We start from the raw sequence: 54671 nt of genomic DNA, 5'->3' as shown, positions 1-54671 counted from the left end.
GGCGTCTTATTCGGTTTCGGCGGCGGGTTTTGCAGCAACCGCAGTGGCAACGCCTTCGGCGCCACGCTTCTTGTCACGGCGTAATGGTGTGTCGCCCAGGCGTTCGATCGCACCGCCGGATTGCTGAAACGCTTGCAGGTCGGCGGCCAGGCGCTGTTCGGACAGACGCGGCTTGCCCGGCTGGTTGCTCACGGTCATCGACTGGCGGCGGGAAGTGTTCATCGCGAATCCTCATGCGTTGTACAGCGTCAAGGGAATGCCCCGCCGACGTTGATCGTCGTAGGTAGCACGCACGTCGCGGCAATACGGGCCGGACATGACGAAACGCCGGCAGATCGCCGGCCGCGTGTCGTAGATCGAGCAACACATGCGTGCCGCATCGATGGCCACGCACCAGCCTTCCGCGTCGCGCGCCATCACGTGCCAGCCTTCCGGCGTCACGCTGGTCAGATGGTGTGGGATGCGGTCGGATGGATCGACCATAACAGTGAGCCGGCAACAGACGGCGTCGCAGCGTTCGCAGAGAGTCTTGATGGAAAAGGCCAGGTAGAGTGAGGGCACCCCGGAGCCCGGGTGCCTCTGCACCATACACCCTGGGTGAGCATGGATGTGAATCGGCGCTGGCGCTACTACTTGCTCACACGTGCAGCTGCGTTGCATTTGCCCTTGCGTCATTGCGATGTGCAGCACGTCCTACGATGGTGGTCGCTGTAGCGCGTGCATGGCCGCTCATGCAGATTCGATTGGCGCGCAATCGGCTGATGCTTGCAGCACGCGATGTGCCGGCGATCAGGAAAGCAACTGTTGAAGTGCATACCTGTATGCGGTGGCCTTGTCGTACGATGCGAAGGCAGGATTCACCTCTGCCATCGCTTGTACGCCGTAGCGTGTGGTGCATCAACACGGATCAGGAGATTGGCATGGCCACGCATCGCATCGACGGCCGCGTATCGCACAGCGCGCAAGAGGAAATCCAGGACGATCGCGCCAAGCAGGACGCATTGCAGGACGAGGCGGTGGAAGAAACGTTTCCCGCCAGCGATCCTGTATCGCCGTTCGTACCCGCGAAACCGCTGGACTGATGACCAAGATGCGTCCAGCGATATCGCGACCGCGGCGACGGTTGCAGTGGGGCAGCGGGTGGCGACAATGCCAGCTGCATCTCGCTTGCGCAATCGGAGTCCCGCCCACGGTCGGCCACTGCCTAGAACTGGATGCCACCATGCCAAGCATGGCAAGGCAAATCACAGCCGCTACTGCACCGACGCCACCTTGCGCGCGCGGTGCAGTAGCGACTAGCGTTACGGCGTCAGCACGACCTTGCGGCAGTCGTCCTGTTTCTTGTCGAAAAGTTCGTAACCGCGCGCAGCATCGGCCAGCGACATGCGGTGCGAAATGATGGCACTGGGTTTGAGCTCGCCATTGCCGATACGCTCCAGCAAGTATGGCATATGTTTCTGCACATGGGTCTGACCCATCTTGAAGCTCAGCCCCTTGTCGAACGCGTCGCCAAACATGAAGGCATGGATGAAGCCGGCATAGACGCCAGGCACGCTGACCACGCCACAGCGCCGGGTGGCTGCAATGCACTGGCGGATGGCGACGCCGCTGCTGCCTTCCAGTTTCAGGCTGGTCAGCGCGGTCTCGAGTGTGCTGCCTTCTGCTTCGAACCCGACCGCCTCGATGCTGACATCCACGCCACGGCCATCGGTCTGCGAGACGATCACATCGGCCGGGTCGTCGATCTGGTCGAAGTTGATGGGGATCACGCCATACGCCTTGGACGCGAAATCCAGCCGGTACGTGTGGCGGTCGACCATGAAGATGCGCTCCGCGCCCAGCATCCTGCAGCATGCCGCAGCCATCAGGCCGACCGGGCCCGCGCCGAAGATAGCCACCGTGGACCCCTGCCTGACGCCCCCATCGATCACCGCCTGGTATCCGGTTGGCAGGATGTCGGACAGGAACAGCACCTGCTCGTCGTGCAGTGCGTCGGGCACTACCAGCGGCCCGACATTGGCCTTGGGCACGCGGACGTACTCGGCCTGGCCGCCAGAAAGTCCGCCATACAAGTGGCTGAAGCCGAACAGGGCTGCGGGCGGGCGAATATCCTTGTGATTCAGCGCGGCGCCCTTGCCGGTATTGGTGGTTTCGCAGGCAGAGAACTCCTGCAGCATGCAGTGGAAGCACTGCCCGCAAGCCACGACGAACGGAATCACCACGCGGTCGCCGCGCTTCACTGCGGTCACGTCCGGGCCAACGTCCTCGACGATGCCCATGAATTCATGACCAAGAATGTCGCCTTGCCGCAGCTCTGGAATCTTGCCGCGATACAGATGCAGGTCCGAGCCGCAGATGGCCGTGGCGGTCACGCGCAGGATCAGGTCGTCGCGTTCGACCAGCGCCGGGTCGGGAACGGTCTCGACCCGCACGTCGTGAGAGCCGTGATAGTTGAGGGCAAGCATGGCGCACTCCAGAAAGCCGTTGCAGTCACGGCGACGGCGGCCAGTGTTGGCATCGGAGTGTTAAGCCGATCAATGCGCAGCGTGCGTGCGATGTGCATGTGGCACCACGCCGACGCCGCGTTGATGCCCAGGTCATGCCTGGATAACTCGTGCGCTCGCACCCTCAACCAACGCGCTGCTGCTACCGGCAGCGCATCCACATCCACTTCATCTCAACGCTTCAGGGCGAACAACAGGAGGCAACGATGGGACTTTTCAGACTGGTGACTGCGGGTGCGGTGGGCTACGTCGCCTACAAGGCGTGGCAGCGTCGCCAGGAGCAGCCCACCCAGGCGCCCCGCACCCAGGACGTGTTGCTGCAGGATCGCCAGGACGTCGCTGCCCGCGGTACGACGCCACCGCATGGCGACCCACTGCGGAACACAGACGGTGCATCTGCCGAACGCAATCAGGCACTTGCTGCACTAGCGATCTTCAACGAGCAGGAGCGCACCCTGGCGCAGTTGGCGGTAGTCAAGGGCGTGGACGGTCCACTGCTGGAATTCGCCCGCAAGATGGACCAGGTACACAGCGCCGCGTTGACCGACCTCAGCCGCTTTGCGCCTGATCGTACCGGCGCGCGGGCCCAGGCTGAAGCGGCCCGCTCGGAAGGTACGCGCAAACAGCTTGAGCAGTACCACGGCCAGGCGTTCCAGACCCAGTATCTGCAGGCCAGCGTCGCCAGCCACGGGCGTGCGCTCTCCCAGATCGATACGCAGCTCAGCAGCGAGCCGGGCTCCAGCGATCTTGGCAAGGAGCTGCAGCGTATGCGCGCAACGATTGCCGAGCATCTGGAGCATGCGAAGACCCTGCGCGCGAAGCAGAGCCAGCCGCACTAATGGTTGAAATACGGCGTGTCACTCGCTGTGACACGCCGTACATCGTCGCGGCGATAGGGTCGATCGGGTCGCCTGCACGCCATGACGTCTACGCCCGGTATTGGTCGATCATGTGAGGCTCCTTCTGACAGAAGCCTCGCGTATCGCACGGATTGCATTAGGATGGTGTCCAACACACACGGCCAAGTCATATCAATGACGCGGTGCTTTAATGGGACGCGGTGCTTTAATGGCAAGTGACGTCGCCAATATCGGCGCGACGCTATGGATCGCACCGGTCTCATTCGCCAGTAGGTCAATCGGATCAGCGAAAGCAGCTGCGCGTTATCCGCCGTAGAGCGCTTGATCGCGTCAAGTCTCCTCAAGAAAACGTCAGGCGCCTTTGATCACAGACGTTGCTCTGGCTCATCCCCGGCAGAGGGGTTCTGCGGCAGCCACATACCCTTTTCGACAGCCACTGGCTGTTGGCGGCAATTAAGGAGCTTCCGCGGCTCTCTTGTGCCTTGTCGAAGCGTACTGCGGCCGAAAACGCGAAGGCCCACTCCGCCATCAGAGCGAAGTGGGCCATAATGACGCGATCAACGCCACACGCCGCTTACAACGTCACTGCGCCGCCAGCAATTGTCAGCAGGGTGCCGGAGGTGTAGCTGGCGGTGTCGGCCGCCAGCATGACGTAGGCCGACGCCAGTTCCACCGGTTGGCCGGGACGCCCCATCGGTGTTTGCGCGCCGAAGTTCTGCACGGACTCTTCGTCCATGCCTGCGGGAATGAACGGTGTCCAGATTGGGCCTGGCAGCACTGCGTTGACCCTGATGTGCTTGTCGGCAAGCACGCCTGCCAGACCGATGGTCAGATTGGCCAGCGCCCCCTTGGTGGCGGCGTAGGGCAGGATATTCGGCGTCGGCTTCTTGGATTGCACCGAGGCGGTATTGATGATGGAGCCACCATCGGTCATCAGCGGCACCGACAACCGCACCAGATTAAAAACCGCGTGGACATTGGTATCGAAGGTCTTGCGCCATTCGTCCAGCGTGATGTCGTCAAAGTTCTGGTAATACGCTTGATAAGCGGCATTGTTGACCAGGATGTCCAGACCACCAAAGGCGCCGTGCACTTGGTCGATCAGCGATTGGGCCTGATGCTCATCGCTGATATCGCAGCCCACCAGCAGCGCCTTGACGCCAGCCTTTTCGATCAGTGCGCCAATCCTGGCGGCGTCTTCCTGCTCGGCGGGCAGGTAAGCAATAGCCACGTCCGCACCTTCGCGTGCATACGCGATCGCCACCGCGGCACCGATGCCGCTGTCGCCGCCGGTGATCAGTGCACGCTTGCCTTTCAACTGGCCGTGCCCGACATAGCTGTCCTCGCCATGATCCGGGCGTGGATCCATGCGCTCGGTCCGGCCGGGAAAGCTTTGTTGTTGCGGCTTGAAGGGTGGGCGCGGGTAATTGGGTACGGGCATGGGTGTCTCCTGAGGTGTGAAGCGCGGGAATGAGCTTGAGTGTGCGCATGCATACGTCAACGTCCGGGCTAGGCAATGTCGCCGGCCTGTGTGCTGCGCGCCTGGCAGCCGGCTGTCGATGCAAGCGTGATTGGTATGCGATCAATCCCTGTGTTTTTATGCCGCCGCTGCTGGTGGCGCCCGATACTGCCATTCCTGTCCGGAGGGTTTGCCATGTTCCTGCGCCGCAATGGGCTGTCGTTGTGCCTGCTCGCGCTGACCCTGTTGTTGATCTGTGCGCAGGTCTACGCCGGGTTGCATGCCTATAACCACGCACTCGCCGAACAGCGGCTGCCGACACTGCAACTGGCAGCGTATCTGCGAAGCCCGCACTTCATGTCGGCACTGTTCGAGAACTGGGAGAGCGAATTCCTGCAGATGGGCATGTACGTGCTGCTGACCGTCAGACTGCGTCAGGCGGGCTCGGCAGAGTCGCGCCCGCTCGATCCCGAAGATGCGCATGATCGGATTTGTCCAGGCACCACGCCCTGGCCGGTGCGTGCCGGCGGCTGGTGGTTGCGCCTTTACGAGCACTCGCTGGCGATCGCCTTCGGCGTGCTGTTCCTGATGAGCTTCGTGCTGCACCTGATCGGCAGCTGGCGCCTGGAACTGCTGGAGCGCACCCAGAAAGGGCTGCCACCGATCAGCGTGCTCGACCACCTCACCGACGCCGGCTTCTGGTTCGAATCGATGCAGAACTGGCAGAGCGAGTTCCTGGCAGTGTTCGCGCTGGTCGTGCTGACCATCTGGCTGCGTCAGAAGGGCTCGCCGCAGTCCAAGCCGGTGCAGGCGCCGCATTCGCAGACCGGCGGCTGAGCGATCCCCACGTGCGGCATTCACGCCATCGCGCGGCATCGTTCACTGCCGTGCAATGCGCGCCGGCCTAGCGTGGGGCACCAACAACTCAGGAGAGCGAAATGGGAAGCGAATCGAAGAAGCCGTGGGGTCCCGAATCGGACCAGCAAAAGCCGTTTACGCCACAGGAACAGCGCAACGAGCGCGCCGACTGGAAGGTGCATGACATGCCCGATGAAGATCGCGACGTCAACAAGGCCGATCCCGAGAATGACTACGAACGGCCGGATGGCTCCGAGAAGCGCTAAGGATGGCCAGGCGGCCTGAAAGCAGTCATCAGGGCAGGTGCGCGGCATGCATGAGCTCAAGCTCAAGCATGCTCCATCTGCAGCAGCTCAAAGAATGCTCCATCAGCAGTTCGCAGAGCGGCCGCGCTGGCCCGACGACTGCGAAGTGGTGGTGTCGGCCGGCTTGAAGCAGATGGCTGGCCGAGTCGGATACGCCCGCATACACGGGCGTCCTGATAATTGCAGCCGCTGGCATCTGGCCAAGCTGAGGTATACGCATGCGAACGCAACGAGGTTCCCCAGCAGCAGCTCAGCCGGCGGCGGGCCTGTTCCGAGCGGACAAGCCGGCTAAGTGATCAAGACGCGTCGCGCCCAGAATGACCGACCACTGCCCCCATGGCCAGTTCTACTCAGTGATGATGGTGATACCCGACATCGGCGGCGATCTTGCCGCGGAATACGCGATACGACCAGACGGTGTAGCCGAGCACCAGCGGCAACAACACGATCAGCCCCACCATCGGGAAGATTTGCGATGAAGGCGGTGAGGCAGCCTGCCAGATCGTAAATCTCGGCGGCACCAGATACGGCCACATGCCCAGCACCAGCCCGATAAAGCCCAGTACGAAGATCGCCAACGCCAGCAGGAAGGGCGAGGCGTCGCTGCGCGAGCTGTCGCTGCTGCGCCACAGCGCCAACGCTACCGTGGCGGTGACCAGTGGTATCGGCGACAGCCACCAGAAGTTGCCGTGTTCGAACCAGCGCGCCATCACGTGCGAGCTCAGGAACGGCAGCCAGGCGCTGACCAGGACAACAAAGGTGACCACCACACCGACCAGCGGCTTGGTCAGCTGCCGCGCAAGCGTGTGGGTGCGGCCCTCGGTCTTGAGGATGAGCCAGGTGCTGCCGAGCAGCGCATAGCCAAACACCAGCGCCGCACCGGTGAGGATGGTGAACGGGCTGAACCAGCCGAACACGCCGCCGATGTAGCGGCCATTTTCCAGCGGCATGCCCTCCACCAGCGCGCCCAGGATGATGCCTTGCGCGAATGCGGTCAGGATCGATCCGCCAATGAATGAAAGCGTCCACAGTCGCCGGGATCGATGCGCTTTGAAACGGAATTCGAACGCCACGCCGCGAAACACGAGCGCCATCACCATGAGCAGCACCGGCAGATACAGCCCCGACAGGATCACCGCATATGCCGTCGGAAAGGCGGCGAACAGGCCGGCGCCGCCGAGCACCAGCCAGGTCTCGTTGCCGTCCCAGATCGGCGCGGCCGTGTTCATCATCAGGTCCACTTCCTGCTCGTCGCGGGCGAACGGGGCCAGCATGCCCAGCCCGAGCACGAAGCCATCCAGGACCACATACATCAGCACGCCGAAGCCGATCACCCCGAACCACACCACCGGCAACCAGTAGCTCAGTTCCATGGTGTGTTCTCCTGTTCCAGGGAGGTAGTTGCGGCCGACAACGGGCGTGCCGGCGTATGTTCGCCACCGGCCACGTCCGGGCCATCGCGGCTGGCTTGCGGGCCGCTGCGCACCAGTTTGGTCAGATACCAGATGCCGAAACCGAACACGAAGGCGTAGCCCAGCAGATACACCAGCAGGGACACTGCAACGGTCACCGTCGATTGTTGGCCCACCGCATCGGCCGTGCGCAGCAACCCGTAGATCACCCACGGCTGGCGGCCGATCTCGGTGACGCACCAGCCGGCGACCAGGGCAATGAAGCCGGCCGGCAGCATGGCATTCCAGGCCAGCACCAGGGCCGGCGCATGCAGTCGTCCGCGCCACCACGCCAGGGCGGAAAGCCAGGCCAGCAGCAACATCGCCATGCCCAGGCCGACCATGATGCGGAATGCGAAGAAGACCGGCGCCACTGGCGGCCGCCGATCGCGCGGCACCGTGGTCAACGGCGTGATATCGCCGTCGGTGCTGTGAGTCAGGATCAGGCTGCCCAGACGCGGGATCGCCACTTCATAGTCGTTGCGTTCGGCCTCGGCATCGGGCAGTGCAAAGACCACCAGCGGCACGCCGGCACCGGCAGCGGCGCGATGCCAGTGCGCTTCCATCGCCGCCAGCTTGAGCGGCTGATGTTCGAGCGTGTTCAAGCCGTGCTGGTCACCCACCAGGATCTGGATCGGCAACACGATGGCCGCAAAGGCCACCGCCAGCCGCAACATGCGGGCAGCCACCTCCACATGCACGCCCTTGCGCAGGTAATAGGCGCCCACACCGCCGATCACGAAGCAGGTGGTGATGAACGAACCCAGCGCCATATGGACCAGGCGATACGGAAACGAGGGGTTGAAGATGATCTGTGTCCAGCTTGCCGGCTGCACGATTCCGTTGACCATGGCGTAGCCCTGCGGCGTATGCAGCCAGCTGTTGGACGACAGGATCCAGAACGTGGAGACCAGCGTGCCGATCGCCACCATGCAGGTGGCGAAGAAATGCAGCCGTTCCGAGACGCGGCCCCAACCGAACAACATCACCCCCAGGAAGCTGGCCTCCAGAAAGAACGCAGTGAGCACCTCATAGCTCAACAGCGGCCCGATCACGCTGCCGGCGATGCGGCTGAGTTCCGGCCAGTTCGCGCCGAACTGGAAAGCCATCACGATGCCGCTGACCACTCCCATGCCGAAGGAGACGGCAAAGATCCGCAGCCAGAAAAAGTACAGCCGCTTCCAGGCCTCATCGTGCGTGCGCAGCCACCGCCATTCCAGAAAGCCCAGGAAGTTCGCCAGCCCGATGGTGAAGGCGGGGAACAGCACGTGAAACGAAATGACCAAGGCGAACTGGATACGGGATAGCAGCAGCGCTTCCACGTGGATCTCCCAGGACTGAAGGCGCGTGAGCGAAGTGACGGTGGCAACCGGCTACATCGGTGCCGCTGCAGCAGGGCGGTGTCGGCAGTACCGATCATTGGATCGCGTGCGTTCGTTCGTGAGCGGCGCCGAACGCTGACCCATGCTGGCAGCGTCAAGCGTGCGCGCATGCAGCGCAGAAAAGCGTGACCCGATGCACTGGTTGACACTGCGAAGCGCTTGCGGCTGGACCGGGCGCACGCCAGACCCAGGTGTGCGCTGCATCAGCGTATCCGCGCACGTTGGCCTATGGTGATCGCAGATGCCTGACCCAGCGCAGGAACGATGCCGTGAGCGCGATGTGCAGGCGCTCCGGACATCCGGCACGTAGGCTGGAGGTGGAGCGCATATTGGCCTGACCCAACGGCAACTTGCGCTCGGCTCAATCCTCCAATCACGTACAGCCCGGTTGCGATGCGGCAGCCAAGCGACCTGATCCTTTGGCCGGTTCGCAACCGGGTGCAAGGGACAATGCCGGCCGAGTGACGCAAAACCTTGCGCTGCTTGGCGTTTCGACAGTCCCGATGCGGTTGCCGAGCCCAACCATGACGCTTGGCACTGGCAAATTGCCGGCCGGCCGTGCGTACTGCGGGCACACCTCACACGGCGAGCTCGACTAGGGGGAAGAGCGCCGTCCCGATCATCGACACGATGGTTGCGCATCCATTCTCGCGGTGACAGGCAGGCGCGGCTTCGCGCGCCCGTCACAATTCTCAACTGAACATGTACTAGTCATTGCGGACAGAAGCGCTCATGGACCGTCTTTCCTGCGCCATCATCGACGACGACGTGGAGTTCTGCGATCAGGTGGTGGAACTCGCCACCGATAGCGGATTCCGCGCCAAGGGGATTCACACCCTGGGCGAGGCCAGCCGTTGGCTGGACAGCAACTTCCCGGACCTGCTGGTGGTGGACGTCGGCCTGCCCGACGGCAGCGGCTTCGACCTGATCGAACGGCTGGACCCGGACCACACCCCGCAGATCGTGGTGGTCTCGGGCGACTATGCCTATGAGACCCAGGGGCGCGCACAACAGTTCGGCGTCAGCGAGTTCCTGACCAAGCCCTTCGCCCCGGAACGGCTGGAGCGTGTGCTCGGCGGCCTGCGCGAGGCGCAGCAGGGCAACCTGGGCATCATCGGCAATAGCGACAGCATCGCGATCCTGCGCAAGGACATCATGCGCGTGGCGCCGACCGACCTGAATGTGCTGGTGACCGGTGAGACCGGTACCGGCAAAGATCTGGTGGCGCGTGCCATCCACCGGGTGTCCGGCCGTCGGGGTCGCTTCGTGCCGGTCAATTGCGGTGCAATTCCGGAAGATCTGCTGGCCAGCCAGCTGTTCGGGCATGAGCGTGGCAGCTTCACTGGCGCCGATCGCAGGCATGCGGGATTTCTGGAACAGGCAGCCGGCGGCACGTTGTTCCTTGACGAAATCGGTGAAATGCCCAAGCGCCTGCAGGTTTACCTGCTGCGTGCGATCGAATCGCGCAGCTTCATGCGGGTGGGTGGCAACGAAGAGATTCCACTGGACGCGCGTGTCGTTGCCGCTACCCACCAGCATGTGCAGCGCGAGCAGGCGGTGTTGCGTGAGGATCTGTTCTACCGGCTCAACGAGTTCCCGATCCAGGTGCCGCCGCTGCGCGAACGCCGCGGCGATGCGCGCGTGCTGGGCCTGCGCGCCATCGACGAACTCAACATCAAGTACGGCAAGCGCAAGCTGCCGACCAAATCGTTGCTGCGCTATCTGGCCTATCACGCCTGGCCGGGCAACGTGCGCGAGCTACGCTCGTTCATCCATTATCTGCATCTGCGATCGGATGGCGATCTGCTGAGCGCGCCGGATGTGGAGCAGACCGTGCCGCAGGCCGCCGAAGACGGATTGTTGATTCCTGCCGGCTGGACCATGCGCCAGGCCGAGGATGCCATGATCGAATCGGCACTGGCACGGACGCGCTTCAACAAGAAGGCGGCCGCCCGCGAATTGGGCATCAGCGTGCGTACGTTGCATAACCGGCTCAGCGACAAGGACGCGTAGTGTCCGACGCAACGCTCGAACGACGCCAACTGCTGCATCAGCTGCGCAACCGGCTCAATGTGATGGGTTTTGCGCTGTATGCGTTGCGCAGCGACAACTCCAAGCCGTTGGAGACGCTGCGCAATGCGCATCAATCGGCCACTGCTCTGCTCAACCAGTTGGGTGAGCAGGAGCGTGCGCTGGAGCAAGGCCAGGGCACGCCGGCAGACACCGCATCCAGGGACACCATCGGCAGCTGACGGTGCTGTCGGACCCGGTGTGGATCGGCTGCGTCCTTAAGGCTTGAGCTGTGGCACCCACGCCTGTGGGAAGTGGACGCACAGCGTCCACCCAGGTCAGCGTTGGATATCGCCGGTGGTGGACCCGGCGCCCGGACCTGCGCCCAGATCCGCGCCAGTGACACGGTCCAGCTCCAGGTTGGACATCAGCCGCTGCGACATTGCTGCGACGGCCTCGGCCTGCGATGCATCGAGGTTTACCGATGCTGTCCCGTCTCCGCCATCCACGGCCGCCTGCTCATCGCGATCGGCCACCATCTCCCATTGTTCGCCGGTATTCCACGGGCCAACCGCATCGCCTTCGCCCTGCGACATGTTGTAGTACGTGTCGGTGAAGCGCGGGTCGCCCGGCAACTTGCCTGGCGGGAAGTTGGGCTCGATCGCGTACAACGCCTTTTCGAAGGATTTTTGGTGCGCCACTTCGCGTGTCATCAAGAAGCGCAGCGCATCGACGATGCCAGGGTCGTGGGTCACCGTGATCAGGCGCTCGTACACGAGCTTGGCGCGCGCCTCAGCCGCAATGTTTGAGCGCATGTCGGCGGTGGGGCAGCCGATCGAATCCACGTACGCGGCCGTCCAAGGCGCACCGGAGGAATTCACCAGCGCCGGTCCACCGCCGTAGAGGATCTGCTGGGTATGGCTGGTGCTGTTCTGGGTCATGCGACGCATGTCCATTGCTTCTTCCATACCCTCCGACAGCACCGCCTTCGAGCCCTGATTGAGCATGGCAATGATGGAGCCGATGATTTCCAGATGGCTGAGCTCTTCGGTGGCGATATCGAACAACAAGTCCTTGCGGACTGGGTCAATTTCGCCCAGCGCCTGGGTGAAATAGCGCATGGCGGCGGCAAGTTCGCCCTGCGGCCCGCCGAACCGCTCGAGCATCAGCGTGGCCAGCTCCGGGTTGGGCTTGGCTGGCGCCCGGCAACGACAACGCCTCGGCAAGCCTGCAGACGCGTGGGGGCATTGGCTAGAGGCCCGCACGGGGTGCGGGCCAGTGCAGGGCCTGGCGCCCTGCAGGGTGGATCAGGCTGCCTTGCGGGCCTTGGCGGCTTTCTGGTTGCCGCCCTGTTCGGCGAGCAGGGTCAACTTTTCGTCGGTCGCCTTTTCTTCTTCCAGTGTGGCCAGCAGCAGCGGCAGTGCATCGGCATAGCCCAGCTGCTTGGCCATGGCGGCAATGGTGCCGTACGAGGCGATCTCGTAATGCTCCACCTTCTGTGCGCCGCCGATCAGTGCCGCATCGCGCACCGGGCCGGCCTCGATTTCGTCGATGACTTCGCGGCTTTCTTCCACCAGGCCTTCCATCGCCGCGCATTTGATGCGCTTGAGCTTGATGCCGAGCAGCTCCACGACCTGGTCGATCCGTTCGATCTGGCCCTGGGTTTCTTCCAGATGGGTTTCGAAGGCTTCTTTCAACTTCGGCTCGCTGGCAGCGCGCGCCAGGCGCGGCAGCGACTTGGTGAGCTGCTTCTCGGCGCTGTAGATGTCCGACAGCTCGTGGATAAACAATTCTTCGACAGTCTTGATCGCCATGGGTCACTCCTGGGTGGGTCGAAAGGAAACACGACAACGTCGCGTGGGGAGGGCGCTTCTTCGCCCGCGTTCACCACACCGCGGGCTGGATTGCTGGCAGCACCGCAAGGCATGCGTCCGTCGCGATCGATTGCGATGGAAGCGCGTGCCCGACGATGCGGTGCAACGTGATCGCTACGCTAGCGGTGCGGGCGTTAGCGGGATCGGTGCATACGGTGATCCCGATGCGACAACGGCCTGTGCCGTAGCGCAGTCGCACTTGCTTGCTGTCCAACGAACGCAAGCGCGGTGGCGTTGCATGCAGGCAACCGAGCCATCGCGCAGGGCGGCGACCGCGCAGTTGCAGTGCAATGCGCGGCTGCACGCCCACGCGCGGATGCGCTACAACACCGCATCACCGTCAGACACGAGGCGCTGCATGACACCGTTGGATAAACCGTTACGCCGCAAGCTTCATATCGGTGACCAGGCCTACACCCTGGTCATCGACCCGCAGGGCCTGAAGCTGATGGAAAAGGGCAGGCGCAAGGGCGTGCGCCTGCGCTGGGACGAACTGGTCAGTGGCGATGCCGCAGTGGCCTGCGCGCTGCAGGCATCGCTGGAGGATCGCTAGGCGCGCGCTGCCTCAGGCAGTGGGGAATAAACGCGCCAGTTCGCGCACGGCCGCTTCGCTGGCGGCGCGGTCGGGTGTGGCATCGGCATTGTTGAAGTCGTTGGCACCTTGCGATTGCACCAGCAATCCATCGCGACGCGGTACCACATTGAGGTTATGCCCGCGCCAGACCAGCCCGTAGGTGACCTCCGGCTGTGGGATCAGGCGTGCGGTCTGCCCGCGTACCGGGATCACGCTCGTATCGCCCAGCAGGGCGCGCGCGCCGTAGCCGGTGGCATTGATCAGAATCTTTTCGTGCAACTGACCGAACTGGCGCGGGTCTTCGAAACTGCGCGTATACAGTTCGCCGCCGGCCTGCAGGAAGTCTTCCATCAGCAGGCGTGCGTAGGCGCTGATGTTGAAGGTCAGCTGGCCATAGCGGCGCACGAACGGCACCGGGAACGGATGGCTGCCGGCCGCCAATGGCTGCGAACGGGGGCCAAGGTCGCGCAGTAGCGTGCGTTCCAGCGGGGGATAGTCTGGTTCGTGCGCTTCGGCCGAGGCGATCGGTTGGTCGAACGGCAGGTCCGACAACACATAGCCGTCGCGCCATTTGATCGGTTCGTCGGGCAGGCCGAGCAGGGTCTGGTACCGGTGAAAGGAGATCCGCGCGATCTCTTCCCAGCGGGCCTTGAAATCGGCATCGGCGCACGCGCTGGTGCAGACGCGCGAATCGGGCGACCACACCCGCAAGCTGCCTGGATTGCCCGATTTCGTCCGCCGAATCCGGCATTTGAGGTCACGTCGGCGGCCATTCGTCGCCTGGAGCTGTCCTCGCCACGCGTGGCGGCTATGCTCGCTCCCGTCCACCCAACGAGCGCCCTGTCCGTGTCCGCCAGCGTTTTTCTGATCGTGCGTATCGTGTTCGCCTGGGCTGCCGCATTGGTGGTGGCGGCGATCATGTGGTCGCAGCTGTTCGGCTCGACCGGCGCGTTCTTCGGGCTGGCGTGCATCGTGCTGCTGACACTGGCCTTGATGAGTGCGATCACCCATGTGCGGCGCGTGCGCCTGATCGCCGGGCGGCTGGACCACGACACCTTGTCCACGCGCCAGCGGCGTCAGATCGAGGTGCCGCTGGAAGTGCGGGCCAGTTTTGCGCTGGTGGAAGAAGCGGTGCGTGCGCTGCCGCGCGTGCAGGACATCGAATGCGCACCGGGTAGCCTGCTGATCCGCGCCCGGGTGCGCCGCATCGATCCGTACGAAGGCCGCAAGCCCTCACGCTGGAATCTGTTCGCGCGCTTTGCCATCACCCACAACCAGGCGCTGGTGACGGTCACGCCTGGGCAGGGCACCAGCAGCGTCACCGTGTTGTGCGAACCCGATGCCGGCGCCTGGGTGGATCTGTTTGCGGTCGACGAAGGCAGCAACTACGAAAACGCCGAGGCGATCAACCGCGCGGTGGTGCGCCGGGTTGGCGAACAACGCCGCGACGAGCAGGCGGCAGTCGAGCAGTCGGTGATGGAAAAGGAGCTGGCAGTGGCGCGGCTGAACCTGCTGCATGCCCAGGTGGAGCCGCATTTCCTCTACAACACGCTGGCCAGTGCGCAGGTGCTGGCGCGTACCGATCCGCCGCGCGCCGACATCATGATCGGGCACCTGATCCAGTACCTGCGCCGCTCGCTGCCCAGCGCCGACGATGCCACCTCCACCCTGGGCGAAGAACTCGAACGCACCCAGGCCTACCTGGAGATCCTGCGCATCCGCATGGGCGCGCGGCTGGCGCTGCAGGTGGACGTGCCTTACGAGCTGCGCAGCCTGGCGCTGCCGTCGATGATGCTGCAGACGCTGGTGGAGAACGCCATCAAGCACGGGCTGGAACCCAAGCCCGGCGGCGGCACCGTGTGGATCCTGGCACGCCGTCTCGACAACCAGGCCACGCTGACGGTGGCCGATGACGGCCAGGGCTTCAACACGCACAGCCATGGCACCGGCATCGGCCTGAAGAATCTGCGCGAGCGCCTGCAGCTGATCTACGCCGACCAGGCAAGCTTTGCCATCGTCTCCAATTTCCCCAGCGGCGTGGCGGCTACCATCACCCTTCCGCTGCCGGCCTCGCTTGTGGGCGGCGTGCGGCAACCGCCGCCGTTGCCCGAGACTGCGGTTCCCATCGCAAAGGTGCAGGCATGAGCGCGCTGCGTGCGGTGATCGCCGAAGACGAGGCACTGCTGCGGCAGTCGCTGTTGGCGCTGCTGGCCGAGGTGTGCCCGCAGCTGCAGGTGGTGGGCGAGTGCGAAGACGGCGCCGGCGCGCTGGAGGTCATCGCCACCCAGCAACCGGATGTGGTGTTCCTGGATATCCGTATGCCCGGGCTGACCGGCATCGAGGTGGCGCGTGCGATGCGCGAGGTCAGTCCGCGCACCCAGGTGGTGTTCGTCACCGCTTACGATCAGTACGCCATCGATGCCTTCGAACATGGCGCGGTGGACTACCTGCTCAAACCGATCAACCGGCAGCGCCTGCAGGCCACCTGGCAACGCGTGCAGCAGCGCGCCGCCGCCGGCCAGCCCGATGGCGGCCTGCTGGATGCCTTGCTGCAGCGACTGTCCGCACGCCCGGCCGCCGCCAATGCGCCGGCGCCGCTGGCCTGGCTGACCGCCAGCAGCGGCCGCGAGACGCGCCTGATCGCACTGGACGAGGTGGCGTATTTCCAGGCCGACCAGAAATACACCACGGTGATGACCGCCGCCGGCGAAGCGGTGCTGCGCACCCCGCTGCGCGAGTTGCTCGACGCACTCGACCCGCAGGTGTTCAAGCAGATCCATCGCTCGACCATCGTCAACATGAAGGCAGTGGCCTCGGTGATCCGCGACGACACCGGCAAGGGCCGGCTGCATCTGCGCGGCCGCAGCGAGACGCTCACCGTCAGCCAGCCCTTCATGAGCCTGTTCCGCGGCATGTAATTCCCCCGTTCGCATCGACTGAAAGGACTGCCTCCATGCGCCTGCTCGCCTCCCTGGTCTATTGCCTGCTTGCCCTGGCCGGCTGCCACGAACGCACCGGCACGACCTCGATCACCCGCGCCATCAGCGATGGCCGCGATGTGATCTTCAGCAAGACCCTGGTCACCGCCACCGAAACCAACGTGCATTGCCTGGCCAGCAGCAGCGGCCAGTGCCATTACCTGGTGTACGAAGAACACTGCCCGGCTGCCGCCTCGGGCAGCAGGACGCCGGCACCGGGCTGCGCCCGCCGGACCCTGGACCAGTTCGCGCTGCTGCCGGGCCAGATCCGCGCCCTGCACGGCATCACCAAGGCCGCGCATACCTGCGTGGATGCCACGGCACCCGGCGCCGACTGCCACGGTTAGGAGCGTCCATGGTATCGAGGCGGCCGCTGCTTGCACGTGCATGCACCGCGTGGCGGACGGTAGTGGTGTCTTGCGTGCGCTTCCCGCACGTTCAGGTGAGCGCCATCGCGCGCACCGCGTCGCCCAGGTCTGCCAGGGCTGTCGATGGCGGCGGGCAGGTAGGCGCCTGAATACGCACTGACGGCAAGCGGCCGCTTCTGCGATCATTGCCGGCTCGTGCCGGTTCATGGCGCCCTCACTGTCAGGCTTCTTCATGTCCGAACACTCGTTGCGCCGCGACGTCGGCCCCTTTGCGCTCATGCTCACCGGCCTGGGCTCGATCATTGGTTCCGGCTGGCTGTTCGGCGCCTGGCGCGCAGCCGGTCTGGCCGGCCCTGGTGCGATCTGGGCCTGGGTCCTGGGCGCGGCGATCATCACCACCATCGCGCTGTCCTACGCCGAGCTGGGCGCGATGTTTCCCGAATCCGGCGGCATGGTGCGCTACAGCCATTATTCGCACGGCTCGCTGGTGGGCTTCATCGCCGGCTGGGCCAACTGGATCGCCATCGTCTCGGTCATCCCGGTCGAAGCCGAGGCCTCGGTGCAATACATGGCCTCCTGGCCCTGGGCCTGGGCACAAGGCTTGTATGTGCAGACGCCTGGCGGGGCCGGCGAACTGTCGGTGCCCGGGCTGCTGATTTCGGCGGCGCTGGTGCTGGTGTACTTCTTCCTGAATTTCTGGAGCGTCAAGCTGTTCGCGCGCTCCAATACCTTGATCACCGTGTTCAAGCTGGTGGTGCCGGCGGCGACCGGCGTGGCCTTGATCGCCAGCGGCTTCCACAGCGAAAACTTCAGCGTCGGCATCCACGGCGATACCCATGTGATCGATCTGGCCGCGGTGCTCACCGCAGTGGCCACCGCCGGCATCGTCTTCAGCTTCAACGGGTTCCAGAGCCCGGTGAACCTGGCCGGCGAAGCGCGCAACCCGGGCCGCAGCATCCCGTTCGCGGTGCTCGGTTCGATCGCGCTGGCCACGGTGGTCTACGTGATCCTGCAGGTGGCCTACATCGGCGCGGTGCCGCCGGACCTGTTGGCAAAGGCCGGCTGGCACGGCATCGATTTCCGCTCGCCGTTCGCCGAGCTGGCCATCATCGTCAACCTGCACTGGCTGGCGATGCTGCTGTACATCGATGCGTTCGTCAGCCCCAGCGGCACCGGCATCACCTACACCGCCACCACCGCGCGCATGGTCTACGGCATGGAAAAGAACGGCACCATGCCGTCCGTGCTGGGCAAGCTGCACCCGGTGTGGGGCGTGCCGCGCATGGCGATGTTCTTCAACCTGGCGGTGTCGTTCGTGTTCCTGTTCTTCTTCCGCGGCTGGGGCACGCTCGCGGCGGTGATCTCGGTGGCGACCATCATTTCCTACCTCACCGGTCCGATCAGCGCGATGGCGCTGCGTCGCCACGCACCGGAACTGCATCGCCCGTTGCGCATCGCCGCATTGCCGGTGCTGGCCGGCGTGGCCTTCGTGATGGCCACCGAGCTGCTGTACTGGGCGCGCTGGCCGCTGACCGGCGAGATCATCCTGCTGATGGTCGTGGCGCTGCCGGTGTACTGCTACTACCAGGCCAAGCAGGGCTGGCCGGACCTGCGCCGCAACCTCAAGGGCGCGGCCTGGATGATTTGCTACCTGCCGGTGATCGCGCTGCTGTCCTGGGCCGGTAGCAGCGATTTCGGCGGCCATGGTTACCTGAGCTACGGCACCGACCTGGCGGTGGTCGCGGCAGTCGGCGCGGTGTTCTACATCTGGGGCGTGCGCAGCGGCTGGCGTACCCCGTCGGTGGAACAGGCGGTTGCGCGGGCTTGAGTGACGCTGCGCACCTGGCTTAATCGCGATGCTGAATCCGCGCACGATCGTTCTGCATTCATTGCACGGCGAACGACCAGGGCTGCCAGCCCTGGTTGCCGAATGGATCGCTGAAGGCGTCACCTACGTCGGTGTGGTCGGCGTCGATGCCGAGCGCATCGAGGACCTGATCGATGACCTGTGCGTGGGAGATGGCTCGGCCCCGTACTTCATGCTCACAGCAGCGCATGGTCCCGACGAGTCTTTAGGAGGATGCCGTGTTCCTGGCGGAGCGATTGTCCGATGAATTTGCCGGCCCTGTTCGTGTGATTGCGTTCTAGTCGTTCGAACACGCTGGCGCACCGTGTCATTGGACTCCTGCTTCAAACGACTCCTGCTTCAAAGGCTCACCAAAGCGACGAAACAGTGGCTGGACGCACCTGGCGTGCGTCCGGATCGGGGTGAATGGCCGGCGTTGAAATGCAAAACGGCCGATGCAGTTCCATCGGCCGTTTTGCATTCGAATCGCGCGTTCTCGTCTGTGCTCGGTGTGCAAGACTTCAGGCGTTGGCCACCAGCCGTGGCGCGCCATCGAAACGGTCCAGATCGCGCAGCAATTCGGTGTAGCGGCGCAGCCGGCCCATCTCCCGCATGTTGACGATGTCCTCGTGGCGCAGCTCGCGCCTGGAGGTCACCTCCTGCTTGTAGCGCAGCACCTCCGGGTAGCGCCGCGTCATGTCCAATGCGTCGGCAACGCACTCGACCGAGTCGGCATCCGGCGCGACGCGTGCGCGGCTGTTGAAGGCGCGCAGCCAGCGCTCGAAGCCTGCGCTGTGATCGAACAGGTCGGCGATGTACCACATGATGAACAGGATCGAGACCCAGGACGTGAATATGATCACCACGCGACTGAAGGTCAGGTGGTAATCGTTCTGCCACAGCTGATGGGTGATGACACCGAGCAGGACCAGAGAGATCGCCTGCCAGCCGATGATCGAGGCGATGACCCATTGCTTTTTGGCCACCTTGAGCAGATTGAGCTCTTCGTCGAGCTGCTCATCGGTCTTGTCACGCCAGCAGGCGACCTGCTCGTCGAAGGAGCGCCGATGGAGTGCGTTGTCCTGCAATAGCAGGCCCAAACCCTGGAACAAAGCGATCATGACAAGCTCCTGACGGATGGCTGGTACGAGCGGCGTGCTGCACCGGTGGTGGCTGGTGCCCTGGAGCGACCGACGCGCCGTACAACGATACGGCGCGGATATCGGACGCACCTAGTTCTAGCACTTTCGCTGTGCATGGCAATGCCTGGAGCAAACCGATGGCCGCGCAATCCTGCGCAGTCGCGCACAGAACGCGCAATTCAGGCGGTTTGGCGGCCGCAGCACGACGCCGGGCGTCGCCTGGGCGGTCGATCTTGTTGCACTGCACACCGGGCGGCGCGGCGGGCACGCCATCTCGACCGCGCCTGCCAGGCGCGTTACGCCTGGCCCGGCGAGCACCCGCACGACACATGACGACAGGCAGGCCGTACTATCGCGACATGTCTTCGGTTCTACGCACGCTGTCCGCCCCCGCCGCCGAACAGATCCGCCGCTGGGTGCTGCGCGCGTTTCCGCGTGGCCAGAGCACCATCGAGTACGACCAGCCGCTGGGCGACCCCGGCCTCTTCGGGCCCGACAGCGTCACCTGGCGCGTGCATTCGGAATTTCCGGGCATGTTGTCCGGCGGGTTGTGCGCACTGATGCTGCAACTGCTGCACCCGCGCGCACTGGCCGGTGTCTACGACCATTCCAACTTCCGCTCCGACCTGATCGGGCGGCTGCGCAGCACCACCAATTTCGTGGCCGGCACCACCTATGCCCCGCGCGCCGAAGCCGAGCAATTGATCGCCCGCGTGCGTAGCATCCACTCGCATATCCACGGCCATACCGCCGAAGGCGCGGCTTACGACGCGAACGACCCGCAGTTGCTGACCTGGGTGCACGTCACCGAAGCCTACGGTTTCCTGCACGGCTGCCGACGTTATTGCCGCGACGTGCCGGCGCACATTGCCGATCGTTATTACGACGAAGCGCGCCGCGTCGCCGAAGCGCTGGGCGCCACCGATGTGCCCGCCAGCGAGGCGCAGGTCGACGCGTATTTCGCCATCGTGCGCGGGCAGTTGCGCATGGACACGCGCTCGCGGGAGGTGCTCGACATCCTCACCAGCATCCAGCTGCCGGTGCCGGCAGCCGGTCTGTCGCGCGGTGTGTTTCTCGGTGCCGGTACCGCCTTGTTGCCGGGATGGGCCAGCGACATGCTCGGCCGCACCACCACGCAGCGCGCACAGGCGCATGCGTCGGCGCGGCTGCTGCGCAGCCTGTCGCCCTTGTTCCGCACCGCGTTACGCGACGGGCTGTCCGCACGCGCGTGCCGCCGCATGCAGCTGCCGCAGACAATGTTGCTGGAGTGGCCCGGGAAGCGGTGAGTGCGCGTGCTTGTTTGGTATGCAGGGCGGTGGTGTGAGGCGGGGGATAGTGCGCTGTGTAGAGAGAAAGCGCTCCAGCCCATGGATCCGGCTCTACGTCGCAGGCAGCAGCCATCACCGTGCAACACAGCTACCAGATCCGCACCCTCTGCTCCGGCGCCAGATACAGCTGCTGGCCTTGCTTCACGTCAAAGGCCGGATACCAGGCGTCCAGGTTGCGCACGGTCTGCGCCCGGAAGCGTCCCGGTGCGTGCACGTCGGTGAGCACCGCATTACGCAGCGCCGCGTCGCGGTACTTGCCGCGCCAGGCTTGCGCGAAGCCGAGGAAGAAGTGCTGGTCGGGGCTGAAGCCGTCGATGGTCTGTGGTTGCTTGCCCTGCAAAGACAACTGATAGGCGTCGTAAGCCGTTGCCAGGCCGGCGACATCGGCGATGTTCTCGCCCAGGGTCAGCTTGCCGTTGACCGACAGATCGTCGAATGGCGTGTAGGCGCCAAACTGCGCGGCAAGCGCATTGCCGGCGGCTTCGAACTTTTTCAGATCCTGTGGCGTCCACCAGTTGTGCAGTTCGCCGTGCTCGTCGAACAGGGCGCCCATGTTGTCGAAGCTGTGGCTGATCTCGTGGCCGATCACCGCACCGATGGCGCCGTAGTTCACCGCATCGTCGGCGGCCGGGTCGAAGAACGGCGGTTGCAGGATCGCGGCAGGGAAGATCAGGCGATTTTCCAGCGGCACGTTCAGCGCGTTGACTTCCTGCGGCAGCATGTACCACTCGCGGTGATCGACGGCCTTGCCGAGCTTGGCAAGATTGCGGCGGTACTCGAACAGGCCGGCGCGTTCCACATTGCCCAGCGCATCGTCGCGCCGCACATCCAGCGCACTGTAGTCGCGCCAGCTGTCCGGGTAGCCCACCGCCACCGTCAATCCGGCGATCTTGGCCTTGGCGTGCTGCTTGGTCTGCGGTGTCATCCACTCCAGCGCATCGATGCGCTTGCCGAATGCGGCGATCAGGTTCTTGACCATCTCTTCGGCGCGCGCCTTGGTCTGCGCGCTGACGTATTTCTGCACATAGCGCTTGCCCACCGCTTCGCCCAGTGCGGCGTTGGTGGCGTCGATACCGCGCTTCCAGCGCTGGCGCTGCTGTGGTGTGCCTTCCAGGGTGCTGCCGTAGAACGCGAAGCGCTCGTCGGCAAACGCCTTGGACAGATACGGCGAGGCGCGATCGAGCGCGTGAAAACTCAGGTAGTCCTTCCAGGTCTGCAGCGGTTCGGAGTGCACCAGCGCCGACAGCCCGCCGATCGCCTGTGGCTGCCAAACGATGAAATCCTGCTGTGCCTTGAGACCGGCGGCATCGAAGAATACGCCCCAGTCCAGGCCTGGCGCGTGTTGGGCAAAATCGGCCTGCTTCCAGGCGTTTGCACCGGCCTGGACGTTGTTGGTCTGCTCGGGGCTGGCATGCACGCGCGCCATCGCCGTTTCAAGCGCCACGATGCGCTCGGCCCTGGCCTGTGCGTCGTCGATGCCGGCCAGCTCCAGCAGTTTGACGATATGCGCGCGGTAGGCATCGCGCAGCTGCGCCATGCGCCCGCCGTCCAGGTAGAAGCTGCGCTCGGGCATGCCCAGGCCGCCCTGCACCAGATAGGGAACGTAGCGGCCGGGGTGGTGCAGATCCTGCGAGACCCACAGGCCGAACAGGCGGTCGGTATGGAAATCGGTCGCGTTGAGCAGATCCACGTCGGCGCGCAATTGCCCGCCCAGGGTGCGCGCCAGCGCCTGCTTGTCGTCCAGTTGCGCAATCGCATCCAGTTCCGGTTGGACCGGATGCAGCCCCTTGGCCTCGATGCTGGCTTCGTCCATGTAGGCGGCGTAGTAGTCGCCGATCTGCTTGTCTTCACCGGTGACGCGGTCGTTGGCGGCGGCGCCTTCGATGATGTCGCGGCTGTGGCGTTCGGTGTCGATGGCGATGCTGACGAAGCTGTTGAAACTGGAGCGGTCGTCGGGAATCTGGGTGCGCTTGACCCAGCCGCCATTGGCATGGCCGAAGAAGTCGTCGCCAGCAGCTACGCTGCGGTCCATGCCTGCGGTATCGAAACCGAACTGGCCAAGCTCGGGTGCGCTGGGCGGCGGCGTGGCGTGCGTATCGCCCGCAGGCGCGGCGCCCTCGCGGTGGCACGCTGCAGTGGTCAGGGCCGCGGCAGCCATGGCAGCGATCAGGACAGGGCGATGCAAAGAAGCCATGCGGTGCAACTCGAAACCGGAACAAGAACGGCAGTGTAAGTTGCCTGCGTCGCCACGTCCCGATTCGAGAGCAGGCACCGGTACGTGACCGCTGGCCATGGACACGCCCGGTTCAGCGCCGCCGCTGATACCAGAAGCCCAGCGCGTCCCGGGTCTGCAGCATGCGTCGCCCGCGCCACAGAAAGCGCAGCAGCAAACCCAGATGCTCACGTTTGGAAAAACTGCGCAATTTGCGGTCCGAGGTATGCACGGTCTGGCGCAGGATCACGAAGCGCCCGCAGCGCGCCAGTGCGCGACTCAAGGCCACATCTTCGCCGGCGTAATAGCGCGTATCGAAGCCACCCGCACTGATGAAGGCCACGCGGGTGCAGAACAGAAAGCATCCCGGCGCGATGCCGGCGATGCGGAACAGCCAGCCGAAGATGGCCTGCGCAGTGCGTTCGAACCACACGCGCTCGCCATGCAGGTGGACCTGCGCGCCTCCACCCACCGCGCCGGCATCCAGCGCCTGCAGCGCTGCGCCAACCACCTGCGGGTTGACCTGGGTGTCGGCATCCAGGAACAGCAGGCGCTCGCCATGCGCGGCCTGCGCGCCTGCGTTGCGGGTGGCGGCGATATGTCGTCGCTGTACTTCCAGTACCTGGGCACCGTTGGCGCGTGCGATGGCGGCGGTCTCGTCGTCGCAGGCATCGGCCACCACGATCACTTCGTAGTCCAGCTGCATTGCCTGCGCGCAGGCATGCAGGCAGTGCAAGGTGTCGCCGATCAGTGCGGCCTCGTTATGGGCGGGGATCACGAAGGACAGCATGGGTGCGGCCCGTGGAGAGATGACGGGCAGTGTGAGGGCGGCGGCGATGCAGTGGTGTGAGTGAGCAGCCACCGTGCTGATCCGCTGCCGCGATGCGGGCGGGATCCGGTGGGTGGTGCAGCGCCTGCCGGATGTAGACCGGCTGCAAGGCCTGGCACCCCACTTCCTGCAGATCACTATCTACAACCCATTACATGGGTCCGACCGCATGGCTGCCGCGACGAGGCGGCCATGCGGTGGTTCTCAGCGATGCACCGAGCCCATGGTCGCTTCCGGATACCGGGTACCGGCCGCGGCCTGGGGCGGAAAGATCGCATCGATGCGCGCCAGTTCGTCGGGCATCAACGCCACGTCGAGCGCGGCGAGGTTCTCTTCCAGGTAGGCCAGGCGCTTGGTGCCGGGGATCGGGACCAGGTCCTGGCCCTGTGCCAGCACCCAGGCCAGGGCCAGTTGCCCGGGCGTGATGCCCTTGTCGGCGGCAATCGCCTTGACCTGCTCCACCAGCTGCAGGTTGCGGGTGAAGTTTTCGCCCTGGAAACGCGGCGAATGGCGGCGGTAATCGTCGGCATCGAAGTCGTCGGGTGACGAGAACGCGCCGGTGAGGAAACCACGCCCCAGCGGCGAGTACGGCACGAAGCCGATGCCCAGTTCACGCACGGTGGCGAACACGCCGTTGTGTTCCGGCTCGCGCGACCACAGCGAATATTCGGTTTGTACCGCGGTGATGGGATGCACCGCATGCGCACGGCGGATGGTGGTGTCGGCCGCCTCGGACAACCCGAGGAAGCGCACCTTGCCCTGTTCGACCAGACGCGACATTGCCCCGACGGTGTCTTCGATCGGCACGTTGGGGTCCACGCGATGCTGGTAGTACAGGTCGATGTGCTCCACGCCCAGGCGACGCAGGCTGGCCTCGCAGGACGATTGTACATAGGCCGGGCTGCCATCGATGCCGCGCACGTCCGGATTGTTCGGATCGAGCTTGATGCCGAACTTGCTGGCCAGGAAGACTTCGTGCCGGCGCGTGGCAATCGCCTTGCCGACCAGCACTTCGTTCGTGTGCGGGCCGTACATGTCGGCGGTATCGAGCAGGCTGACGCCACGGTCGAGCGCGCGATGGATCACCGCGATCGACGCCACTTCATCGCTGCGATCGCCATAGAACGCGCTCATGCCCATGCAACCCAGGCCAAGTGCGGAAACGGTGGGGCCTGAACGGCCAAGCGTACGGGTTTGCATGAGAGGGAGAGCTCCGTGAAGCAGGGTAGGCGGGCAGAGTGGTGTGGTGTGCGTTAGCGCGATGTGGTTCGACCGCTAAGGCATGACGGCGTCGCGCGGTAGTGGTGAAGATCTGGTCGGTGCCTGAGTCACCTTGCTTCCGGATTCGACAGGCGCCTGGGCAATCGGCCACGCACCACGCCGACGGCCGCGCATGCTGATTCCCGTGTCGAGGTCGCTGGCACTGTGTGCGGGTAGGCACGTGCACAGGGAATCATGCAACGAAGAATGCTGCAGCCCTTACCGCATCGCCGTGCGTGGGCAGTAAGGACGACGCTGCAAGCGGCGCTCAGGACAAGGCCGGGTCGATCGCAAGGTTCAAAGGTTCAAAGGTTCAAAGGTCGTTGGCCGACAGCAATCGTCGAAGCCAACCGCCTCATCAACCGCAGCCACACGTGGTGTGAATCGCACCAGCCGATCGCCCGTGCGCTGCAGGCGCCATGCAAGGTCATCTACTCACCGCACCCACAAGCACTCACGCGCCTGTCCCACCCATGCAACCCGACACTGAGCACCACCTGCGTGCATCCGCCTGCGCCAAAGCAGGTACACGCGCGCAGCTGCCGCTGGCTTAGCCGCTGAGCTTGTTGGCGAATTCGGCAACGCGCTTGCCGAACAGCCGGGCGGTTTCCAGATCGCCTGCGCGCGGCGCCTCGTCCGGCGAGGCGTCCGATGGCGAAATGGCCAGTGCGCCGCCCCAGCCACCGGTCCAGTTCACATCCTGCGGCCCGTGCGCCTTGGTGTTGGACGGCGGCAGGCCGGTGCCGACCCAGACCTGCCCGTGCTGCTGCGACAGGGTCCACAGGTACTGGATGGTGGCGTACTTGTCGCCGTTCGCCGAGGCGGAGTTGGTAAAGCCGGCGGCGACCTTGTCCTTCCATGCCTGCGCAAACCACGGTTTGGAGCTGTCGTCGGCAAACTTCTTGAACTGCCATGCCGGGCCGCCCATGTAGGTGGGGCTGCCGTAGATGATGGCGTCCGCGGCCGCCAGCGCATCCCATGTCTCGGCGGGCAGGGTGCCGTCCTGGTCGATGCGATACAGCGTGGCCTCGCCAGCGCTGGCCGCCCCTGCGTGCACCGCCTCGGCCTGCTTGACGGTGTGGCCGTAGCCGCTGAAATACACGATGGCGATCTTGCTCATGGGTGCTCCTGCTGATCGGGGAGCCGGATTGTGGGCACACCGACGGCGACAGATGAATGACCACGCACGGAACGAACTGTACCGCGGCCAGTTTGGCGGTGCGCCCGCATGACGGCAGGCGGCGTGTCAGTGCGGGTCGGGCGCCGGCTCGGCCAGGTACTCGATCGGGTAGTCGATAAAGCTGCGCACCTTCGGCGCCAGGTGGCTGCGGCTGGTGTACACGGCGAAGATCCTGATAAAGCCAAGTTCGTATTCAGGCAGGATGCGCACCATCGGCCACTGGCCAGGTGCGCATCGGCCAGGAAGTCCGGTTGCAGCACGATGCCCTGGCCGGCCAGCGCCACCGCATTGAGGACATGGCCGTTGTTGGCGCGCAGGCGGCCCTGCAGACGCACATCGACATCGCCCTCGGGCCCCTGGAAGCGCACCTCGTCGCCGCTTGGCGAGTAGTGGGAGCGCAGGCGCTCGTGGCCGGCCAGGTCGGACGGGTGCGTCGGGGTCCCGGCGCGTGCCAGACAGGCCGGCGCCGCGCACGCCAGCACCCTGGCCCTGCCTAGTTGCCGCGCGATCAGCATCGGCGCCGGCTGGCGAACGATGCGGATGGCGACATCGAAACCTTCTTCGACCATGTCGACCAGGCGGTCGGACAGCGACAGGTCCAGTTCCACCTGTGGATAACGGGTGCGAAGCCGGGTAGCAACACGCCCAGGCGCTCGATCCCGTAGCTCACCGGCGCATTGACCCGCAGCACTCCGGACGGCTCCAGCGCCTGTGCGCCAGTGGTGGCTTCCAGGTCGTCCAGGTCGGCGAGCAACTGCAGGCAGCGCTGTAGTAGGCGGTGCCGGCGCTGGTGAGGCTAACCCGGCGCGTGGTGCGGTTGAGCAGGCGGGTGCCCAGCCGTTGTTCAAGGGCGGCGACCTGCCGGGTGACGCTGGCCGTGGAGCGATCCAGCGCCTCGGCGGCGGCGCTGAAGCCGCTGCGCTCGGCCACGGCGGTAAAAACACGCATCGCATCAGGGTATCCATGGACGTCTGATTGTTGCCTTCGTTGCAACAAATTATCCGAATTAAAAGCATTGATCGGAGACTTGTAAGTAATACGCTGGAGCGGTCCTCAACGGAGCGCCCGTCATGTCCACTTCTCGTGTCCTGCCCGGTACTGCTGCCCACGGCGCTGCGCCGCTGCGCATCAGTCTGGGGGCCCTGTTGCTGACCGTGCAGGCATTGTTGGGCGATGGCGCGTTGGCGCTGAAGCCGGCGCGCTGAACCCTGCCACTTTTCAAGGAGCCTTACATGCACCGCCTGCCATCGCTGTACATCTCGCACGGATCGCCGATGACTGCCCTGCAGCCGGGGCAGGTGGGGCAGCGTCTGACGGAACTGCGTCAGCTGCTGCCGCGGCCACGCGCCATCGTCGTGGCCAGTGCGCACTGGCTGGGGCGCCGCCCACTGGTCAGCGGCGCGTCGCGGCCCGGCACCATCCATGACTTCGGCGGCTTCCCTGCGCCGCTGTATGAGCTGAGCTATCCGGCACCTGGCGAGCCAGCAATGGCGCAGCAGATTGCGCGGCGGCTGGAGCAGGCCGGGCTGCAGCCGCAGCTGGATCCGGAGCGGGGTTTCGACCATGGCGTGTGGGTGCCGTTGCGACTGCTGTATCCGGCGGCGAATATTCCGGTGGTATCGCTGTCGATCCAGCCAGAACTCGGCCCGGCCCATCAGTTCGCGCTGGGGCGCGCGCTGGCGCCGTTGCGCGAGGAGGGGGTGTTGGTGATCGGCTCCGGCAGCATCACCCACAACCTGCACGATTTCCGCCACGGCTACAGCGCCGAGCGTGAAGCGCCGTATGTGCGGGCCTTCATCGACTGGACCGAGCGCAAGCTGCTGGACGACGACATCCCGGCATTGCTCGACTACCGTCGCCAGGCACCGTATGCCGAGCGGGCGCATCCCAGCGACGAGCACCTGCTGCCGCTGTATTTGGCGATGGGCGCCGCCGGGAGCGATCAACTCGGCGCGCAGCGCATCGATGCCGGCATCGACCAGGGCTTTCTGGCCATGGACCTCTACCGCTTCGACGGCGACACCGCGCTGGCCGCCTGAGCCGGCAGGCATCCGGTGCAGCCGTGGCAGCTGCATCCGCATGTTCTGAAGCATTCACGATCAGCTGCGTTGCAGTCTCATAGGCTGAGACGCCCAGGTTGCATGCTGCCCGCGTGAAAATCCTCGACAAGCTCGCCGTCCTCGCCGACGCTGCCAAATACGACGCGTCCTGCGCCTCCAGTGGCGCCAACAAGCGCAATTCGCTGGGAACCGGCGGTATCGGCAGTACCGAGGGCATGGGCATCTGTCACTCGTATACGCCCGATGGCCGTTGCGTGTCGTTGTTGAAGATCCTGCTGACCAATTTTTGCGTGTTCGACTGCGCCTATTGCGTCAACCGCGTGTCCAGCAATGTGCGCCGCGCGCGCTTCACGCCGGAAGAGGTGGTCACGCTGACGCTGGATTTCTACAAGCGCAATTACATCGAAGGCCTGTTCCTGTCCAGCGGCATCATCCGCAACTCCGACTACACCATGGAACAGCTGGTGGACGTGGCGCGGCAGTTGCGCGAAGAGCATCACTTCGCCGGCTACATCCATCTCAAGACCATTCCCGATGCCGCGCCGGACCTGCTGGCCGCGGCCGGCCGCTATGCGGACCGCCTGAGCATCAATGTGGAACTGCCCACCGAGCAGGGCCTGACGCAACTGGCGCCGGAAAAAAGCGTGGGCGGCATCCGCTCGGCCATGGGCGAGCTGCGCTGGCGCATCGAGGAGAACCAGCTCGAGCGCAAGGCCGAAACCGTGCGCCGCGCCAAGCCGCCGCGGTTTGCGCCGGCCGGGCAAAGCACGCAGATGATCGTCGGCGCCGACGATGCCAACGACCGCAGCATCCTGGACACCAGCCACAATCTCTACGGCAATTACCGCATGCGCCGGGTGTATTACTCCGCCTTCAGCCCGATCCCGGATGCCTCCTCCAAGCTGCCGCTGCAGGCGCCGCCGCTGCAGCGCGAGCATCGGTTGTACCAGGCCGACTGGTTGCTGCGGTTCTACGAGTTCAGCGTGGAAGAGATCGCGCCGGCGCAGTCCAGCGGCATGCTGGATCTGGACGTGGATCCGAAGCTGGCCTGGGCGTTGCGCAATCCCGAACGCTTTCCGGTGGATCTGAATGTGGCGCCGCGCGAGATGTTGCTGCGGGTGCCGGGCCTGGGCACGCGCAATGTGGAGCGGCTGCTGTTGTCGCGCCGGCATGCGCGCCTGCGCGTGGGCGATCTGGCGCGGTTGCGGGTGCCGATGAAGAAGCTGCTGCCGTTCGTGAGCGTGCTGGATCATCATCCGCGGCAACGCCTGGATGATCCGGTGCGGTTACGGGCGCAGCTGGCGCCGGCGCCTCGGCAGGCGGGGTTGTTTGATTGAGGTGTGGGCAGGATGAGTGCGTGATGTGCGTGTGATGGTTGCTGCGGTTGACGGGAGTGGGTGCGGAGCACGGCAAGTGCAAGGCACAGCAAGTGCAAGGCTTTCGCGCCTGCGGCGCGAGTGACTTTTGTCTTGGCAAAAGTCACCAAAACCGTTGTCGCCGACGCGATCCGGTGCGATACAGCCGCACCGGTCCCCTGCGCTCCTCGCCATGCGCGGCACGGCGCCCAAACTCGCTTCGCTCAGACAAGGGCGCCTCTTCGGCCGCGCATGACTGCGGTGCTCGGCTCGCTCTAAGGCGATAGGGTGAAGCAGGATCAACGGCAACGGCAACGGCAACGGCAACGGCAATAGCAATAGCAATAGCAATAGCAATAGCCGCGAATTTTGCTTGCTGGAGTTGCCGGAAGCAGGGTGGGGCGGTAGAAGCCCCCATGGGAACAGTCGTAGGAATTCCTTCAGTAGTGGCACTAGCAGTCGTAAGACGGCAGTGGCGGTGGTGGTTTCGTCTTTGTAGGAGTGTGGTGTCGATGTTCAGCGCTGAGGTGGAACCTGCGTGGAGTTTCGAGGCGTGGCGTGCGTTGGCGCGGGCGGGGTGGTGTGCGCAGGTGGAGCCTGACCATGTGGCGTGGAATGGGGGCGCGCAGGGGGGGGTGCTGATGGGCCAGGGGCTGTTGGAATCGCCGGTGGTAGCCGCGCCGCCGCGGGTATCGGCTGATTTCATGCAGCTGGCCGCATCGGTGCTGTGCCATCGCGATCCGCAGCGGCATGCGGTGTTGTATCGATTGTTGTGGCGGATTGCCTCGGGCGAGAAAGCGCTGCTGGAGCGCGCCACCGATGTGGACGTGCATCGCTTGCGGCAATGGCAGAAGTCGGTGCAACGCGATTCCCACAAGATGAAGGCGTTCGTGCGCTTTCGCCGGCTGCCGGGCGAAGAAGAAGACTTCGTGGCCTGGTTCGAGCCGGAACATCACATCGTGGACCGCGTTGCCCCGTTCTTCGCACGGCGCTTCGCCGGCATGCGCTGGGCGATCCTCACTCCGTATCGCAGCGTGCGCTGGGATGGCCAGGCCCTGGCGTTCGGCGAGGGAGCCGTGCGTACGCAGGTGCCGGCCGACGACGCGCAGGAGGCCCTGTGGCGCACCTACTATGCGCACATCTTCAATCCGGCGCGGCTCAATCCCACCATGATGCGGCAGGAAATGCCGCAAAAATACTGGAAGAACCTGCCTGAAGCAGCCTTGCTGCCGGAGCTGATCCGCGAGGCCGGGGTGCGCGTGCGCGAGATGGCCGAGCGCGCGCCCGAGCCGGTACGCCGCCGCGTGCCGGTGGCGCCGGTACCCGCTGCCGTCGAAGCGACGCAGAGCATCGCGCAGTTGCGCGCGGCGGCGCGCGATTGCCGGCGCTGCCCGTTGTGGCAGCCGGCTACCCAGACCGTCTTCGGCGAAGGGCCGGAGGATGCAGCGGTGATGGTGATCGGCGAGCAGCCCGGCGACGAAGAGGATCTGAGCGGGCGTCCCTTTGTCGGGCCGGCTGGGCGCTTGTTCACGATGGCCCTGGGCGAGTTGGGCGTGGATCGCAGGACGTTCTACGTCACCAATGCGGTCAAGCACTTCCGCTTCGAGCAACGCGGCAAGCGCCGCCTGCATCGCAATCCCGAGCGCACGCATGTGCAGGCCTGCAGCGGTTGGTTGCAGGCCGAGCGCGCCCAATTGCGTCCCGCGCAGATCGTGTGTCTGGGCGCCACCGCAGCACAGGCAGTGCTGGGCAGCAGGTTTCGGCTGATGCAGGAGCGCGGGCAGTGGCAACGCCTGGACGACGGCACACCGGTGCTGGCCACGGTGCATCCGTCCTGGGTGCTGCGGCAGGGATCGGAGTCGGCGCGGGAAGAGGGGTATCGCGGCTTTGTGGAGGATCTGCGTCAACTGCTTTCGGTGCCCGGCGCAGCGCCACCGCGTGGCGCCAACAATGCCTAGACGGGCCCCAGCAACACCTGGAGACATCTCGGAAACGCCTGGGAAAAGCAACAGCGCCTGGAAAAAAATGCGCGTGCATGTGCACGCGCACGGTGTCGCTGCTCGATTGACACCAAGGGAGCGCGTGGCATGCCGCGCGTTCCGTCACTGCCGCGTTGCGGCGATGGTGCAGGCTGCGATGGCGGGCCTTGCGCAGTGCAAGGACGCGCGCACCGCAGTTGCCGCGAAGGCGCAGGGGCATCACGGCATGCAGTAAGGCATCCCAATGGCGCATCGCGCGGGCCGGGGCGCCCCTGCATGACATGTTGCTCGAAGGCTGCACTGCGTGACTGGCCGCTCGTACCAACCGGCCGACTGCATGCAGCGCTTACGGCATCAAGACCTTGTCGACCACGTGGATCACGCCATTGCTCTGCATGACATCGGCAGTGGTGACGGTGGCGGTATTGCCTTTGGCGTCGGTGAGGGTGACTTTATTGCCGTTGAGCTTTGCGGTGAGCGATTCACCCTGTACGGTGGTCAGCATGGCGCTGCCGCCGCCGGCCTTGATCTTGGCGATCAGCGAGGCCGCATCCACCTTGCCGGGCACCACGTGATAGGTGAGCACCTTGGTCAGGGTGGGCTTGGATTCGGGCTTCAACAGCGTATCGACGGTGCCGGCAGGCAATGCGGCGAAGGCCGCGTTGGTGGGGGCGAAGACGGTGAACGGGCCAGGACCTTTCAGGGTCTCGACCAGGCCGGCCGCCTTGACCGCTGCGACCAGGGTGGTGTGATCCTTGGAGTTGGCCGCGTTGTCGACGATGTCCTTGGTGGCCAGCATCGGCGCACCGCCCACCATCGGGTTGGAGGCGGCGTACGCCGGCGCCGTTGCGGTGGTGAGGGCAATGGCGGCGGCAATGGCAAGCGACTTCAATGAGGTCTTCATGAGGCAGCGATCCTTTGGTAAGCGCGCACCGGCTGGCGACCGTAGACCCTGATACGCCGCAAGATGCCGCCCGGATGCATCACGCGATTTTTACATTATCGGAATTCCTGCCTGGGCTCGCTACGGCCATGGCAGGGCATCAAAAACAGCCTTCGCCAACGTGCGTGCAGGTGGAAGGCACCACGGTTATTCACATGGGCCTTATTGCGCGGGCCGCGATGGTATCGCCGGAGCTTGCGGCTGCTGCGCAGGCGCCCGCCGCTGCAAGCTATCGGCCGCACCGGCAATGGCGGGTTGCGGGGAATGGGAATTCACTGTCGATTCGGTGCGCATTGCCAACGTCAGGCTGCGTGAGAAGGTGGCGGCGCCTGGATGCCTAGCAGGCGGTGATACTGACGTACAGCTACAGGAATCTGGGCTTGGACGACAGCGCCGACTTCACCAATGCCGGGCCGTCGACGCTGGCGTTTTCAAAGGCCCATATAGGCATGGTCGATGCGAACGAGTCGGAGAATGTCGGCTCAGGCAGCTATCGGGTGCATATCGCGCTGGTGGAGGACGTCGATGGCCGCAAGGTCGGGCAGGAGATGAGCAAGGCGCAGTGGCCGTTCGCCTTTGCGAAGAAGGTCAGGACGGTCAAGGTCACGGTGGGGCATTACGAGTCCAGGCTGGTCGTGCACGAGACCACCTTTGTGGTCCGTGTGCAGGCTGCGCTGCCTGCGAAGCAGAGCAGGCACACGCCTGCACGGCACACCTGATCCCGCCATGCACGTGTCTTGCGTCGGCGGTGCTGTTGCCGGTCGGCGCTGGCGTGCGTGAGTTACCTGTGGCTGCTGGTGATGGTGATCCTGTCTGCGCACACGGCCGGTCACGCGCGTGCTCGGCGTACCGGGCCCGGCAGCAAGCGCGTGCCCCCTTGAGCAGGTGCTGCGCTGAAGCAGGTCCATCGCACAGTGATCGGTCAATCATGCTGGGTCGCGCGCAGCAGTGTGGCCAGGCGGACCGTCGAGACCACGCTGCGCGATAGCGCCGGGTGCAGTCAGACATGGCGGCCTGCGCCGCACGGCGATCCAATCGCTAGATCAGGCCGTGCAACCGCGCTGGATGTGGCTGCTCACGCCAGCGTCGCCGAAGAGATGCGACGAAGGTGACGCGTGCATGAGACCGCAAGACCCAGGGCGCGCGTGTAATCAGGCCAGTGTCCAGTGGCGCCCACTCAAAGCCACAGGATCCGATGCCAGCGACGGCATGCAGATGACGCCCCGGTGCCCACTTGCAATGCAGCCCCAGGCGCAGCGCGTGCGGCAACGATGGTTTCATCACCGGTTGCAAACCGGTATGTTCCCGTAGGTGCGTTGCCTGGCGTCGCCATGGACGATGTGGCGCGCTGCCATCTTTATCTTCCGGGTTTTGCATGCATTCGATCGATGTCGTCCTCGCCATGTTGCTGGCGGTCGCGGCCAGCGGTTACCTGATCCGCATCCTGCCGTTCTCGCTGCCATTGCCGTTGGTTCAGATCGCGCTGGGCGCGGTGGTCTCCGGCGTGTTCGATGCAGGGCACGAGCTGGAACCGGAACTGTTCTTCCTGTTGTTCCTGCCGCCGCTGCTGTTCCTGGATGGCTGGCGCATTCCCAAGCAGGGCCTGTTCCGCGACAAGGCAGCGATCCTGGAATTGGCGCTGGGTCTGGTCATCTTCACCGTGGTGGGCGCCGGCGTCCTGATCCACTGGTTGATCCCGGCGATGCCACTGGCGGTGGCGTTTGCGCTGGCGGCGATCATTTCGCCCACCGATCCGGTGGCGGTGTCCTCGATCGCCTCCAAGGTGCCGATTCCCAAGCGCCTGATGCACATCCTGGAAGGCGAGTCGCTGCTCAACGATGCCTCGGGCCTGGTGTGCTTCCAGTTCGCGGTGGCCGCCGTGCTGACCGGCACCTTTTCGGTGGCGACCGCTTCGCTGACCTTCCTGTGGGTGGCGCTGGCCGGGCTGGCGCTGGGCGTGGCCACCACCTTCGGCCTGAGCCGCATCCAGGCCTGGATCTGGCGGCATTTCGGCGAAGAGCCCGGCTCGGCGATCCTGGTCAACCTGCTCACCCCGTTTGCAGCCTACCTGTTGGCCGAAGCCTTCCATGCCTCCGGCATCCTGGCCGCGGTGGCCGCCGGCATCACCATGAGCTACGTAGAAATGGCCGGCAACGCGCCGGGCAACATGCGCCTGCAGCGTTCGGCCGTCTGGGACACGGTGCAGTTCACCTTCAACGGCATCATCTTCGTGCTGCTGGGCGAGCAGTTGCCAGGCATCCTGGATGGCGCGGTGCGCAGCGTGCAGGAGGCCGGGCACCTCAATCCGTGGTGGCTGGCGGTCTACGTGGCCACCATCAGCGCCAGCCTCATGGCGCTGCGCTTCGTGTGGGTGTTCCTGTCGCTGCGCTGGAACCTCTTCAAGGCACAGCGGCGCGGCGAGGCGCACGTGAGCCCGCCGTGGCGGATCGTGGTGGCGGTGTCGCTGGCCGGCGTGCGCGGGGCGATCACCCTGGCCGGCGTGTTGACGCTGCCCTTGGTGTTGAACGATGGCTCGCTGTTTCCGGCCCGCCAGCTGGCGATCTTCCTGGCTGCCTCGGTGATCCTGGTGTCGTTGCTGGTGGCCAGCGTGGCCTTGCCGCGGCTGTTGCGCGGGCTGGAATTGCCGGAAGAGGAAGACGAGCAGCAGAAGGAAGACCTCGCGGTGAAGGCGGCCTCGCAGGCCGCGTTGGAGGCGGTGGAAAAGCTGCGCCAGCGGCTGGTGGAAGACAGTGCGCATGCCGAGCGCTACAACGCCGCCGCCAACCAGGTCAGCCAGCGCTATCAGCGCAAGCTGGGCGCGGTCGACATGGCCGAGACCGATCCGGAAGAAGCCGGCGCTTACGAACAGGCATTGCGCCAGTTCCGCCACGCGGCCCTGGTGGCCGAACGCAACGAGTTGTTCAAGCTGGCCCGACGGCGCGAGATTTCCGACGACCTGTCGCGGCGGCTGGTGCGCAATCTGGATCTGATCGAGTCGCGCAAGCGCGCTTGAGCGCGCGGGAATCGGGATTCGAGAATAGGGAATCGTAACAGCCCGGGCAATGACCACGGCGGTCGTAGGAGCGCCCCCGGGCGCGACCGGGCGGTCCCGATACACGTCCGGCCACAAGGATGTCAGCAGTGCAGCCCTTGAGCGGATGCAATGCGCAACCTGCGGGTCTTGTGCGTTTGCACCAGTCACCAGGCAAACCACGGGTCGGGAGACACCATCCCACCAGACCCCCTCCCATCATCACGGCGCGCGGCCTACCCTGTGGCGCTCATCGTTGCCGTGCACAGCCCATGACGCCCATCGTTTCCATCCAGGGAGTGAGCAAGACCTACGCCGGCGGTTTCCAGGCGCTCAAGCAGGTGGATCTTCAGATCCGGCGCGGCGAGATCTTCGCGCTGCTCGGTCCCAACGGCGCCGGCAAGACCACGCTGATCAGCATCGTCTGCGGGCTGATCAACCTCAGCACCGGCACTGTCCTGGCCGACGGCCACGACATCGTGCGCGACTACCGCGCCGCGCGCGCCAGCATCGGGCTGGTGCCGCAGGAGCTGGCCACCGATGCATTCGAAACGGTGTGGGCCACCGTGCGCTTCAGCCGCGGCCTGTTCGGAAAGCCGGCCAACCCGCAGTACCTGGAAACCATCCTGCGCGAGCTGTCGCTGTGGGACAAACGCAACAACAAGATCTCCACGCTCTCTGGTGGTATGAAGCGGCGGGTGTTGATCGCCAAGGCGCTGGCGCACGAGCCGCGCATCCTGTTCCTGGACGAGCCCACCGCCGGGGTGGACGTGGAGCTGCGCCATGACATGTGGCAGATGGTGCGCCGGCTGCGCGAGCAGGGCACCACCATCATCCTGACCACCCATTACATCGAAGAGGCCGAAGACATGGCCGACCGCGTCGGTGTCATCAACCGCGGCGAGCTGGTGCTGGTGGAAGACAAGCACACCCTGATGCGCAAGCTCGGCAAGAAGCAGCTGACGCTGAGCCTGCAATCGCCGCTGCAGGTAGTGCCCGCCACGCTGGCGGACCTGCCGCTGGAGCTATCGGCCGATGGCAACAGCCTGATCTATACCTTCGATACGCAGGCCGAGCAGACCGGCATCGGTGCATTGCTGCGCCGGCTCAACGAGCACGGCATCGACTTCAAGGACCTGCATTCCAGCGAGAGTTCGCTGGAAGAGATCTTCGTCAATCTCGTGCATGGCGCACGCAACGCGGAGGCGCGCGCATGAACCTGCATGCGATTGCCGCGATCTACCGTTTCGAAATGGCGCGCGCCTTCCGCACGCTGACCCAGTCGATCGCCTCGCCGGTGTTGTCGACCTCGTTGTACTTCGTGGTGTTCGGTGCGGCGATCGGCTCGCGCATGGGCGATATCGACGGCATCAGCTACGGCGCCTTCATCATCCCCGGCCTGGTGATGTTGTCGCTGCTCAACGAGAGCATCTCCAATGCCTCATTCGGCATCTACATGCCGCGCTGGGCCGGCACGATTTACGAGGTGCTGTCCGCGCCGGTGGCATGGTGGGAAATCGTGCTCGGTTACGTGGGTGCAGCAGCCACCAAGTCGGTGATGCTGGGGCTGTTGATCCTGCTCACCGCGCGGCTGTTCGTGCCATACGAGATCGCCCACCCGGTGTGGATGCTGGGCTTTCTGGTGCTCACCGCGCTGACCTTCAGCCTGTTCGGTTTCATTATCGGCATCTGGGCCGATGGCTTCGAGAAACTGCAGGTGATTCCGCTGATGGTGGTGACGCCGCTGACCTTCCTGGGTGGCAGCTTCTATTCGATCAACATGCTGCCGCCGCTGTGGCAGAAGGTCACCCTGTTCAATCCGGTGGTGTACCTGATCAGCGGGTTCCGCTGGAGCTTCTACGGCAAGGCCGACGTGCACATCGCGGTGAGTACCGGCATGACGTTCCTGTTCCTGCTGGTGTGCCTGGGCGTGGTGGCGGCGATCTTCCGCAGCGGCTATCGCCTCAAGGCGTGAGTGCACCACGGTGCCGGCATGCCGGCACCGTGGTGCATTGCGCAGCGCGATCGCAGGGCAGCGCTTGATGGGCCGCACAACGCCAGGCGCGTGCGTGGGCGGTGCGGTCGTCGCCACCGCAGCCGCGGAGCGGTTTTTATGCTGCATGGTCGATCCTGTGATTGCTCGCTACCGTGCGCATGCCGCTGTTCTTATTCGGTAGCAGGCGCCGCGTCGGTCTTGGTATCCAGGTAATACGCGACGACCTCGCCCTTGACCTTCATCGTCATCGGGTTGCCTCGGCGGTCGCGGGCCTTGCCGACCTGCACCTTGATCCAGCCTTCGCTCATCGAGTATTCCTCCACGTTGTCGCGTTCGACACCGTTGAAGCGCACGCCGATGCCGCGGTTGAGGGCGTCGGCATCGTGGAACGGGCTGCGTGGGTCGATGGCCAGGTGATCGGGAGGGGTATCGCTCATGGGAAAGGCGTCATGACCGGCCGGGATGGTGGTCTTCGGCCGCACAGGATACGGGCCTGTGCCGGGAAGACCAGCCCCGCCATCGCAGATGCATGCGGCGGCCGGTTTGCTTGCGCGGCGCCAGGCCTCACACTTCGCACCTGCAATCCTTGAGCGAGACCGCCATGCCCGACAACAGTGCCGATTACGAAGACGACGAAGGCCTGCAGCCCGAAGGCGACGAAGACGATGTCGACGACCATCCGGCGCGGGTCTGGAACCTGCTGGTGCTGATCAACCCGGGCGACGAAGACACCGCCTTGGGTCAGTTCGATACCTGGCGCGAGGCGCAGGCCGACGCAGACGACGACGGCGATGACGCCTGGCTGTGGACGCTGAAGGACGTGATCGACTGGCGCTCGGGCTTCTATGTCGACTGGAAGGACACCGATTCGTTCATCGCCGCCATCGACGAGCTCAGCGCGCGCTGGAACCTGCGCATCGACTGGGGCGGCGACTTGGACGACGAAGACTTCGCCGGTAACCTCGACGTGCCCGACCTGATGGCCGTGGCCTTCGACCGCCTGCGCGAGCACGGCTATTCGCTGTGGAACTGGAATACCGGCGGCGACGCCTATGCCGGCTGGATTGCGCTCAGCCGCGACGACGACGCCATGCTGGCGCTGACCTCGCTGTTGGGGGTGGAAGTGCGGCTGGGGAATGAAGCGTTCTGAGGGGCCGGGATTGGGGATTGGGGATTGGGGATTCGGGATTCGGGATTCGGGATTCGGGATTCGGGATTCGGGATTCGGGATTCGGGATTCGCAGGAACGATGTGTGGGTGTGGTTGTGTCGAGCCGCAGTGGTGCGTGCTGCCGAAGCAGCATGCCAAGCGCCTGGTGGCCACTAAGGTCTGCCGCGCAGGCATGGTCCACGGCCCAGCGATTACCACGTAGGAGCGTGCCTGCGCGCGACGGGCGTTACCGGGAGGGCTCCTTGCGCTCAGGCGCGCTCCTACAACGGCGTGCCGTTATGGTGCGGAGGGGATGCCGCCGGTCGTGAAGTTGCAGGCCTCTTTACCAGGAGGCTTCCACGGCCCAGCGATTGCGACGTAGGAGCGTGCCTGCGCGCGACGGGCGTTACCGGGAGGGCTCCTTGCGCTCAGGCGCGCTCCTACAACGGCGTGCCGTTATGGTGCGGAGGGGATGCCGCCGGTCGTGAAGTTGCAGGCCTCTTTACCAGGAGGCTTCCACGGCCCAGCGATTGCGACGTAGGAGCGTGCCTGCGCGCGACGGGCGTTGCCGGGAGGGCTCCTCGCGCTCAGGCGCGCTCCTACAACGGCGTGCCGCCAATCAGGTTGCGGCCATCGCCGTTACGACTCCCCAATCCCGATTTCCCAATCCCCGCCTCAAGGCACCTCGCCGCGCGCCTGTGCACGCGCGTTGGCGATCAAGGCCTTGAGCAAGGCACGGTCGGTGTGGCGGGAGATCGCAATGGCACCGAGTGCGATCGCTTCGGCGCGTAGCGTTGCGGACACATCGTAGTGCGCGCCGCTGAGTTTGTTCTGGAAGGCGCGGCGGGGAATGCCCAGCCGCGCCGCCATTGCATGCAGCTCGTCCAGCGTATCGCCGAGCAGGTGCGCCCAGCGCTGCTCGCGCCACGGATGCACCGCATCGTCGACGTAGACGGCCACGGGCAGGCCCTTAGGCCTTCTTGCCCTTCTTCTTGCCGCCGTCGGTTGCGTCGTCGGCGTCGTCCTGCGACGCGTCGCCTGCGGTCTCGGCAGCGGCGTCTTCGGCGGTGGCATCAGCATCGGCATCGGTGTCCGCGTCGGCATCTGCCTGGGCATCGCTTGCCTCGGCGTCTGCGTCTTCGGCTTCGCCGTCGTCGCCTTCAGCACTGCTGTTCTCGAACTCGGACACCAGCGTGGTCAAGTATTCCTCGGCGGTCTGGCCTTCGTCGGCGGCCAGGTCGTCGATCATCTGCTGCAGCTGGGTCGAATAGTCCAGCGAGATGGTCTTGCCTTCGGCTTCCTGCAGGTTGGCCAGGTGCTTGAGCATGGCCAGCATCGGCACCGGGTTGTCGGCGCTGCCCATGGTCTGGCCGCCGACCGACAGCATCCACTCGCTGCCGCCCTGCAGGCCGATGGCGGCCACCACGCGCCCTTCGGCGTCCTGCAGCACGGCATGGTTGGTGACCTGGGGCGCCTGGCCCAGACGGGCGAAGGGGCGCTTGGGCTGCTGCTTCTTGCGCTTGTCGCGCTTGGCCTTGGAAGTGCGGGACACGGTGCTCTCGACGCTGGGAATGGCCGGCCATTCTAGAGCGTACGCCGCACGATGCGATGAGCGGCGCATGCCGCCAGGCACGGCCGGTGAGCAAGGCCGGCGTCAGCTGCCGCGGCGACGACTCACTGCGTGGACGGCACCCCTTCCACTGCCACCCGCGGCGCGGCCACGGCCGCTTCAGCCGCCCTGGCGAGCGCGGCGGCCGAGGCCACCTGGGCGCTGGAGGACAACCGCGGTGCGTCAGCGCGCGGCGCGGCGACCGTCGCTGCCGGTGCCGGTGCCGGTGCCGGTGCCGGTGCGGTCGGCGCGGCGCTGTCTGCGGGCTTGCCCACGGTCGCGGTGCCGGTGGCCGCCGCGCCGCTCAGGTCGGGCACATGGGTGTCCGCATCCGGCATCGGCTTGCCCAGCGCCACACCCTGGCCGGCACCGGCCAGCGCGGCCTGCTCGGCGTCCTGGGTCATGACCACGATGCTGATGCGGCGGTTCACCGGGTTCTGCGGGTCGGTCTTGTCGAACAGCACCGACGAAGACAGCCCCACCACGCGGGTGACCTTGGCGTCTTCCATGCCGCCGCCCACCAGCGCGCGGCGCGCGGCGTTGGCGCGGTCGGCGCTGAGTTCCCAGTTGGTGTAACCGGCATCGCTGCTGTAGGCGGTGGTGTCGGTATGGCCGGTGATGCTGATGTGGTTGGGCACCTGATTGATGAAGCTGGCCAGCTCGCGCAGGATGTCCACCGTGTACGGCTTGAGCTGGTCGCGGCCGATGTCGAACATCGGGCGGTTCTGCTTGTCCACGATCTGGATGCGCAGGCCATCGGGCGTGAGGTCCAGCAGCAACTGGTCCTTGAACGGCTCCAGCGCCTGGCTCTTGTCGATGGCTTCCTTCAGGTCCTGCATCAGCGCTTCCAGGCGCTGCTTGTCCTTGGCGCGGCTGTCCACGTCCGTATCGGCCGCGTTGTCGCGCTTGCGGCCCATTTCGTCCTTCTGCCCCTTGGCCATGTCGGCGGTGCCGCCGAGCTTGATCATCGAGGTGCTGGCGCCGCCGGGGCCGTTCATGCCGGGCGAGGGCGCCGGCGACTTGCCGGACAGCGGGCTGGGGTTGCGGAAGTATTCGGAGATCGCCGCGCGCTGTTCCTTGGTGGTGGCGGCCATCAGCCACAGCACCAGGAAGAAGGCCATCATCGCGGTCACGAAGTCGGCAAAGGCCACCTTCCAGGCGCCGCCATGGTGGCCGCCGCCCTGCACCTTCTTGACCCGTCGGATGATGACGGTGGATTTGCCCTCGGCCATGACCGTGGCCCTACTTGATCGTCTTCAGGTGCGTTTCGAAATCGCCGAAGCTCGGGCGCACGTTGGAGGGCAGGGTCTTGCGGGCGAATTCCAGCGCAATCTTCGGGTTGTAGCCACGCAGGCAGGCCAGCAGCGCGGTCTTGACCGCTTCGTAGATGCGCCCGTCCTGTTCGGCGCGCGCTTCCATCGCCGCCGACAACGGCGACACGAAGCCATACGCCAGCAGGATGCCGAGGAAGGTGCCGACCAGCGCGGCGCCGACGTGGTGGCCGATCTCCTCGATCGGCCCGCCGATCGAACCCATGGTGATCACGATGCCGAGCACCGCGGCCACGATGCCGAAGCCGGGCAGGCCGTCGGACACCTTGCTCAGCGCATGCGACGGCGCCAGGGCTTCGTGGTGGTGTTTTTCCAGTTCCAGTTCGAGCAGCGGTTCCAGTTCGTGCGGCTCGATGTTGCTGCCGATCATCAGGCGCAGGCAGTCGGTGATGAAGTCCAGCAGGTGATGGTCGGCCACCACCTTGGGGTAGTTGCCGAAGATGGTGCTGTCCTGCGGTTTTTCGACGTGGTCTTCCAGCGCCATGAAGCCGTCGCGGCGGGCCTTGTTCAACAGCTCGTAGATGAGGCTCAGGGTGTCCTTGTAGTCGTCGGACTTGTATTGCGGGCCCTTGAACACACCCATGATGCCGCTGAGGGTTTCCTTGACGATCTTGCCCGGCGTGCTGACCAGGAACGCGCCCAGCGCGGCGCCACCGATGATCATCAGCTCGTAGGGTTGCCACAGCGCGCCCAGCTTTCCGTGCGACAGCACATAGCCGCCGAGGACGCTGACGATGACGACAATGAAGCCAACGATGATGAGCATGGCGCAGCCGGAAGCAAACGGGGGGTTGCTAGTGGTTTCGGCTTGCGCGGCCGATTCTTGAAGCGCGCAGCGTGACGATGTGCGCTGTAACTGAACGTTTAGCCGATTGTCGTGGCGGCCTCATGCACGCATTTGATGGCCCCGCCACCGGCCAGCGACAGCGTCGCTTCGCCGGCATGCTCCCAGAACTGGTTGCCCTGGACATCGGCAAACCGAGCGCCGGAGGCCGCCTGCGCACTGAGCAGGGTCAGCGTGCGGTCTTCCAGGGTCAGCTGGATGGCATCGGTGGCCGGATCGAAGCGGGTGGTGATCGCGCGCTGGTCGCAGCGCCAGGCCACCGCCTGGGCGGGAAGCGACGGGCCGGCAGCAGGCGCGGCCGGTGCCGGCGTCTTATCGGGACGCGGCAGCGGGCCGGTCACGCTGGCGTCGGTGTCGGCCGGCGGCAGGCCGGTGGGGCTGTTGTCGGCGGCGGCAGGCGGCGTGTCTGCCGGCCTGGCCGTCTCCGCTGTGGACGGGGGGTGCCCGCGCTGCAACTGTCAAGGATAGTGGCCAGCAGGCCGGCGAGCATCAGGGGTAAGAACGTATGCATCTGCGTACTCCTGCCTGGATGTGACCACCACCACCGGGATGGCGGCGATCGGAACATGGCATCCGCCGGGCCGGCATGCGGGCCTGGCGCTGCCGATGCACCAGCGACCATCCTGCCGGCGCTGCGTCACCCGGGCCAGCCAGCCCGCGCAACCGTCAGGCAGGCTGCGTTTGGAGGCCTTCGCGCTCGGCTCCGCGCCGCCCTGGGCCAGGCCCGGCAGCCGCGCCGATGTCAGGCCGGCTGTGCTTCGGCGCCGTCGCGCTGTAGCGGGTTCGGGAGCGGCCGGCCATGTTCGGTGAAGCCCAGCGACACCGAGTTCAGGCAATGGCGCTCGCCGGTCGGCGGCGGGCCATCCGGGAACACATGGCCCAGATGGCTGTCGCAGCGCGCGCAGACGATCTCGGTGCGGATCATGCCGTAGCTGGTATCGCGGATCTCGCGTACATGCGCAACATCGTAGGGCGCGAAAAAGCTCGGCCAACCGGTGCCGGAATCGAACTTGGCGCTGGAGCGGAACAGCGGCAACCCGCACAGGCGGCAGGTGTAGACGCCCTCCAGCTTGTTGTCCAGGAACACCCCGCAGAACGGCGCCTCGGTGCCATGCTGCAGCAGCACGCGCTGTTCCTCGTCGCTGAGCCCGGCAATCAGGGTGTCGCGCTGGGCGGGGGAGGGCGGGGTGAGATCGAACTGGCTCATAGGGCTCTCGCATACGCGCGCGGGCGGCGTGCCGGCGTCTGCCCCTGTGATGTGGGCGCGGGGTGGGTGGTTCAACCGGTTGACCTGTTCATGAGTCGCGCGTGCGACTGAAGAGCCCGAGGCTTCGCGTACCCTCATCCGGCGCTGCGCGCCACCTTCTCCCCCATGAAGGAGGACAATATCCCGGCGGGAGAAGGGAGCGCAGCCTTAGGAACCCACAGGAGCCCCTGTCCCCGCGGGCGAAAAGGCGGGGCCAGCGCGCCATTGGCGCGCCTGCCTTTGAGCGCCCACGCTGCAAGGCGTGAGCCGGGGCGCGGAGCGAGGGGTTGGGGTGAGGGGTTGGGGTGAGGGTGAGGGTATGGGGCGAAGCCACCCTACCTGACGAAGCGTTCATCCCTCAGTGGGCTGCGCGCATTGCCGCCGCCTAGCTGCGCCCCCATCGATGAATCACTCCCGGTCACTCACGGTGCCTGTCATGGCGATCCATTCTTCGATGCGCGGCATGTTGTTCGGCGGCCTGCTCGGCATGGCCGGCGCGGCGCTGGCGCAGTCGGCGACCAGCACGCGCTCGTCCAATACCCTCCAGCCCATCGCCACCCCGGCACCGGCGCAGCCCAAGCTGGCGCCGCCGCGTGCGCTGCAACCGTCCAAGGCCTTGAGCCCGGTGCCCTCCCAGCTGGGCCAGCGCCCGGCCGCACCGAGCGTTCCCACCCGCGGCCCGGCGGGCACACCGGTTGCCCCGGCGGGCAGCGAGGTGCCGACGGCCACGCCGATGGTCTATGACCGCAATGGCCGGCTGCTGCAGGGCATGCAGCCGGCCGGTCCCAACCGGGTGCTGGATACCAAGACCGGGCGCTACTACGACGCGGTGCCGGCGGGCGATGGCATGCGCGTGGTGCGCTGACTGCAGCGGCGCGATCTGCTGGTGCCAACCGCCAACCGCCAACCGCCAATCCCGAATCCCGAATCCCGAATCCCGAATCCTGAATCCTGAATCCTGAAATCGCCGCCTCAATCGGCGATCGGCAACGCCAGCGTCTCCTTGACCTCTTCCATCACGATGTAGCTCTTGGATTCGCGCACATGCGGCATGGTCAGCAAGGTGCTGCCGAGCAGCTTGCGGTAGGAGGCCATCTCGCTGATGCGCGCCTTGAGCAGGTAGTCGAAATCGCCGGAGACCAGATGGCACTCCAGCACGTTGGGCAGCTTGAGCGCAGCGCGGCGGAATTCCTCGAAGATGTCGCCGGATTTGTAGGCCAGGCTGATCTCCACGAACACCAGCAGGCTGGCTTTGAGATAGTGGGGGTCCAGGCGCGCGTAGTAGCCGGTGATGGCGCCATCGCGCTCCAGCCGGCGCACGCGCTCGGTGCAGGGCGTGGTCGACAGGCCGACCCGCTCGCCCAGCTCGGTGAACGAAATGCGCCCCTCCTGCTGCAGGATGCGCAGGATCTTGCGGTCGATCTTGTCCAGCTCGCGGGCGCGGGTGGTCATGGGGTTTGCCTCGACAAGGTTTGGCAGGAAGTTTCACTGCAAAGGCGGCCTGATTCCAGAAACGACACTGCCTGGCTCGCAATATACTGCCTCTAACTGTCTCCCTCGGCGCTTGGTTGTGGGGGAATGCCCTTTCCCAGGAGAACGACATGCGGGTGCTCATTCTCGGTAGCGGCGTCATCGGCGTCACCAGCGCGTGGTATCTGGCGCAGGCTGGTTGCGAGGTCACCGTGGTCGACCGCCAGCCGGCAGCGGCGCTGGAGACCAGTTACGCCAATGCCGGCCAGCTGTCGTTCGGCTACACCTCGCCGTGGGCGGCGCCCGGCGTGCCTGGCAAGGCGGTGAAGTGGCTGTTCGAACAGCACGCGCCGCTGTCGATCCGCCCCACCCGCGATCTGCGCCAGCTGGCATGGCTGAGCCAGATGCTGCGCAACTGCACCGCCGAGCGCTATGCGGTGAACAAGGCGCGCATGGTGCGCATGTCCGACTACAGCCGCGATTGCCTCAACGCGCTGCGCGCGGACACCGGGATCGAATTCGAAGGCCGCCAGCTCGGCACCACGCAGTTGTTCCGCACCCAGCAGCAGCTCGACGCGGCCGCGCAGGACATCCAGGTGCTGGCCCAGTATGGGGTGCCGTACGAGCTGCTGAGCCCGGCGCAGATCGCCCAGTACGAACCCGGGCTGGCCGGCGGCGGCGCACAGATGGCCGGCGCGCTGCGCCTGCCCGAAGACCAGACCGGCGATTGCCGGCTGTTTACCCAGCGCCTGGCCGAGCTGGCCGCGCAGGCGGGCGTCACCTTCCGCTACGGGCAGCAGATCGAGCGGCTGGAGCATGCCGGCGGCCGCATCACCGGGGTGCAGATCGATGGATGCATGGAAACTGCCGACCGCTACGTGCTGGCGCTGGGCAGCTATTCGGCCGACCTGCTGCTCTCGCCCGGCCTGCATCTGCCGGTCTACCCGCTCAAGGGCTATTCGCTGACGATCCCGATCCGCGATGCGCAGCGTGCGCCGACCTCCACGGTGCTGGATGAGAGCTACAAGATCGCGCTGACCCGCTTCGACGACCGTATCCGCGTCGGTGGCATGGCCGAGGTGGCTGGCTTCGATCTGTCGCTGAATCCACGCCGCCGCGCCACCCTCGAGATGGTGGTCAACGACCTCTATCCCGGCGGCGGCGATCTGGCCCAGGCCGAGTTCTGGACCGGCCTGCGCCCGGCCACGCCGGACGGCACCCCGGTGGTGGGCGCCACCCCGCTCGCCAACCTGTTCCTCAACACCGGCCACGGCACGTTGGGCTGGACCATGGCCTGCGGCTCCGGACGCTACCTGGCCGACCTCATGCAGGGCCGCACGCCCGAGATCGATACCGAGGGGCTGGACGTGTTCCGCTACCTGTCGCCGCGCAGCGTGCGCCCGCAACGGGAGGCCGCGTAGTGCGTCCTGCGCAAGCGTCGATCGACCTGGAGGCGTTGCGTCACAACTATCGACTGGCCAAACGGCTGGGGGGCAGCAAGGCGCTGGCGGTGGTGAAGGCCGATGCCTATGGCCACGGTGCGGTGCGCTGCGCGCAGGCACTGGAGCCGGAAGCCGACGGTTTTGCGGTGGCCTGCATCGAAGAAGCGCTGGAACTGCGCCAGGCCGGCATCCGTGCGCCGATCCTGCTGCTGGAAGGCTTTTTCGAACAGGACGAGCTGCGCCTGATCGCCGAGCACGATCTCTGGACCGTGGTGTCCACGCCGCAGCAGGTGCGCGCGCTGGCTGAGTTCCAGAGCCCGCGACCGTTGCGGGTGTGGCTGAAGCTGGACAGCGGCATGCACCGGCTGGGCCTGTCGCCGGAGGATTTTCGCGCCGCCTGGCTGCGCCTGCGCGGGCTGCCGCAGATCGCCTCGCTGGTGCTGATGACCCATCTGGCGCGCGCCGACGAATTGGACTGCAGCCGCACCGACGAGCAGGCGGTGGCCTTTGCGCTCACCGCTGGCGGCATGCGCGCGGAAACCAGCCTGCGCAATTCGCCCGGCCTGCTCGGCTGGCCGGCGCTGCATAACGACTGGTCGCGCCCGGGACTGATGCTGTATGGCGCCAACCCGTTTCCGCACGACACCGAGCTGACCGCGCAGCTGCGCCCGGTGATGACGCTACGCTCGCGGATCATCTCGGTGCGCGAGTTGCCGGTTGGCGAGCCGGTGGGCTACGGTGCCCGCTTCGTGGCGCAGCGGCCAACCCGCGTGGGCGTGGTGGCGATGGGGTATGCCGACGGCTACCCGCAGTTCGCGCCCAATGGCACCCCGGTGCTGGTGGACGGCCAGGTCTGCCCGCTGATCGGGCGGGTCTCCATGGACATGCTCACGGTGGATCTGACCGATCATCCACAAGCCGATATCGGGACGCCGGTGCAACTGTGGGGCGAGGCCCCACGGCCCGGCATCTTGGCGGCGCACTGCAATGTCAGCGCGTATCAGCTGCTGTGTGGTTTGAAGCGGGTGCCGCGCGTCTATGTGGACGAAGCGGCGTCGGGCGAAGTTGCAGCGCGGTAACCTGCGTCCCTTCTCACGCCGGGACATTCTTCATGGGGGGAGAAGGTGGCGCGCAGCGCCGGATGAGGGTGCGCGCGCAACAACGTGCAGTCTGGATGCCACACAAGCTTCAACCATGCATGCCTGCGGCTGCCTCGCTACGCGACGCGAGGACCGAACCATCGATCAGCACGCCGGTGCCTCTGACTGCGAAGTGACCGACAAGCTGAGTTGACGGACAAGCAGAGAACCTCACGCCGCCAGTCACTGCGAACGCACCTAGCACCGCACGCCCAACAGACACAACGGCGCAGCGTGGTTGCGCGGTTGTGGTCTCAATCGGCAGTGGTCATCCGCGTTACGCAGGACGCCTTCGACGCCAGTGCCACCTACAACCCAGCGGTACTGCGATCGCCACGGAACTGCTTGCGCACCCAGTCGTCGATCATCGCTTTCTCAAAGCGCAGCGGATCGCTGTCGGTCAGCCGGGGGCCGCTCATCAGGAACGCAGAATTCACCAGCTTGCGCTCGCCCTGGTCGATCACCCGGCCATCGGCAGCGGTGAGCGTGTAAGTGAAACTCAAGCGTGGCGGATAGATGTCCTTGACCACGCGCACGTCCTGCAGGCGCGGGCCATGCCAGGGCTCGTATTGGCCAGCGCGGCGGATGTCGGTGATGGTCACGCTCAGATGCTGTCCTTCGGGCAGCTGGCGCGCGGCGCTTTGCTGGAAATGGGTCGCCAGCTGGGTGACCCAATCGCCGCGCTGCGCTTCCCAGCGATTGCCGCTGAAACGGAGATCGGAAAAGTCGGCCGGGTCGGTCCAGCGCACATCCACCTTGCCATCGCTGGCCAGCGCACGCGGCGCCTCGGGATCGGTGACGTTGCGGACACGGGCCTGGACGCCGGTGGCGGCTAGCAACCCTGCCAGCAACAGGCCGGCGCCGGAAACACTAAAACGTTTCATGGAAAGCCTCCAAGCGTGCGGTACGTCGCGTACCGTGCGTCCGTGCAGTGTGGGGGCGCGCCGGGAGGCCCGCAACGCGCGCAGCGCCCAGGCTGGAATGGCGTTGCCACCCGGTTAATCCGCGCCCTGCAGGCCGTGACGGTGGGTTCACCGCGCCTGCGCCTGCGCTTCACGGGTCAGCCGGGAAGATCAACGACATGGACATCCACTCTTACCGCACAAAGTCAGCTTCTCCGGTGCCGGCGCATATGCCGGCGGACGTGCGCCTGCAGTTCATCGACTGGGCAAAGCAGCACGGCCACAACCCTGTGACCGGGGCTGCTGCCTTTGTCGCCCTGCAGAGCGAGGTGGACCTGGATCTGGCCACCCGGACGCTGCGGCTGGACCCCGGTGCCGACCCGCGGGATGCCTTGCGCGACCACCTGGCCGCGTTGGCACGCCAGGTCGATGTCGCGGTGCAGTTTCCGCCGGTGTATGCCTACACCGCTGCGACCGGCCTGGGATACCGCTACTCGTTGATGCTGGTCATCGCCGAAGACTGCGTCGAATGGACCGGGCGGGTCTGGCAGGACCTGGACTATCAGGGAATGCTCACCGGCCGCGGGCAGGGACCGCGCGCCAACTACACTCAACTGGCGCGCATGGCGCTGGAACACGAGCTTGATCAGGAGCGTCCCCGTTATGTCCAGGCATGAACTCGAGCTGGAGTTGCCCCTCGCTACGCAGGTCGTCACGGCCGAGGATGGCTTCAGCCAGCGCTGCCACAGCGAATGCGCCGAACTGGGCCTGTCGCGGGTACGGTTGCTGCTGCTGGATGCCGACTATGCCCGCTCCACCGCCTGGCGCGAGGAAGCGCAGCGCTGGATGGACGAGCAGCTGCGCCGCGAAGGCGAATGGGTGTTTCGTGGCGTGATCGTCGGCATCGTGGTATTGGCAAGCTGTATTGCCCTGACCGCCGCCACCTTGTGGTGACTCTGCGAAAGCCCGGCGCTCCCGGGCCGCAGGTAATCGATCCGTGATCGCTGTCGGCCGCCTGTGCACCCGCTGACGACATCGGGCATGGTTCCATCTGCCCGTCATCTGCTCCGGCAGCATCCGTGGTTTCCGATTTGAGCACCTCCAGCCCCAGTCCCGATCTGGCAGCCGCGTTGCCGGCCGCCATCGCCGAGCCCTTCCTCGATCCGGGGATGTACCACGAGATCTTTCACAATATCGACGCCGGTTTCTGCGTCATCGATCTGGTGTTCGACGGTGACCATGCGGTTGACTACATCATCCGTACGACCAATGGCGCCTTCGAGCGTTACACGGGGCTGTCGAACGCGCTGAATGTCTCCATCCGCGACATGCTGCCCGAGCATGAGCAAGAATGGTTCGATCGCTACGGGCAGGTGGCCCGCACCGGCAACCGCATCCACTTCGAAATGCAGGCCAAGGCGTTGCGCCGCTGGTACTCGGTGGACGCGTTCCGGGTTGGACAGCCGGAACAGGCACGGGTGGCGGTGTTGTTCATGGACATCACCGAGCGCAAGCGCGTGGAGCGCGAGCTGGCCGAAAGCGAGGCGCGCTTCAGCGCGCTGGCCGACGGCTTGCCGATGCCGGTGTGGGTGCTGGATGCGCAGGGCGTGGTGCGCTTCGTCAATAGCGCCTACGGCGAGTTCTTCGGCCTGGATATTTCCAGCGGCACGGTGTCGGCGTGGAGCGAGCTGCTGCATCCGGACGACCTGCCGATCTTCCAGTTCGAGTTGTCTGCCGCGCTGGAAGAGCAGCGCGGGCTGCGTGCGCTGGTGCGCGCGCGCCGTCACGATGGCCAGTGGCGCTGGATCGAAATGACTGCCACGCCGCGCTATTCGGCCGACGGGCGCTTCATCGGCCTGGCCGGCAGCAGCCCGGACGTGACCGAGCAGCGCGAGATCGAACTGGCGCGTGAGCAGCTGCTCGAATCCGAGCGCAGCGCACGTAACGAAGCCGAAAGCATGGCGCGGCTCAAGGATGAGTTCCTGGCCACCTTGTCGCACGAGTTGCGCACGCCGCTGACCACCATCCTGGGCTGGAGCGAGTTGTTGCTGCAGCGGGTCGAAGAAGGGCATGCCAACTACAAGGGCCTGTCGGTGATCGCCAGCAGCGCACGCGCGCAGAAGCGGCTGATCTCGGACATGCTCGATCTGAGCAGCATGCTGCTCGGCAAGGTGCAGCTGGAAGTCGAATCGTTGGATCTGGCCGAGCAAGTGCGCGAAGCGCTCAACACCCAGGAACTGGCCGCCGAAGGCAAGGACCAGATCCTGCAACTGCATGCGCCGTCCACGCCGTGCCTGGTGCTGGGCGATGCCACGCGGCTGCAGCAGGTGCTGTGGAATCTGCTCTCCAACGCGATCAAGTTCACCCCGGCACATGGACGCATCGATGTCAGCATCGAGCGCGATGACGGCCACCTGCTGGTGGCAGTGCGCGATTCCGGCGACGGCATCGCCGCCGAATTCCTGCCGCATTTGTTCGGGCGGTTCCGGCAGGCCGACGGCACCACCACGCGGCAGCATGGCGGGCTGGGCCTGGGCCTGGCGATCGTGCAGCAGCTGGTGGAAATGCATGGTGGGCAGGTCGGCGCCACCAGTGGCGGCCGCGGCAAGGGTGCCACCTTCACCGTGCGCCTGCCCGAACATGTGCCCGACCAGGGCAAGCGGCGGCGGCGCGAGCTGCGTCGGCGCCTGATGTCCGAACAGATCGTCGAAGCGCGTGCGCTCAATGGCCTGCGCCTGCTGGCAGTGGAAGATCAGCCGGACATGCTCGACTACCTGCGCCGGCTGCTCGAAGAGCAGGGCGCGGAGGTCGTCACTGCCGGTAGCGCCACCGATGCGCTGGCCTTGATCGATCATCGTGGCCACGCTCGTTTCGATGTGATGCTGACCGATATCGGCATGCCCGGCATGGATGGCTACGGCCTGATCCGTACCGTGCGCGAAAACCTGGGCCTGGACGCGCGCGCGCTGCCGGCGGTGGCAGTCACCGCGCTGGCCCGCGATGACGACCGCAAGCGCGCGCTGGATTCGGGCTTTCAGGAGCATCTGGCCAAGCCGTATAGCGTGGCGCAACTGGTCACCGCAGTGCGCGCGGCGCGCGAAGCGGCCGAGTAAGACAAGGCAGGTGATGGTGCCTGCGCGGCAATCGTCGCGCCCCCTGGGTCGGCCATGTGACATCGTCAGTGATGTGTTTAGCGATGTCACTGCCCGGACCTTGCCGGGCGCACTGGCATGCCGCCGTTGCGCCATGCGGCGAGAGCTCGAGCGGGTACGGGCAGGCTTGCTGTGCCTTTCACGCACGCTGGCCTAGCGTGATGCTCCGCGCCGATGGATTGCCCCGATGCCCAAGTACGCCCCCCACGTGTATACCGAACAAGTGCAGATCGCCACCCTGGAGCATTGGGTCTCCCTGCTCGGTGACCAGGAGCGGGTACGCGTCGAACTCGACGACGGCAGCATGCTGAGCGGCACTGTCGCGGTGCGCCCCAGCATCCAGACCTATCTCGACGACAGCGATAACGAGGGCCTCAATGGCCAGCTGCGTCTGGATCAATTGGATGCGTCGCAGGAGCCCCACTGGATCTGGATGGACCGCATCGTGGCGGTGCATCCGCTCCCGCCGGGTGCAGATCCACACGGCGTCTGACGCAGATGTCTTGACGATGTGTTTACTTCTCGCTGAGCTGTTGGCGGCATGATGACTGGCCGTCGCAACGGTTCAGGACTCTTCCGCAATGAATGCACCCGTGTCCACGCTGGTTCGCTGGCCGCTGTCGCTGATGGTCATCGCCATTCTTGCCGGTTGCGGCGATACCGCCACGCTGGCCATCGAACAGGGGACCGGACCGGACCCGCAGCTGCCCGAACCGGTGAAGCGCTTGATCCCCACGGTCAAGATCGCGCCGGTCAAGCGCTGGGCGGCCAATGCAAAGCCCATGGCTGCCGACGATCTGCAGGTCAGTGCGTTCGCGCGTGACCTGGATCACCCGCGTTGGGTCTATGTGCTGCCTAACGGCGATGTGCTGGTGGCTGAAACCGCAGAGCCGCCCAAGCCTGAAAATGCCGAGAGTGGTGGCGGTCTGCGCAAGAAGGTGCAGGGCGCGGTGATGAAAAAGGCTGGCGCGGTCGTGCCCAGCGCCAATCGCATCACCCTGCTGCGCGACGCCGACGGCGACGGCGTGGCCGAAGTCCGCACGCAATTCATCAGTGGGCTGTACTCGCCGTTCGGCATGGCCCTGGTAGGCGACCGGTTCTACGTAGCCAATGCCGATGCGCTGGTGAGCTTTCCGTACACGCCCGGCGACACCCACATCACCGCCAAGCCCACCTTTGTGGCCAATCTGCCCGGCGGCTTGAACCATCACTGGACCAAATCGCTGCTGGCGAGTGCGGATGGCAGCAAGCTGTATGTCGGCGTGGGGTCCAACAGCAACGTCGCCGAAAACGGCATGGAGGCCGAGCTCAATCGCGCCGCCATCCTGGAAATCGACCCGGCGACCGGCAGTAGCCGCGTGTTCGCCAGTGGCTTGCGCAATCCTGTGGGGACCGCATGGGAGCCGCAGAGCAAATCGTTGTGGGTGGTGGTCAACGAACGCGACGAAATCGGCAGCGACCTGGTGCCGGACTATCTGACCTCGGTGCGCGATGGCGGTTTCTATGGCTGGCCCTATAGCTATTACGGACAGCATGTGGACGAGCGGGTCCAGCCGCAGAATGCCGAGCTGGTGGCCAAGGCCATCAAGCCGGACTATGCGCTGGGCCCGCATACTGCCTCGCTGGGGCTGACCTTTGCCAGCGGCACGCTGCTGCCGGAGCGCTTCCGCCAGGGCGCCTTTATCGGCCAGCACGGCTCGTGGAATCGTGACCCGCCCAGCGGCTACAAGGTGTTGTTCGTGCCATTCGTGGGCGGCAGGCCCAACGGCGCTCCGATCACCGTGCTGGATGGATTCCTGGATGCCGAGGGCAATGCACAGGGGCGTCCGGTGGGCGTGAGCTCCGACAACACCGGCGCCTTGCTGGTGGCCGACGATGTGGGCAATGCGATCTGGCGCGTGACCCCGAAGACGCGCTGAACCCGCTGACAGGTGGCCGTGCAAGCAGGCAGCTGCAGCACGCGCTATCTCCAACACCACAGGCTGCCATTCGGCGTATCTGCCCATCATCTGGGACGGTGCATCTGGCGCAAACGTCTGCGCCAACGAGAGTCTGCGTGACGACTAAAAAAACCGGGCAGATGCCCGGTTTTCGTTAACGCTGGCACGCCAGCAATCGCTCAGGCAGACGCTAGCTAGCATTGAAGATGCCGTTGCATCGACACCCTGGATGTGAAACGTTCCAACGCCTTGCATTCAGCATCGACTCTGCTCAGCGTGGTGCTTCCGGTGATGCACTGAAGCGACGCGCATAGCCACGTTCTTCGGTGATGCGGCTGATATCGTCGTCGGCCATTTCCGGCGCCCCGTAGACCGCATAGGCCACGCTGCCATCGTCGCGTTCGCCAACCTGGTGCAGGCGGTAGCGGGGTCGGCCGGCACCGGTGTTTTCGGGGTAGTGCATCGGTGGCGGGGTGTCGTCCAGATCCATTTCGCTGTTGTCGACAACTCCTCCTACGAACAAGGCTCGCATCGCGTCTCTCCGGTGTGGGCTTGGATTCCAGCCTAGGGCAACGCTGATCAAGTCGGTCCCTATCGGAGAAAATATGCCCCTTCCTTCAAATCGGAACGACCGATGAAACAGCAGACATTGGCGATGGCGGC

Annotated in this window: 53 protein-coding genes and 3 pseudogenes; 30 read left to right on the top strand and 26 right to left on the bottom strand. The window is 65.5% G+C overall.

What is annotated here, in order from left to right:
• Positions 1–6: 6 nt before the first annotated feature.
• The gene (locus XCSCFBP4642_RS0118720) at positions 7–222 is read right to left on the bottom strand and encodes a hypothetical protein (protein WP_029221118.1); all 216 of its coding nucleotides are present in this window, start codon (positions 220–222) and stop codon (positions 7–9) included.
• Between the two features lie 9 nt (positions 223–231).
• Positions 232–588: a YkgJ family cysteine cluster protein gene (locus XCSCFBP4642_RS0118715; protein ID WP_152527299.1), complete on the bottom strand. Its 357-nt coding sequence runs from the start codon at positions 586–588 to the stop codon at positions 232–234.
• A gap of 332 nt (positions 589–920) precedes the next feature.
• Between XCSCFBP4642_RS0118715 and XCSCFBP4642_RS29515 the strand changes: the two genes are divergently transcribed.
• Positions 921–1082: a hypothetical protein gene (locus XCSCFBP4642_RS29515; protein ID WP_167331396.1), complete on the top strand. Its 162-nt coding sequence runs from the start codon at positions 921–923 to the stop codon at positions 1080–1082.
• A gap of 219 nt (positions 1083–1301) precedes the next feature.
• Here the strand turns inward: XCSCFBP4642_RS29515 and XCSCFBP4642_RS0118705 are convergent, their stop codons facing one another.
• A complete protein-coding gene (locus XCSCFBP4642_RS0118705; RefSeq protein ID WP_029221115.1) occupies positions 1302–2465 on the bottom strand; it encodes a zinc-dependent alcohol dehydrogenase in 1164 nt (387 codons plus the stop codon).
• Positions 2466–2710: 245 nt separating this feature from the next.
• Here XCSCFBP4642_RS0118705 and XCSCFBP4642_RS0118700 point away from each other — a divergent pair, with 245 nt between their 5' ends.
• The gene (locus XCSCFBP4642_RS0118700) at positions 2711–3343 is read left to right on the top strand and encodes a DUF4142 domain-containing protein (RefSeq protein ID WP_029221114.1); all 633 of its coding nucleotides are present in this window, start codon (positions 2711–2713) and stop codon (positions 3341–3343) included.
• A gap of 595 nt (positions 3344–3938) precedes the next feature.
• Here the strand turns inward: XCSCFBP4642_RS0118700 and XCSCFBP4642_RS0118695 are convergent.
• The gene (locus tag XCSCFBP4642_RS0118695; protein WP_029221113.1) at positions 3939–4805 is read right to left on the bottom strand and encodes an SDR family oxidoreductase; all 867 of its coding nucleotides are present in this window, start codon (positions 4803–4805) and stop codon (positions 3939–3941) included.
• A gap of 213 nt (positions 4806–5018) precedes the next feature.
• Here XCSCFBP4642_RS0118695 and XCSCFBP4642_RS0118690 point away from each other — a divergent pair, with 213 nt between their 5' ends.
• Together XCSCFBP4642_RS0118690 and XCSCFBP4642_RS0118685 are read left to right on the top strand one after the other, a co-directional pair.
• Positions 5019–5660, top strand: a complete 642-nt coding sequence (locus XCSCFBP4642_RS0118690) for a DUF6766 family protein (protein WP_029221112.1) — start codon at positions 5019–5021, stop codon at positions 5658–5660.
• 101 nt (positions 5661–5761) lie between these two features.
• Positions 5762–5947 carry a hypothetical protein gene (locus XCSCFBP4642_RS0118685; protein WP_029221111.1) on the top strand — a complete coding sequence of 62 codons (186 nt, stop codon included), beginning with the start codon at positions 5762–5764 and terminating at the stop codon, positions 5945–5947.
• Positions 5948–6336: 389 nt separating this feature from the next.
• On the opposite strand, the gene cydB is transcribed toward XCSCFBP4642_RS0118685, so the two are convergent.
• Entirely contained in the window at positions 6337–7359 is a 1023-nt protein-coding gene (cydB, locus tag XCSCFBP4642_RS0118675) for a cytochrome d ubiquinol oxidase subunit II (protein ID WP_029221109.1), read from the bottom strand.
• Positions 7350–8759 (bottom strand): cytochrome ubiquinol oxidase subunit I, encoded by a 1410-nt coding sequence (locus XCSCFBP4642_RS0118670; RefSeq protein ID WP_029221108.1) that lies wholly within the window; start codon positions 8757–8759, stop codon positions 7350–7352. Before XCSCFBP4642_RS0118670 ends, cydB begins: the two co-directional genes overlap by 10 nt.
• Positions 8760–9551: 792 nt before the next feature.
• On the opposite strand from XCSCFBP4642_RS0118670, the gene XCSCFBP4642_RS0118665 reads away from it, so the two are divergent.
• Together XCSCFBP4642_RS0118665 and XCSCFBP4642_RS0118660 are read left to right on the top strand one after the other, a co-directional pair.
• On the top strand, positions 9552–10832 hold the full coding sequence (locus XCSCFBP4642_RS0118665) for a sigma-54-dependent transcriptional regulator (protein ID WP_029221107.1): 1281 nt from the start codon (positions 9552–9554) through the stop codon (positions 10830–10832).
• Positions 10832–11071 carry a hypothetical protein gene (locus tag XCSCFBP4642_RS0118660; RefSeq protein WP_029221106.1) on the top strand — a complete coding sequence of 80 codons (240 nt, stop codon included), beginning with the start codon at positions 10832–10834 and terminating at the stop codon, positions 11069–11071. Before XCSCFBP4642_RS0118665 ends, XCSCFBP4642_RS0118660 begins: the two co-directional genes overlap by 1 nt.
• Positions 11072–11167: 96 nt before the next feature.
• Here XCSCFBP4642_RS0118660 and XCSCFBP4642_RS0118655 read toward each other — a convergent pair whose 3' ends face one another.
• Both XCSCFBP4642_RS0118655 and XCSCFBP4642_RS0118650 read right to left on the bottom strand, forming a co-directional pair.
• Complete coding sequence (locus XCSCFBP4642_RS0118655) at positions 11168–12055, bottom strand: manganese catalase family protein (RefSeq protein WP_033898540.1); 888 nt, start codon at positions 12053–12055, stop codon at positions 11168–11170.
• A gap of 81 nt (positions 12056–12136) precedes the next feature.
• Entirely contained in the window at positions 12137–12643 is a 507-nt protein-coding gene (locus XCSCFBP4642_RS0118650) for a YciE/YciF ferroxidase family protein (RefSeq protein WP_029221104.1), read from the bottom strand.
• Between the two features lie 418 nt (positions 12644–13061).
• Between XCSCFBP4642_RS0118650 and XCSCFBP4642_RS0118640 the strand changes: the two genes are divergently transcribed.
• Entirely contained in the window at positions 13062–13256 is a 195-nt protein-coding gene (locus XCSCFBP4642_RS0118640) for a hypothetical protein (RefSeq protein WP_029221102.1), read from the top strand.
• 12 nt (positions 13257–13268) lie between these two features.
• Here the strand turns inward: XCSCFBP4642_RS0118640 and XCSCFBP4642_RS0118635 are convergent.
• Positions 13269–13982 (bottom strand): annotated as a pseudogene (locus XCSCFBP4642_RS0118635) (FAD-dependent oxidoreductase); the annotation flags it as partial.
• A 141-nt stretch (positions 13983–14123) separates the two neighbouring features.
• On the opposite strand from XCSCFBP4642_RS0118635, the gene XCSCFBP4642_RS28870 reads away from it, so the two are divergent.
• From XCSCFBP4642_RS28870 to XCSCFBP4642_RS27595, 5 genes are all read left to right on the top strand, one after another.
• Positions 14124–15422, top strand: coding sequence for a sensor histidine kinase (locus tag XCSCFBP4642_RS28870; protein ID WP_029221100.1), 1299 nt, complete (start codon positions 14124–14126; stop codon positions 15420–15422).
• Positions 15419–16195, top strand: coding sequence for a LytR/AlgR family response regulator transcription factor (locus XCSCFBP4642_RS0118625; RefSeq protein ID WP_029221099.1), 777 nt, complete (start codon positions 15419–15421; stop codon positions 16193–16195). Before XCSCFBP4642_RS28870 ends, XCSCFBP4642_RS0118625 begins: the two co-directional genes overlap by 4 nt.
• A 35-nt stretch (positions 16196–16230) precedes the next feature.
• On the top strand, positions 16231–16602 hold the full coding sequence (locus tag XCSCFBP4642_RS0118620; RefSeq protein ID WP_029221098.1) for a hypothetical protein: 372 nt from the start codon (positions 16231–16233) through the stop codon (positions 16600–16602).
• Between the two features lie 253 nt (positions 16603–16855).
• A complete protein-coding gene (locus XCSCFBP4642_RS0118615) occupies positions 16856–18451 on the top strand; it encodes an APC family permease (protein WP_029221097.1) in 1596 nt (531 codons plus the stop codon).
• A 28-nt stretch (positions 18452–18479) separates the two neighbouring features.
• On the top strand, positions 18480–18737 hold the full coding sequence (locus XCSCFBP4642_RS27595; protein WP_228325683.1) for a hypothetical protein: 258 nt from the start codon (positions 18480–18482) through the stop codon (positions 18735–18737).
• Between the two features lie 253 nt (positions 18738–18990).
• On the opposite strand, the gene XCSCFBP4642_RS0118605 is transcribed toward XCSCFBP4642_RS27595, so the two are convergent.
• Entirely contained in the window at positions 18991–19590 is a 600-nt protein-coding gene (locus tag XCSCFBP4642_RS0118605; protein WP_029221096.1) for a hypothetical protein, read from the bottom strand.
• 380 nt (positions 19591–19970) lie between these two features.
• On the opposite strand from XCSCFBP4642_RS0118605, the gene XCSCFBP4642_RS0118600 reads away from it, so the two are divergent.
• Positions 19971–20897 carry an oxygenase MpaB family protein gene (locus tag XCSCFBP4642_RS0118600; protein ID WP_029221095.1) on the top strand — a complete coding sequence of 309 codons (927 nt, stop codon included), beginning with the start codon at positions 19971–19973 and terminating at the stop codon, positions 20895–20897.
• A gap of 130 nt (positions 20898–21027) precedes the next feature.
• On the opposite strand, the gene XCSCFBP4642_RS0118595 is transcribed toward XCSCFBP4642_RS0118600, so the two are convergent.
• From XCSCFBP4642_RS0118595 to XCSCFBP4642_RS25275, 5 genes and pseudogenes are all read right to left on the bottom strand, one after another.
• Positions 21028–23097, bottom strand: coding sequence for a M13 family metallopeptidase (locus XCSCFBP4642_RS0118595; RefSeq protein WP_029221094.1), 2070 nt, complete (start codon positions 23095–23097; stop codon positions 21028–21030).
• 148 nt (positions 23098–23245) lie between these two features.
• The gene (locus XCSCFBP4642_RS0118590) at positions 23246–23941 is read right to left on the bottom strand and encodes a glycosyltransferase (protein ID WP_029221093.1); all 696 of its coding nucleotides are present in this window, start codon (positions 23939–23941) and stop codon (positions 23246–23248) included.
• Positions 23942–24184: 243 nt separating this feature from the next.
• The gene (locus tag XCSCFBP4642_RS0118585) at positions 24185–25180 is read right to left on the bottom strand and encodes an aldo/keto reductase (RefSeq protein WP_029221092.1); all 996 of its coding nucleotides are present in this window, start codon (positions 25178–25180) and stop codon (positions 24185–24187) included.
• Between the two features lie 610 nt (positions 25181–25790).
• Positions 25791–26360 carry a flavodoxin family protein gene (locus XCSCFBP4642_RS0118580; RefSeq protein ID WP_029221091.1) on the bottom strand — a complete coding sequence of 190 codons (570 nt, stop codon included), beginning with the start codon at positions 26358–26360 and terminating at the stop codon, positions 25791–25793.
• Positions 26361–26486: 126 nt separating this feature from the next.
• Positions 26487–27368 (bottom strand): annotated as a pseudogene (locus XCSCFBP4642_RS25275) (LysR family transcriptional regulator).
• Positions 27369–27490: 122 nt separating this feature from the next.
• Here XCSCFBP4642_RS25275 and XCSCFBP4642_RS30400 point away from each other — a divergent pair.
• The 4 genes from XCSCFBP4642_RS30400 to XCSCFBP4642_RS0118540 all read left to right on the top strand — a co-directional run bounded on the left by XCSCFBP4642_RS30400 (position 27491) and on the right by XCSCFBP4642_RS0118540 (position 31793).
• Positions 27491–27625, top strand: coding sequence for a hypothetical protein (locus XCSCFBP4642_RS30400; protein WP_266104013.1), 135 nt, complete (start codon positions 27491–27493; stop codon positions 27623–27625).
• A 27-nt stretch (positions 27626–27652) separates the two neighbouring features.
• A complete protein-coding gene (locus tag XCSCFBP4642_RS0118550; protein WP_029221088.1) occupies positions 27653–28459 on the top strand; it encodes a dioxygenase family protein in 807 nt (268 codons plus the stop codon).
• A 113-nt stretch (positions 28460–28572) separates the two neighbouring features.
• Complete coding sequence (locus XCSCFBP4642_RS0118545) at positions 28573–29817, top strand: putative DNA modification/repair radical SAM protein (protein WP_029221087.1); 1245 nt, start codon at positions 28573–28575, stop codon at positions 29815–29817.
• A gap of 530 nt (positions 29818–30347) precedes the next feature.
• Positions 30348–31793 (top strand): UdgX family uracil-DNA binding protein, encoded by a 1446-nt coding sequence (locus tag XCSCFBP4642_RS0118540; RefSeq protein WP_029221086.1) that lies wholly within the window; start codon positions 30348–30350, stop codon positions 31791–31793.
• Between the two features lie 367 nt (positions 31794–32160).
• Here the strand turns inward: XCSCFBP4642_RS0118540 and XCSCFBP4642_RS0118530 are convergent, their stop codons facing one another.
• On the bottom strand, positions 32161–32718 hold the full coding sequence (locus XCSCFBP4642_RS0118530) for a fasciclin domain-containing protein (protein WP_029221085.1): 558 nt from the start codon (positions 32716–32718) through the stop codon (positions 32161–32163).
• Positions 32719–33137: 419 nt separating this feature from the next.
• Here XCSCFBP4642_RS0118530 and XCSCFBP4642_RS25270 point away from each other — a divergent pair, with 419 nt between their 5' ends.
• The 4 genes from XCSCFBP4642_RS25270 (at position 33138) to XCSCFBP4642_RS0118510 (ending at position 37763) form a co-directional block, all read left to right on the top strand.
• Entirely contained in the window at positions 33138–33476 is a 339-nt protein-coding gene (locus tag XCSCFBP4642_RS25270; RefSeq protein WP_228325684.1) for a hypothetical protein, read from the top strand.
• A gap of 656 nt (positions 33477–34132) precedes the next feature.
• Complete coding sequence (locus XCSCFBP4642_RS0118520) at positions 34133–35770, top strand: Na+/H+ antiporter (RefSeq protein WP_029221084.1); 1638 nt, start codon at positions 34133–34135, stop codon at positions 35768–35770.
• A 290-nt stretch (positions 35771–36060) separates the two neighbouring features.
• Positions 36061–37005 carry an ABC transporter ATP-binding protein gene (locus XCSCFBP4642_RS0118515; protein WP_029221083.1) on the top strand — a complete coding sequence of 315 codons (945 nt, stop codon included), beginning with the start codon at positions 36061–36063 and terminating at the stop codon, positions 37003–37005.
• On the top strand, positions 37002–37763 hold the full coding sequence (locus XCSCFBP4642_RS0118510) for an ABC transporter permease (protein ID WP_029221082.1): 762 nt from the start codon (positions 37002–37004) through the stop codon (positions 37761–37763). Before XCSCFBP4642_RS0118515 ends, XCSCFBP4642_RS0118510 begins: the two co-directional genes overlap by 4 nt.
• 191 nt (positions 37764–37954) lie before the next feature.
• On the opposite strand, the gene XCSCFBP4642_RS0118505 is transcribed toward XCSCFBP4642_RS0118510, so the two are convergent.
• On the bottom strand, positions 37955–38221 hold the full coding sequence (locus XCSCFBP4642_RS0118505) for a DUF3297 family protein (RefSeq protein ID WP_029221081.1): 267 nt from the start codon (positions 38219–38221) through the stop codon (positions 37955–37957).
• A gap of 164 nt (positions 38222–38385) precedes the next feature.
• Here XCSCFBP4642_RS0118505 and XCSCFBP4642_RS0118500 point away from each other — a divergent pair, with 164 nt between their 5' ends.
• A complete protein-coding gene (locus XCSCFBP4642_RS0118500) occupies positions 38386–38934 on the top strand; it encodes a DUF6630 family protein (RefSeq protein WP_029221080.1) in 549 nt (182 codons plus the stop codon).
• A gap of 674 nt (positions 38935–39608) precedes the next feature.
• Here the strand turns inward: XCSCFBP4642_RS0118500 and XCSCFBP4642_RS0118495 are convergent.
• The 6 genes and pseudogenes from XCSCFBP4642_RS0118495 to msrB form a co-directional block, all read right to left on the bottom strand.
• Positions 39609–39893 (bottom strand): DUF4031 domain-containing protein, encoded by a 285-nt coding sequence (locus XCSCFBP4642_RS0118495; RefSeq protein ID WP_016900892.1) that lies wholly within the window; start codon positions 39891–39893, stop codon positions 39609–39611.
• A gap of 10 nt (positions 39894–39903) precedes the next feature.
• Positions 39904–40485, bottom strand: a complete 582-nt coding sequence (locus XCSCFBP4642_RS0118490; RefSeq protein ID WP_029221079.1) for a hypothetical protein — start codon at positions 40483–40485, stop codon at positions 39904–39906.
• A 122-nt stretch (positions 40486–40607) separates the two neighbouring features.
• Positions 40608–41774 (bottom strand): flagellar motor protein MotB, encoded by a 1167-nt coding sequence (gene motB, locus XCSCFBP4642_RS0118485; RefSeq protein WP_029221078.1) that lies wholly within the window; start codon positions 41772–41774, stop codon positions 40608–40610.
• 10 nt (positions 41775–41784) lie between these two features.
• Positions 41785–42639 carry a flagellar motor stator protein MotA gene (motA, locus tag XCSCFBP4642_RS0118480; RefSeq protein WP_003489127.1) on the bottom strand — a complete coding sequence of 285 codons (855 nt, stop codon included), beginning with the start codon at positions 42637–42639 and terminating at the stop codon, positions 41785–41787.
• 98 nt (positions 42640–42737) lie between these two features.
• A pseudogene (locus XCSCFBP4642_RS25265) lies at positions 42738–43207 on the bottom strand (MliC family protein).
• Between the two features lie 252 nt (positions 43208–43459).
• Positions 43460–43924: a peptide-methionine (R)-S-oxide reductase MsrB gene (gene msrB, locus XCSCFBP4642_RS0118470; RefSeq protein WP_029221077.1), complete on the bottom strand. Its 465-nt coding sequence runs from the start codon at positions 43922–43924 to the stop codon at positions 43460–43462.
• A 475-nt stretch (positions 43925–44399) separates the two neighbouring features.
• Here msrB and XCSCFBP4642_RS0118465 point away from each other — a divergent pair, with 475 nt between their 5' ends.
• Entirely contained in the window at positions 44400–44828 is a 429-nt protein-coding gene (locus XCSCFBP4642_RS0118465) for a hypothetical protein (RefSeq protein ID WP_029221076.1), read from the top strand.
• Positions 44829–44935: 107 nt separating this feature from the next.
• On the opposite strand, the gene XCSCFBP4642_RS0118460 is transcribed toward XCSCFBP4642_RS0118465, so the two are convergent.
• Positions 44936–45415: an Lrp/AsnC ligand binding domain-containing protein gene (locus tag XCSCFBP4642_RS0118460; RefSeq protein WP_010372124.1), complete on the bottom strand. Its 480-nt coding sequence runs from the start codon at positions 45413–45415 to the stop codon at positions 44936–44938.
• A 149-nt stretch (positions 45416–45564) separates the two neighbouring features.
• On the opposite strand from XCSCFBP4642_RS0118460, the gene XCSCFBP4642_RS0118455 reads away from it, so the two are divergent.
• Positions 45565–46854, top strand: coding sequence for a D-amino acid dehydrogenase (locus tag XCSCFBP4642_RS0118455; protein WP_029221075.1), 1290 nt, complete (start codon positions 45565–45567; stop codon positions 46852–46854).
• On the top strand, positions 46854–47954 hold the full coding sequence (gene alr / locus XCSCFBP4642_RS0118450) for an alanine racemase (RefSeq protein ID WP_029221074.1): 1101 nt from the start codon (positions 46854–46856) through the stop codon (positions 47952–47954). The genes XCSCFBP4642_RS0118455 and alr overlap by 1 nt, the downstream gene beginning before the upstream one ends.
• Before the next feature lie 368 nt (positions 47955–48322).
• Here alr and XCSCFBP4642_RS0118445 read toward each other — a convergent pair whose 3' ends face one another.
• Entirely contained in the window at positions 48323–48898 is a 576-nt protein-coding gene (locus tag XCSCFBP4642_RS0118445; protein WP_029221073.1) for a DUF3016 domain-containing protein, read from the bottom strand.
• A 248-nt stretch (positions 48899–49146) separates the two neighbouring features.
• Between XCSCFBP4642_RS0118445 and XCSCFBP4642_RS0118440 the strand changes: the two genes are divergently transcribed.
• From XCSCFBP4642_RS0118440 to XCSCFBP4642_RS0118420, 5 genes are all read left to right on the top strand, one after another.
• On the top strand, positions 49147–49593 hold the full coding sequence (locus XCSCFBP4642_RS0118440) for a hypothetical protein (RefSeq protein WP_029221072.1): 447 nt from the start codon (positions 49147–49149) through the stop codon (positions 49591–49593).
• Positions 49580–49870: a hypothetical protein gene (locus XCSCFBP4642_RS0118435; RefSeq protein ID WP_033898528.1), complete on the top strand. Its 291-nt coding sequence runs from the start codon at positions 49580–49582 to the stop codon at positions 49868–49870. The genes XCSCFBP4642_RS0118440 and XCSCFBP4642_RS0118435 overlap by 14 nt, the downstream gene beginning before the upstream one ends.
• Positions 49871–49995: 125 nt before the next feature.
• The gene (locus tag XCSCFBP4642_RS0118430; RefSeq protein ID WP_029221070.1) at positions 49996–52029 is read left to right on the top strand and encodes a hybrid sensor histidine kinase/response regulator; all 2034 of its coding nucleotides are present in this window, start codon (positions 49996–49998) and stop codon (positions 52027–52029) included.
• A gap of 226 nt (positions 52030–52255) precedes the next feature.
• Positions 52256–52561 (top strand): DUF3247 family protein, encoded by a 306-nt coding sequence (locus XCSCFBP4642_RS0118425; protein ID WP_029221069.1) that lies wholly within the window; start codon positions 52256–52258, stop codon positions 52559–52561.
• A gap of 88 nt (positions 52562–52649) precedes the next feature.
• Positions 52650–53987: a PQQ-dependent sugar dehydrogenase gene (locus XCSCFBP4642_RS0118420; RefSeq protein ID WP_029221068.1), complete on the top strand. Its 1338-nt coding sequence runs from the start codon at positions 52650–52652 to the stop codon at positions 53985–53987.
• Between the two features lie 292 nt (positions 53988–54279).
• On the opposite strand, the gene XCSCFBP4642_RS0118415 is transcribed toward XCSCFBP4642_RS0118420, so the two are convergent.
• On the bottom strand, positions 54280–54540 hold the full coding sequence (locus XCSCFBP4642_RS0118415; protein WP_082862103.1) for a hypothetical protein: 261 nt from the start codon (positions 54538–54540) through the stop codon (positions 54280–54282).
• Between the last annotated feature and the right edge of the window lie 131 nt (positions 54541–54671).

Origin of the sequence: Xanthomonas cassavae CFBP 4642 (assembly GCF_000454545.1) — a bacterium.
In the GTDB taxonomy this organism is placed as follows: Bacteria; Pseudomonadota; Gammaproteobacteria; order Xanthomonadales; family Xanthomonadaceae; genus Xanthomonas; species Xanthomonas cassavae.
This window is presented reverse-complemented; position numbering and strand designations above follow the sequence as displayed.

Coding starts and splice junctions, on each gene's coding strand:
- XCSCFBP4642_RS0118515 (WP_029221083.1), top strand. CDS start 36,061: ATGACGCCCATCGTTTCCATCCAGGGAGTGAGCAAGACCTACGCCGGC.
- XCSCFBP4642_RS0118550 (WP_029221088.1), top strand. CDS start 27,653: ATGCACCGCCTGCCATCGCTGTACATCTCGCACGGATCGCCGATGACT.
- XCSCFBP4642_RS30400 (WP_266104013.1), top strand. CDS start 27,491: ATGTCCACTTCTCGTGTCCTGCCCGGTACTGCTGCCCACGGCGCTGCG.
- XCSCFBP4642_RS0118695 (WP_029221113.1), bottom strand. CDS start 4,805: ATGCCCGTACCCAATTACCCGCGCCCACCCTTCAAGCCGCAACAACAA.
- msrB (WP_029221077.1), bottom strand. CDS start 43,924: ATGAGCCAGTTCGATCTCACCCCGCCCTCCCCCGCCCAGCGCGACACC.
- XCSCFBP4642_RS0118690 (WP_029221112.1), top strand. CDS start 5,019: ATGTTCCTGCGCCGCAATGGGCTGTCGTTGTGCCTGCTCGCGCTGACC.
- XCSCFBP4642_RS0118445 (WP_029221073.1), bottom strand. CDS start 48,898: ATGAAACGTTTTAGTGTTTCCGGCGCCGGCCTGTTGCTGGCAGGGTTG.
- XCSCFBP4642_RS29515 (WP_167331396.1), top strand. CDS start 921: ATGGCCACGCATCGCATCGACGGCCGCGTATCGCACAGCGCGCAAGAG.
- XCSCFBP4642_RS0118465 (WP_029221076.1), top strand. CDS start 44,400: ATGGCGATCCATTCTTCGATGCGCGGCATGTTGTTCGGCGGCCTGCTC.
- XCSCFBP4642_RS0118530 (WP_029221085.1), bottom strand. CDS start 32,718: ATGAAGACCTCATTGAAGTCGCTTGCCATTGCCGCCGCCATTGCCCTC.
- XCSCFBP4642_RS0118520 (WP_029221084.1), top strand. CDS start 34,133: ATGCATTCGATCGATGTCGTCCTCGCCATGTTGCTGGCGGTCGCGGCC.
- XCSCFBP4642_RS0118415 (WP_082862103.1), bottom strand. CDS start 54,540: ATGCGAGCCTTGTTCGTAGGAGGAGTTGTCGACAACAGCGAAATGGAT.
- XCSCFBP4642_RS0118420 (WP_029221068.1), top strand. CDS start 52,650: ATGAATGCACCCGTGTCCACGCTGGTTCGCTGGCCGCTGTCGCTGATG.
- XCSCFBP4642_RS0118510 (WP_029221082.1), top strand. CDS start 37,002: ATGAACCTGCATGCGATTGCCGCGATCTACCGTTTCGAAATGGCGCGC.
- XCSCFBP4642_RS0118605 (WP_029221096.1), bottom strand. CDS start 19,590: ATGATCGCTTTGTTCCAGGGTTTGGGCCTGCTATTGCAGGACAACGCA.
- XCSCFBP4642_RS0118720 (WP_029221118.1), bottom strand. CDS start 222: ATGAACACTTCCCGCCGCCAGTCGATGACCGTGAGCAACCAGCCGGGC.
- XCSCFBP4642_RS0118705 (WP_029221115.1), bottom strand. CDS start 2,465: ATGCTTGCCCTCAACTATCACGGCTCTCACGACGTGCGGGTCGAGACC.
- XCSCFBP4642_RS0118615 (WP_029221097.1), top strand. CDS start 16,856: ATGTCCGAACACTCGTTGCGCCGCGACGTCGGCCCCTTTGCGCTCATG.
- XCSCFBP4642_RS0118425 (WP_029221069.1), top strand. CDS start 52,256: ATGCCCAAGTACGCCCCCCACGTGTATACCGAACAAGTGCAGATCGCC.
- XCSCFBP4642_RS0118540 (WP_029221086.1), top strand. CDS start 30,348: ATGTTCAGCGCTGAGGTGGAACCTGCGTGGAGTTTCGAGGCGTGGCGT.
- XCSCFBP4642_RS0118600 (WP_029221095.1), top strand. CDS start 19,971: ATGTCTTCGGTTCTACGCACGCTGTCCGCCCCCGCCGCCGAACAGATC.
- XCSCFBP4642_RS0118595 (WP_029221094.1), bottom strand. CDS start 23,097: ATGGCTGCCGCGGCCCTGACCACTGCAGCGTGCCACCGCGAGGGCGCC.
- XCSCFBP4642_RS0118640 (WP_029221102.1), top strand. CDS start 13,062: ATGACACCGTTGGATAAACCGTTACGCCGCAAGCTTCATATCGGTGAC.
- XCSCFBP4642_RS0118700 (WP_029221114.1), top strand. CDS start 2,711: ATGGGACTTTTCAGACTGGTGACTGCGGGTGCGGTGGGCTACGTCGCC.
- XCSCFBP4642_RS0118435 (WP_033898528.1), top strand. CDS start 49,580: ATGTCCAGGCATGAACTCGAGCTGGAGTTGCCCCTCGCTACGCAGGTC.
- XCSCFBP4642_RS0118715 (WP_152527299.1), bottom strand. CDS start 588: ATGGTGCAGAGGCACCCGGGCTCCGGGGTGCCCTCACTCTACCTGGCC.
- XCSCFBP4642_RS27595 (WP_228325683.1), top strand. CDS start 18,480: ATGCTGAATCCGCGCACGATCGTTCTGCATTCATTGCACGGCGAACGA.
- XCSCFBP4642_RS0118665 (WP_029221107.1), top strand. CDS start 9,552: ATGGACCGTCTTTCCTGCGCCATCATCGACGACGACGTGGAGTTCTGC.
- XCSCFBP4642_RS0118625 (WP_029221099.1), top strand. CDS start 15,419: ATGAGCGCGCTGCGTGCGGTGATCGCCGAAGACGAGGCACTGCTGCGG.
- XCSCFBP4642_RS0118505 (WP_029221081.1), bottom strand. CDS start 38,221: ATGAGCGATACCCCTCCCGATCACCTGGCCATCGACCCACGCAGCCCG.
- XCSCFBP4642_RS0118580 (WP_029221091.1), bottom strand. CDS start 26,360: ATGAGCAAGATCGCCATCGTGTATTTCAGCGGCTACGGCCACACCGTC.
- motB (WP_029221078.1), bottom strand. CDS start 41,774: ATGGCCGAGGGCAAATCCACCGTCATCATCCGACGGGTCAAGAAGGTG.
- XCSCFBP4642_RS0118650 (WP_029221104.1), bottom strand. CDS start 12,643: ATGGCGATCAAGACTGTCGAAGAATTGTTTATCCACGAGCTGTCGGAC.
- XCSCFBP4642_RS0118685 (WP_029221111.1), top strand. CDS start 5,762: ATGGGAAGCGAATCGAAGAAGCCGTGGGGTCCCGAATCGGACCAGCAA.
- XCSCFBP4642_RS0118460 (WP_010372124.1), bottom strand. CDS start 45,415: ATGACCACCCGCGCCCGCGAGCTGGACAAGATCGACCGCAAGATCCTG.
- XCSCFBP4642_RS0118620 (WP_029221098.1), top strand. CDS start 16,231: ATGCGCCTGCTCGCCTCCCTGGTCTATTGCCTGCTTGCCCTGGCCGGC.
- cydB (WP_029221109.1), bottom strand. CDS start 7,359: ATGGAACTGAGCTACTGGTTGCCGGTGGTGTGGTTCGGGGTGATCGGC.
- XCSCFBP4642_RS0118455 (WP_029221075.1), top strand. CDS start 45,565: ATGCGGGTGCTCATTCTCGGTAGCGGCGTCATCGGCGTCACCAGCGCG.
- XCSCFBP4642_RS0118585 (WP_029221092.1), bottom strand. CDS start 25,180: ATGCAAACCCGTACGCTTGGCCGTTCAGGCCCCACCGTTTCCGCACTT.
- motA (WP_003489127.1), bottom strand. CDS start 42,639: ATGCTCATCATCGTTGGCTTCATTGTCGTCATCGTCAGCGTCCTCGGC.
- XCSCFBP4642_RS0118440 (WP_029221072.1), top strand. CDS start 49,147: ATGCCGGCGGACGTGCGCCTGCAGTTCATCGACTGGGCAAAGCAGCAC.
- XCSCFBP4642_RS0118590 (WP_029221093.1), bottom strand. CDS start 23,941: ATGCTGTCCTTCGTGATCCCCGCCCATAACGAGGCCGCACTGATCGGC.
- XCSCFBP4642_RS0118500 (WP_029221080.1), top strand. CDS start 38,386: ATGCCCGACAACAGTGCCGATTACGAAGACGACGAAGGCCTGCAGCCC.